Genomic DNA, 57,671 nt, shown 5'->3' on the forward strand with positions numbered 1-57,671 from the left:
CATGATCTGGCGGTGGTCGATCACATGTGCGACCGGTTCGCCGTGATGCTGCGCGGTGAGATTACCGAGATATTGCCGCGCGAGGCGATCCCCGGCTGCCAGGCAACTCATCCCTATTCCCGCGAACTGATCGGCGCGTCTCTGGAATATGAAGGGCATGTCTGACGCCCGGCGCGGTTAAAAAAGCTCCTCCCTGGCCCGGCCTTGAGTGCCGGGCTCTTTTTTTGGCTGGAGGCGAGGGGGATGAGAATTACAGAGCCATCTGCGCGCGCAGGCGGGGAGAGATCCAGTCGAGGAAGCATCGCACCTTTTGCGGCAAGGGGTCGGCTGGGTGATGGATCACGTTGACCGGCAGGGGGGCTGGTGCAAACTCCGTCAGTAGCTCTTGCAGTGCGCCGGAGCGCAACTCTTCGGAGATTTGGTAGGAAAGCACGCGAATGATGCCGATACCGGCCAGCGCCGCTTGAATGGCAGCCTCCGTCGTGTTGACCGAAAGCTTGGAGCGGGGCTCTACAATGAAGGCCGCACCATCGCGGCGATAACGCCATTCCGGAGAGATTGCGAAACCCTGAAAGCTTATGCCGTCATGCTGGGCGAGGTCATCCGGCCGGCGCGGCACGCCCTGGCGGGCAAGATATTCCGGGCTGGCGCAGATCACCCGGCGTACGGCGCCCACGCGGGTTGCGATAAGTGCGCTGTCGGTCAGATGCCCGATCCGAAGAGCGACATCGACATGCTCCTCAGCGAGGCTCAGCTGTCGATCGGCCAAGGTCAGGCGCAGGTCGATTTCGGGTTGCTCCTTCAGGAATTCCAGTGCAATCGGCAGCAGGTGACGCTCGCCAAAGGCAATTGGAGCCGTCACATGCAGCCCGCCGCGCAGAGCGCCATGATCGCTGCTGGCCTGTTTTTCCGCGGCATTCAGGGCCTCGAGAATGCGACGTGACGCGGCAACGAAGGCGCGGCCTTCTTCTGTCAAAGCGAGGCCGCTGCGGCTGCGCAGCAGCAGGCGCACGCCGAGATGCTTTTCAAGATCGGCGACCTTGCGGCTGACCGTGGCGAGTGGTGAACGCAATCGCCGCGCGCCGGCCGAGAGGCTGCCAGCCTCGACCACTGCGAGCAGAACCGACATTGCTTCGAAACGGTCCATCTAAACCTTCCGGAATTTGAGAGGGTAGCTTTCCGATTGGCAGAGTATCTTATCGGTTGCATGTGTCATAGCCTGCACGCGTTCTTGGGGGCGGCGGCAGTCGCCCATTTTTTTAATGATCCGGGGGGCCGCATCATGGCTGAATTTTCACGCAGATCCTTTGTCTCCACTCTTCCTCTCGGCCTTGCCGGGGCAAGCCTGATCGGAGGCGCGCCAACAACGGCCCTTGCGGCGGCGCAGGCGGCCACGGGCGCGCCGGTCAGCGTTACGCCGCTCGCGCAGATTCGCATCGGTCGCTTCACTGTCACGGCCCTGACGGACGGTTATGCCGATATGCCCTTTGACTATTTTCCAGGACGCGACGCGGCCGAGGTGGAAAAGGCGGCTACGGCGCAGTTCACTGCCCGGCCGAGCGGCGTGCGGTTTCTGTTCAACCAGTATCTCATCGAGGATGGCCAGCGCCGCATCCTGATCGATGCCGGGGCCGCGGGTTCGATCGGCCAGACGGGCCAGCTGCCGCAGGCGCTATCCGCGCTGGGCTTGAGACTTGACCAGATCGACGCTGTGATCGTGACGCATCTGCATCAGGACCACATGGGTGGGCTGATCGCTGGCGGCAAGAACAATTTTCCCAAGGCGGAACTCTATATCGATCGCCGCGACGTCGCCCATTGGACAGATCCCGCCAAGCGTAGCGGTGCGCCTGATTTCCTGCAGCCCAGCTTCAAGATGGCGGAGGAGGTTGTTCGGCTCTATCCGAAGCTCCAGGCGATCGATGGTGAGCGCGAGATCTCACCAGGCGTTTCGATCGTCGACCTGACAGGCCATACACCCGGCCATATCGGGGTCAGGGTCGAAGATGGCGGGCAGAGCCTGATCATGGTTTCGGACATGATCTTTCCGGTCGTGCATCCGGCCGCGACCGACGTGTTCTTCCTGTTCGAGCAGGACCGCGAAGCCGCCAAGGCGATGCGCGACCGCTTCTTCCCGATGGCTGCTTCAGAAGGGGCGCTCATCGCCGCCACGCATATGCCCTTCCCAGGGCTCGGCCGTGTCGTCGCCGATCGCGGACAGATGCGCTGGCAGGTAGCGGATTGGGCTCTGCAGACCTGAGGTCTGTTCGGCGCGAAGTGGACATGCGGTGCAATTCTGACCTCCTGTCTGGGCCAGCCACCTAGAGGATGGCCCAGGCGAAAAGAGGCGCATGTTGCCATGCGCCTCTCTGTCGAAACAGCTGCCTGGAGGGGTTAGCGCTGTTTCGTGATGCCCTCGAAGCGGGAAAGCCAGGGATTGACGATCATGCCACCGACATCGCTGCGGAATGCCGCGGTATCGACCACTTCCGAGAAGGGTTGGATCGACATGACTATCTCTTCCATGTAGTTCTGGATGTCCTCATAGGCCTTGGTCTGTTTTGCCGGATCGCGCTCGACAAGCGCGTCGCCGATCATCTTGTTGAGCTTCTCGTCATAGAAACTCGTGCGCCAGCCCTGATAGTTGGTGAGCTTGGACTCATCCGAATTGTTCGGGTTATAGGCAAGCGCACGCAGATTGTTGTCCGGGTGGGGCTGCTGGCCGCCGCCGCCGCGGCCGACGAGCAGCTCGAACTTGCGCTCGCGCATCGCGCCATAAATCTGGTCGCCGGAACCGGTGATCAGTTCGGCCTGGATGCCTGCTTGGGCGAGCGTGTTCTGGATGGCGGTTGCCGCCTTCATGAACGGATCTTCCGACAGAACGCGGAGCGTTGTCTTGAAACCGTTCGGATAACCGGCTTCCGCCAGCAGCGCCTTTGCCTTTTCGATGTCGAGCTTGTAGCCCGGATCCGGCAGAGAACCCATGACGCCGGTGCTGATCTGGCGCTGGCGGACCTTGCCGTAATAGGGCATGACGGCCTTGTCGAGACCTTGATAATCGATGAGGTAACGCAGCGCCTCGCGCACCTTCGGCTTGGCGAACCGCTCGTCCTTCATCGATACGCCGAGATAATAGAAGCCGGAACCAGGGGTCGATTCTATCTTGATCTCGGCATTGGTTTCGAGTGACTTCAGGTCCGGCGCCTGCAACGAATAGGCGACGTCGATATCACCTTTTTCGAGCATCAGGCGCTGCGACTGCGATTCCGGCAGATGGCGCATCAGCACGCGCTTCATGGCAGGCGCCTCGCCCCAGTAATCGCCGTTGCGGGTGAGGATGATATATTCGTTGGACTTCCACTGGCCAAGCGTGAACGGACCGGAGCCGGCCGAGTTCAATGTCAGCCATCCGGCGCCGAGATCGCCGTCCTTCTCGTTTTCGAGCGCGGTCTTGCTGTCGATGATCGAGCCGGGACCGTTCTGCGCCAGCACCATCAGCACGAGGTTCGGGTCATCCGGCTGGGGCAGGTTTAGCACGAAGGTGTGCTCGTCTTCAGCGACGAAAAGCTTGTCGGCCGCTTCCGCCTTAAAGCCGCGGGTCTTAAGCAAGGAAGCCTGAGCAAGGTTGCGGGTGAGCAGGCGTTTCAGGCTCCAGACCACATCATTGGCGGTGACCGGATTGCCGGAGGCAAAGCTCGCCTTGCGCAAGTGGAAGCGAATAGACATCCGGTCCTCGGAGATCTCCCAGCGTTCCGCAATGCGCGGCTGGATCGAGCGATCCTTCTCGCTAAGGGCAACCAGCGTGTCGTAGATATTGTTGAGCACCTGAACCGTCTCGCGGCCGGTGATGGCGGCCGGATCGAGCGTCAGGATGTTGTTCATCGTGGTCGCCACGACAAGCTGGTCCTTGGGCGTTTCCGCCAGAGCGTTGAGAGGCATGGCGCCGAGCAGGAGCGCTCCGACGGCTGCAGTTGCAAAAAAGTGTCGCATGTTTCCTCCGTTTGATGCCGCTTCGCGTGGAATACGGCCCCTCCATGATTTCTATCCTTTCGGCCTATCGCTCTCCCAAGCCAGGCCGATCACCCGAGAATGTCTGCCACCGGGCCCGACAGTGCCCGGCCCAAAGCCTCCGTGTTTGCGATATCCATGTGCACGCCATCGATCGGCGAAGCGCTTGCGGCACTGCCTGCATCGAAGAAGTCGTGTCCGAGTTCTGCAGCAAGTTTGCGGTAGAGCGGCGCAAGTCTTTGTGATTCCGCAATGCTGCGGCCGCCGGCCACCTGGCCGTTGCCGTCCGTCACGCAGGGCGGTGGAGCAACCAGCAGCAGCCGCGGACGTGCCGAGCGCGGCTTATAGGGAAAGGTCTCGACGATCTCGGCGAGCCGGCGCATGCCGGAAAATGCCGCCTCGGCGCGGCCGCCATGGACCGGCTTGAGGTCGTTGGTGCCGAGCATTATCACCACGAGATCGAGCGGCGTGTGCACTGCGAGCGCCACCGACAAGGCCCGGGCACCGTTTCGGCAGGCAGGGCCTGTGTGATCGTCATAACAGGTGGTGCGACCGCCAAGCCCGTCGGACAGGACATCCACCCGAGAGCCGAGTTCGGCCTTCAACACTTCCGGCCAGCGATGCTGACGCGGATGGCGCAGGCCGGTTTTCGGATCTGCTCCCCAGGTCAGGCTGTCGCCAAAGGCCAGAAGTGTTTTCATGATCTTACCTCACCCGGTTGTTTTCGATGAAGGCGAAATCGATGTCTTCACCGAGGCCCGGACGATCGGGGACATGGACGTAGCCGTCCCTGTCCATCGGGTCCGAGAGCGACTTGAGATAGTCGTGGCCATCATCATATTCGAGGAAGGGATGAAGCAGGCCGCGCTCGTACCAGCGGCAATTCTTCACTGCCGCCACGACATGCAGGTTCATCGCCGTGTTGCCGTGTACCTCGCACTCGATCCCGAAGGATTCGGCCATATGCATCGTCTTCAAGGCCGGTGTGATTCCGCCGACATCGTTGACGCCGGTGCGCAGGATGTCGCAAGCGCCGGATTTTACCCACTCGGCACGATGCCAGTGCTTGCCGGCGGCACTTTCGGGGCCGACGACCGGGATATCCAGATTGTCGGCGAGCCACTTGTAGGAAGACATGGACTGCTCGTCCATCGGCTCCTCGATCCAGTCGAAGCCGAGCTTTTCAAGACCGCGTCCGAGTTCCAGCGCATCGGTGCGCGAATACCAGTGGAAGGCGTCGATCATCAGGCGGATGTCGGGGCCGACCGCTTCGCGTACAGCGGCGCAGGCCTTGATGTCCATCTTCACATCTGGAGCCCAGCTGACCGGCGGCATCCAGGTATGCAGTTTGATGCCCTTGTAACCGCGCTTTACCAGCGTTTCAGCAAAACGTCCGTAATCCTCGGGCGTTGCAAGGCCGCCCTCGATCTCGTCGCCGCACATGATGGAGCCATAGGCGAGCACCTTGTCGCGATAGGCGCCGATCAACTTGTAAACAGGTGTGTTGGTCGCGCGGCCGGCGAGATCCCAGAGCGCGCAATCGACCACGGCAAGGGTGCGATCGGTCAGCTGTGCGGCAGAGCCGCGCTGCCAATGGGCGAGATCCTGCCACAGCCGTTCCCGATCCCGGTAATCCTGGCCGATCAGGACCTTCTTGACGAATTTCTCGATGACATGGGGGCGAATGATTTCCGGCGCTGTGAAGGAATGCCCTTCGTGGCCGTCCTCGGTGCGAATGGTCAGCATGGCCTGTTCCACCTGATGCGGCGGACCGGGATGCGCGTGACCGGCGCTGTCGGAATGCCGACGAGTGGTCGTGCGGAAGACGCGGACTTCGACGTCGGTGATGATCATTGTTCCTCCCAGAAATATCTTAACTTGCCAGACAGATTTACGCATGTTGTTGACAGCATGTCAAATGCGTTCTGCATATCCTTTGCTTGATCGCCAATTTGATCGTTTCTGACAGACAGGTGCTGTCAGCTCATCTGCTCGACCACGAAGATGCCTTGACCTCAATGAGGTTGTCGTACAGATATAAGCAACACGTAGGATGAGATGGCTGCGGCCAATAGGAAGAGATGTCTATGCTAAACGTCGAAACGAGGCACGCGGTGCACCCCGCTCAAGCGAAAGCTATGGACACCGCGGAACTTCGTGCGCATTTCCTTGCCTCGAATATGTTTCGCGAAGGCGAAATCCGGCTGATATATACGCATTACGACCGCTTCATTGTCGGTGGTGCTGTTCCTGCCGGCGGAGAGTTAGTGCTTGATAAAGTGGAGGAAACCAAAACCCCTTCCCTACTTGATCGGCGGGAAATGGGCATCGTCAATATCGGTGACACCGGCACGGTAAGCATTGCCAGCGAGAGCTGGGAGTTGCAGCACGGTGACGTTCTTTACATCGGCGCGGGCGCAGGTGCCATTACCTTCAGCGGTGCAGGGCGTTTCTATATCACCTCTTGCCCGGCACATCGCTCCTGCCCCAACCGATTGATCACCAAGGCGGACAGCAAGGAAGTCAAGCTCGGCGCGACCGAGACCTCCAACAAGCGCACCATCAACCAGTTCATTCACCCGCTGGTGATGGAAAGCTGCCAGCTCGTGCTTGGTTATACGGAACTCGAAGACGGCTCTGTCTGGAACACGATCCCCTCGCATATCCATGACCGCCGTATGGAAGCCTACCTCTATTTCGGCATGGAGCCGAAATCCCGTGTCCTGCACCTGATGGGTGAACCACAGGAAACCCGCCACCTCTTTATCGGCAACGAGGAAGGTGCGATTTCTCCGCCGTGGTCCATTCATTCCGGTGCCGGCATCGGCAGCTATACTTTTATCTGGGCGATGGCCGGGGACAATATCGATTACACCGACATGGACTTCATCCAGCCTGAGGATCTTCTGTAAGAAGCTTGCAGGCTAAGCTGGAGGGCCCCTAAGGCCCTCCTCACCGTCTGAATTAAGACTGTTCAGGCAAGAAGCCTTTTATCAGCCACCCAGCACGAAGCGGGAGAAGGCGAGAGAATTACGGGCATCCTCGTCCATTTGCGCCTCGTTCGCGCCATTGGTGAGATCGCGCCAGACCCTGATGTCCGAGCCAATCGTGCCGCCGGTCTTGACGAAGGGTTCCATGACGACAGCCCCGGTGTAGTTGATCTCACGCAGCGCAGCGCCGATCTCGTGCCATGGAAGATTGCCCTTGCCGGGAACGCGACGATTGTTCTCGCCAGTGTGGAAATGACCGAGCAGCGGACCGGCGGTGCGGATCGCATCGCCAAAGCTGTCTTCCTCGATATTCATATGGAATGTGTCGAGCATCACCTTGACGTTCGGCTTGCCGACATCCGTGACGAAGGCGACGCCTTCAGCCGCGGTGTTGAGGACGTGGTTCTCGAAGCGGTTGAGCACTTCGATGCAAAGGTTGATGCCGAGATTGTTGGCGAAATCAGCGATGCCGTGAATACCCTCAACGCCGCGGGCGCGATCGCCCACCTTGTCGACCGGCTTGGAATAGTCGACCGGCCAGTAAGAATGCAGCGCGCCGCCGATCGACCTGATGTCGAGCTTGGCGACATTGGTCAGGGTCTGTTCGAAGAAGGCCTTGCCGGCCTTGCGGACATCGGCATCCGGCGACGAGAGGTTTTTCTCTTTCGTCGGGCCGATGCCGGCGGTGAGGATGATGTTGTTGTCCCTGGCAGCTTGTCTGATGTCCCTAAGTTCGGCATCGCTATAGGTGTTGATGTGGTGGGCAGCGACCTCGATGATGTCGAAGCCTAGTTTGGCTACCTTCTCGACGTAAGGACCGAACTTGGCGCTCCATTCATGTTCCCAGTAAGAGTAATAGATGCCGTGTTTCATTGGAGCCTCTCTCAATAATCAGCTGTCGCTGTCGGGGTGGGTTCGAAGATATGCGGGCGTCAGTCCTGTCTCTGACTGCTCCCCGGATTTTTCACGCGAAGGTCGGGCTCGCTGCTGTTGGCGATGATCGACAGGCCATTGGGAAGATCGTTTTCCTCGACCTTCCTGGTGATCTCGGCCTCATCCAGACCAAAGCCGCGCCAGCGATCCTGCAATCTGGTTCGCAGATCGCTCTCATCGACATCGACGAAGACGGTGAAGTCGAAGATCGGCTTCAGGCGATCCCAAGGTGACTGGCTGGCGAGTAGGTAATTGCCTTCGCAGACGATGATATCGATGGATTGCGAGATCAGACGTCCACCAGCACGGGCGATTTCAATCGAGCGGTCGAAGACAGGCACGGCGATCACGTCATCCTGGTTGGCCTTGAGGCGCTCCAGCATATGTCGCAGCCCATGCGCATCGAATGTATCGATAGCGCCCTTGAACGGTCGACGTCCCATGTCTTCCAGCACTACGTCATCGTAGTGGTAGCCGTCCATAGGGAAGAGCGCTGCCGAAATATCGCCCTTGCCGTTCAGCTCATCCACGACCCGCTCGGCGATCGTCGATTTGCCCGATCCGGGTGCTCCGGCGATCGCGATCATCACCCGTCGGCCTTTCTCCTGGCCGAAGCGATGGTAGGCTTGTGCGGCGATCTCGCGCGCATTGTCTTCTATCTTGCTCAAGGTGGTCCTCACCACGGTCATTGAAGAAAAGGGCCGGCTGCCTCAAGGGCGGGCGGTCGCTTAGAAAATCCGGTACTGTTCGGCCTTGTTGCGCAGGAATGGCAGGCCATTGTTGAGCACTTCGTCGACATCACGGGCGACAGGGCGCCAGGTCGAGATATCGCCAGCCATCAGAGGCTGCATGGTGACGAAGCTTTCAAGTGTAAGCAGACCTTTGAAGCGGATCGCCGCGAGCGCACCAAACAGTTCATCCCAGGCGATGTTGCCATAACCCGGCGTGCCGCGGTCGCTTTCCGACATATGCATGCATTTCAGATGATCACGAGCGGCGATGATGCCGTTGGCGATGCCCTTTTCCTCCATGTTCATATGGAACGTGTCGAGATGGACAAAGACATTGTCGAGGCCGATCCGCTCGACCATAGCGACCGCCTGCTCGGCGGAATTAATCAAGTGACTCTCATAACGGTTGACCGCCTCGATGCCGAATTCCAGCCCAAGCGTCTTGGCGTGTTTGGCGGCGGCACTGAGCGCACGGGTCAGGTTGTCGTATTCGCCTTCAGTCGGTGGAAAACCGGTCCGCTCATTGGTGCCACCGAAGGTCACACCGGTGAGCGCCTCGGCGCCGATCTCCTTGGCCTTGTCGAGGGCTGCCGTCAGATGCTCGATCGCTGCATCGGGGCGAACCGAGGCCCAGGCCCTTTCCGGCAGCACGAGCGAGCAGACAGAACGCAGACGGTGCTTTTCGAGCAGCGCACGGCTATGGCCTGCATCGACAGACGCAATATCGATCAGCGGGATCTCGATATAATCCTGGCCATGCTGGGCAGCACCGGCAATGGCGCGCTCGGCACCGGCATGGTCCCAGACGGTGGACCAGACCATTGCGTGAATACCGAAACCTTGCATGTCAGATCTTCTTTCTACGCGATGCGAAATAGGAGGAAACGATGGTGCGGGCGGCCATCACCACGATCATCAGCACGCCCCAGAGCGCCGTTGCCAGATGCTGGTTGGCACCCATCAGGTTGAGGCCGGAAGACAGAAGCTGCAGCACGACGAGCGCGACGAATACTGGCAATACGCGACCAAAACCGCCGAACGGATTGATCCCGCCGAGAAATGCCGCAAGCACGGTGATCAGCAGATAGGATTCCCCGTGGCCGATACGGACCGAGTTGAAACGGGCAAGCATGATAATGCCGGCGATTGCACACATGACACCCGACAGCGTGTAGACGAGCATGATGATGCGGCGGGTGTTGAGGCCCGAATACTGCCCCGCCTCGACATTGGAGCCGATCATCAGAAGCCCGAAGCCGAGCTTGCTGCGGGTCAGGAGAACCTGCCAGACCCCGACACAGGCAATGAAGATCAGAAGCGGGATTGGCAGGCCGAAGATAGAACCATGACCGATCGGCTCCATATAGCTCGGGAAACCCGATACATCGCCGCCACGCGTCAGGAACTCGCCAAGACCGCGCAGGAAGATCATCATCGACAGGGTGACAAGGATCGGGTGAGCGCGGGTATAGGCAATCGCCGCGCCGGTCATCAGGCCGGCCGCAGCACCGGTTGCCACGGCGGCCGCAACCGCAATCACGAAGGCCCCACCCGACGCATCGACGCCGCCAAAGGCCTGCAGAACGCTTGCGGCTGCAAGACCGGAGAGATTGGCGGTGAAGGTCACCGACAGATTGATGCCACCGGTCAGGAGAGGCAGCAGCATGGCAAGTGTGAGCAGACCGAGTTCGGGAAGCTGGAAAGCAACCGAACCAAATGTGCCAAGCGACAGGAAGTTGTCTGCGCCAAGGCCGAAGATGACCATCACCACCACGAAGGCGATGACCGGGCCTGCCATGTCAGCGCCGAACGTTTTATTGAACTTCTGTATCAGCGACGACATCAGTGCGCCTCCCTTTTCTGGGCTTGACCCTTCTCGATTTTGCCTTTGGCAAAGAACGGCAGGAGCTTGTCGATCCGCGCGGAGGAGAGCGTGATGGCGATGAGGATGATGGCGCCAACGATCATCTTGAAAGCGAAGGGCGAAACGCCCATCAGGTTGAGACCGTTCTGGGTGATCGACACCATCAGCACGCCCAGCACGCAACCGATGACCGATCCCTTGCCGCCCCCAAGCCGCGCACCACCGAGAACGGTTGCGGCAAGCACGTCGAGTTCACGGCCGTAAAGTGCGTTTGGCACCACTTCCTCGGCATAATGCGCCTGCATCAGCCCGCCGATTCCGGCCATCAGGCCAAGCCATCCAAACGAGATATAATGCATTGCTCCGATATTGATGCCGAAGCGGCGCGCACCTTCAGGATTGTCGCCGAAGGCATAAAGCTGGCGGCCTATCGTGGTGCGGGACATCATGAACCAGGTAGCAACGCAGCAGAGGATCATCACCACGACCGGCAATGTCAGTTCCAGCCAGGAGCCGTCACTCATCTCACGTTCGTAGAAGACGACGCGCGTTGTCAGCCATTCCGGCAGGTCGTAGATCGATACGCCCTTGGTGAAGAACATCAGCAAGCCGAAGAAGATATTGAAGGTCGAGATCGTCGCGACGATCGAGATGATCTGCAGCTTGTAGACAAGCGCCGCATTGATCAGCCCGAGGCCGATGCCGACCGCGCCGGCGATGATGAAGCCTTCGGCCCAATTGCCCCCGCCCAGATATGCAATTGCCAGCGCGGTCACATACTGCACCACCGAGGCTGCCACCGCGAAGGAGATGTCGATGCCGCCGGAGATCAGTACGACAAGCAGGCCGACCGCGAAAATGATGTTGACGGCCGAGACGTTCAAAACGTCGAAGGCATTGGAGATCGTGAAGAACCTGTCCGTCGCGAACGAAAGCGCGACGCAAAGGACAATCATCACGGCGAACAGCGTGAACTCGGTCGTGTGGCCAAGCATCAACCTACGCATAGACTTTTCCTTCCAGGTCGGTCAGCGACATCTGCCGCGGGTCATAGGTCGCCTTGATCCGGCCTTCGGCCATATGGATGATGCGATCCGCGTTGAAATAGACCTCCGGCGGCTCGTCGGAGATGAGGATGATCGACAGACCTTCGGCAGCAAGCTTGCGCACGATCTCGAAGATGCCTGCGCGGGCGCCGACATCGACACCGACCGTCGGCGCATCAAGTATGAGAATTTTGGGCCCGATCGCGAGCCATTTGGCAATCGCGACGCGCTGCTGGTTGCCGCCCGACAGCGTTCGGATCGGATCTTCCGGCTTGCCGATCTTGACGCCGAGCGCGGAAATCCAGTGCGCGACGACATTTTCCTTTTTCGGAGGCGAGATCAACCCGCTGGACAGGATGCGGTCAAGCGAAGCCATGACGAGATTGTCGGCGATCGATTGCGGCTGGTTGAGGCCGAGCGACAGGCGATCTTCCGACAGATAGGCGACACCGGCTCGGATCGCCTCCCGGTTGGAGCCGAAGTGAACCGTCTCTCCGTCGAGCACAATCTCGCCGGAATGCGGCCGGCGCATGCCGAACAAGGTCAGTGCAAGCTCGGTGCGGCCGGCGCCGAGCAGTCCGGTCACGCCGAGCGTTTCGCCGCGGCGCAGATCGAAGGAAATATTGTCGAATTCGTTGGCACGGGAAAGGTTCTTCACCGACAGAACGACCGGCTGATCGTCGTGATCGGCAGCGATTACGGCGCTGTCGAAATTGCGGCCGGTCATCAGCTCTGTCACTCGTGACTGGGTCATGCCTTCGACGGGGAAGACGCCGACCAGCGCGCCATCACGCAGGACGGTCATGCGATCGGAAATTTCCAGCACTTCGGCCAGGCGATGCGAAACGAAGACAACTGCCACGCCGGATGCTGAGAGATTGCGGACGATCTCGATCAGGTAATCGGTTTCGGACTGGGTCAGTGACGCCGTCGGCTCGTCCATGAAGACCAGCCGTGCTTCACCCACCAGCGCACGAGCGATGGCGACGATCTGGCGCTGCGCGATCGGCAGCTCCTTCAATGGCAGATGCAGGTCGAGCGAGACGCCGAGGCGGGCAAGCGCCTTTTCGGCGGCCTTCTCCATCGCGCGCTTGTCGACCAGACCGTATTTGCCGCTGACTGCGTATTGGAAGCCGATATTCTCGGCGACGGTCATCTCGCCGAACAGCGCCAGATCCTGCCAGATCACCTGAATGCCGAGCGACTGGGCCATGCTCGGCGTCATGGCGGTTATCGGCTGCCCGTCGAAGGAAAACTCCGCGCCGTCTTCCGGCTTGTACACACCGGTAATGATCTTGATCAGGGTACTCTTGCCGCAGCCGTTTTCGCCGGCAAGGCAATGCACTTCCCCGGGATTGACCTCGAACGAGACGCCTTTCAGGGCGCGAACGCCGCCGAATGTGATCTTGATGTTCTTGAGGGACAGGAGCGGTTCGGCGCTCATCATGGCAAATCTCTTCGCTCAGCCGCCTTGTGGGCGGATGCTGTGGACGACGGAATTGTCGAGGATGGGTCGCGCCCGGCATGCCCGGGCGCGACCCGTTGGGCTTGGGGAGGATCAGAGGCCCATGGAAACCAGCTTGTCGATGCTTTCCTTGTCGATCTTCAGCAGCTGATCGACGACGATCGTGTTGCCTTCAGGATTGATCTTGCCGAGGCCCGGAATGTCGTCGCCAGCCTTGGGATCCTGACCCTTGGCGATGCGATCGGCAAGCGTGATGAACACTTCGCCGGCCTGTTTGGGGTTCCACATGAACCCGCCTGTCAGCGCACCGGACTTGATCAGCTTTGCACCCTGTCCCGGCGAGAACGGACCGATGACGAAGACCTTGCCGTCTTTGCGGCGTTCTTCCACCGCGCGGCCAGCACCGATCGGTCCCTGCGAACCAAAAGCCAGGAAGCCCTTGAGATCGGCATTGGCAGACATGAGATCGAGTGCCGTAGAGCGGCTCTTATCCAGATCCTCGGCCACGCCGTAACGATCACCGATGAGTTTCATGTCGGGATAGTTGGCCTTGATGTAGGCGATGGCTCCATCCGCCCAGGCATTGTGCAGCGGCACGGTCAGCGAGCCGACAAACACCGCGTAGGAACCTTTGCCGCCCATCTTTTCTGCAAGCAGCTTGCCATGCGCCTCACCAAAGCCCTTGGCGGATGCAAGTTCGAAATCCCAGGTGGCCCCGGCCTGATTGGGCGATTCATGGGTTATGACCTTGATGCCTGCGTCCTGCGCTTTTTTCAGCACGGGCTCCAGCACCTTCGCATCGTTCGGGACGACGCCGATGAAGTCAACCTTCTGAGCGATCAAGTCTTCGATGGCGCGCACCTGAAGCGCCGGGTCAGCGCTCGTCGGGCCGACCATGAAGCCCTGGACGCCGAGCTTGGCGCTCTGCTCCTTGATGCCGGCCTCCATAGCGTTGAACCACGGAATGCCACCGATTTTCACGACGACGCCGACCTTCGGTCCATCGGCAAATGCCGCGGATGAAAGTAGCGCAAGCGACAGGCCGATAGCGGCCGCAATCATTTTCTTCATGGATGTTCCTCCTCCAAAGACACTGCGGCAAGCAGATCCGCGCAACAGCTCTTCCCTGCGGCGCTTGAAAATCTCCCGTCTCGCCCATTCGAGACGCTCCCTTGCCACTCCCATAGCAATCCACATACGCACAATCGATATTGCATTTTTGCACAATCGATGGTGCAATAACCATAACACGAACATGCCTTTCGTCAAGTGGACTAATATTCTACCAATCAGAATCATTCGGGAGATGAGGATGACGGTTCAGAATTCCAAGAAAGCTACCATCTACGACCTGTCAGTCCTGTCCGGTGCGTCGGCCTCGACCGTGAGCGCGGTTTTGAACGGGTCATGGCGCAAACGGCGGATTTCCACGGAGACGGCCGAGAAGATACTCTCGCTTGCCAAAGCGCAGCGTTATACGACAAACCTTCAGGCGCGTGGCTTGAGAAGCTCGAAGTCCGGTCTCGTCGGGCTATTGGTTCCGGTTTACGATAACCGCTTCTTTTCCTCCATGGCCCAGACGTTCGAGGCGCAGGCGCGTTTGCGCGGTCTGTCCCCCATGGTTGTCTCCGGCCGTCGTGATCCTGAAGAAGAGCGCCGGACTGTGGAAACCTTGATCGCCTATTCGATCGATGCGCTGTTTATCGCAGGCGTTACGGATCCGGACGGTGTCCATCAGGTCTGCGCGCGGGCCGGCCTTCCCCATGTGAATATCGATCTTCCCGGAAAGCTGGCATCCTCGGTGATTTCCGATAACAGAAACGGAGCCGAGGTGCTGACCTCGGCAATTCTGCGGCATGCGGCCCAAGGGGGCGCGCTGGTTCCTGATGATGTTGTCTTGTTCGGCGGCCATGACGACCATGCCAGCCGGGAGCGTATCACCGGCTTTCACGCGGCGAAGAATGCGTTCTTCGGCATTGAAAGCGAAAATGACATCGAGATTACCGGTTATTCGCCGCGTATGACAGAACTGGCCTTTGAACGATTTTTCGCCCGCGAGGGCCGGTTGCCGCGCTGTCTTTTCATAAACTCGTCCATCAATTTCGAAGGCCTGCTTCGATTCATGGGACGGCATGATGAAACGGTCTTCAATAAAATCGTCGCTGGCTGCTTCGATTATGATCCGTTCGCATCGTTTCTGCCTTTTCCAGTCTACATGGCCAAACCGAATATTTCTGCGATGCTGGAGAAGGGGTTCGAACTGCTCGAGGCTGCGCCGGTTCATCCCGTCGTTACCACTATCGAACCGCAATTGATCCCTCCACGGACGGCGCTTGAAGGCCCTCTCGACGATATCAGGGATCCGGTGCCTGCATCACGCATCCCTGCGTCCACATCCTGAGAGCATCCCATCTCTAGGCCGGGTTCGTGGGACGGGCTCTGTCGTTTCCGCGTGAGCGGCATTCTTCTCATAACGGCAGGCACAGTTAAGAACGCCTGACCCCGCATATCCTTTCGACAGCGGGGTCAGGCAGCCTTATGGCGAAAGTCAGCCGATCGAGAACGGAACGGTGACAAAGCTCTGGTTGTCGCCACGCTGGATCAGCAGCAGCACGGCCTTGCGTCCGGCCTTGCCGGCATCAGCAACCGCAGTCTTGGCTTCGTTTGCAGAGTTGACCGCATGTTGGTTGACCGAAATGATGATGTCGCCCTCTTGCAGGCCTGCGTCCGCCGCAGGTTTGCCGGGTGCCACGCTTGCTATGACAGCACCTTTTTCTTTCGCTGGAAGGTTCAAGGCCTGCCGCACCTCCGCCGTGACATCGGCAAGCCCAACCCCGATGGTGGGGATTTTGTGAGCTGCCGGGCCGGATTTTCCTTCATCCGCCGAAGCCTGCTGCTGATCTTCGCTGTTTTCACCGATCGTCAAACGCAGGTCTTTCGGTGTGCCCTGACGCCATACCGTCAACTCCTCCTGCGATCCGGGAGCAAGATCGGCAACCATGCGCGAAAGATCACGGGGTGACGAGATTGGTTTACCACCCAGCGCAGTAATGACGTCGCCGGGCTCGACGCCGGCCTTGGCTGCGGGCGTGTTGCCGTTGACGCCGGCGACCAGTGCACCTTCCGCCTTGCCGAGGCCAATCGCGTCGGCGATATCTGCCGTTACCGGCTGTATCTGTACGCCTATGAAACCATGATTGATCGAGCCGTCTTTCATCAGCTTGGCGACAACCTGCCTTGCCTGATCGGAGGGAATGGCGAAGCCAACACCGACACTTCCGCCATTCGGGGAATAGATAGCCGTATTGATGCCGACGACATGGCCGTCGTGATCCACCAGAGGGCCGCCGGAATTGCCGTGGTTGATCGGCGCGTCGATCTGGATGAAGTCATCATAAGGGCCGGAATGCAGGTCGCGGCCGCGGGCTGACACGATGCCGGCCGTGACTGTCGTACCGATCCCGAAAGGGTTGCCGATCGCCAGGATCTGGTCGCCGAGTTGCAGGGTGTCGGAATCACCCCAGGTGACGGTTGCGAGCGGTTTCTTGGTTTCGATCTTGACCACGGCGAGATCCGACTTCGGATCGGCGCCAATCAGTTTGGCGGGAAGTTCGATGCCGTCATCCAGCGTCACCTTGATGTCCAGCGCCTTGTCGATGACGTGGTTGTTGGTAACGATATAGCCGTCGGGAGAAATAATGAAACCGGAGCCGAGTGCTTCGGCACGTTCGGACTGACGTTGCCGAGGCGCTTCATGCGGCATCGGGATTCCGTTCTGGCCGAAGAACTGCCTGAATTGTTCATTGAAGGGAGAGTTCTCACCAAAGGGAGATGTTTCGTCGCTGGCAGCAGCCTCTGCTTTCATCGTTGTGGTAATGGTGACAACTGCAGGTTTGTCGGCGGCGACGATCGAGGCAAACGATCCTGCCGGCGCGATAATGCCGCTTACTGCTGCAGCGGGAGGCGAAGATGCGGCAAACGCCGCGTTGTTGCCAAGAATGATCGGCGTCGCCAGGGGAACTGCGATGATTGCAGCGCCAACGAGAGCCAGGATGCGGTTTCTGCGAATGATGTTGGACATGGCGTTTCACTCTTCAGGTAAGTTGAGAGATGTAGGGACGCGAAAGCCGAGAAAGCGGCGCGCCGGAACTTGAGGTGATTGTCGGGAGGGGGCTGTGATCCCGCCTGTGTCGGCTCATTCGCAGACGCGGGTGCGATACATGTCGCCCCAGTAGTCCTGGTGCCAGACCACATGGCAGGAAGGGTAATAAGCAGCGACCGGTGGGGGGCCGTATCGCATAGGAGGCGGGCCATAGGGTACAGCAGCATAGGCTGGTGCGTGGCTGACGCCGGCAATCAGCGCCCCGCCGATGACTGCGCCCGCTATGCCAGCGGCGAGGCCGCGGCCGAAATTGTTATGTGCTTCAGCCTGGGAGGCGGTGGCGAGAGCCGTTCCGGCAATCGTCAAGGCGACCAGACCGGTGGTGACGAATTTACGTGCTGTGATCCACATGGCTCTGATCCTAAGTTGCGGTCTGTATTCGCCTGCTCAGGCGTCATGACCATGAAGCCACGTTAGTCCTTGCTTGATTACCGTTGGATATCCGTCTCGTTAAAGCTTGGTAAGCTTTGCACGAAATCCGGTGTCCGCACTTCTAGCGGTGAAAATCGGCGCCGCACTTCATGCGGATCGCCCTCATCGTTGCATGAGGTCGTTGAAGAAGAGAATGAAAATCTCTCAGCATTTATACCGTTCCAAGTGTGTGGTGTCGGAACGCGTGGATGTAAATGAGATAGTTTAACGCATTCTGGGGTCGGTTTTTACCGATGAAAACTCGGGTTCGTTGAAAATGTTCGTATTTTTCTCTTCTTCCCATCAATACTTCGATGTCTCACGGATTCACTTGGACATGAATCTGTATTAGCGTCGGTTTTGCGAGATGATTCGCAGTAACGCTGATGAATAGCGAGGCTACATTGAACGCGCAAAGTCATGCACTGGATCATGGCAGTTCAATTGAACACTGGGCCATGAATCGCGCGCACCAGATCGTGGTGCATCAAGGCATGCGGCTTGTAGAGGCCGCTCAAAGCCTGGACCGGAAACAAACAAGTGCTAATACTTACGCCCTGCGAGCGGCGATCATGGAATGCCTGATCGAAGCGATGAAGGATGGTCCGCACCCCGCGGCTGCAGAATAAGACATCACTGAAATTTGAGCCACGCGCTGCCCTTGCGTCAGGGGAGGGGATCGCGCCGGCAATATCCTGTGTTACAGTCCGGCAATCGACACTGCAGTGAATGGATTGCCATGCTCACAACACTTGCAATGTTAATGACCCTGACCGCGACCAATACTGCAATCGTGCAAGGCGGGCAGGAAGTGGATGTCGAACTCGTACTCGCGGTCGATACGTCCCGATCCATGGACACGGAAGAAGCTCGCATCCAGCGCGAAGGTTACGTGTCGGCCCTCAAGCATAAAGAGTTTATCGATGCGGTCAGGAACGGGCTGACCGGGCGCATCGCCATCAGTTATTTCGAGTGGGCAGGCGATGTCGTCCAGGGTTCGGTGATCGACTGGCAGATCATCGAGAACGAACAGGATGCGATCGCCTTTGCCAACAAGGTCGAGGCACGACCGGTCGAGATGCAGCGCAGGACATCGATTTCGGCTGCCATCGTTCAGGGCGCGACAATGCTCGTCTCCAATTCCTATCACGGTCTTCGCCAGGTGATCGATGTCTCGGGCGACGGACCGAACAATTCCGGCAATCCGGTCACGCCGGCGCGCGACAAGGCTGTCGAGGCGGGTATCGTCATCAATGGTCTCGCCATCATGCTCAGGCCGTCGGGAACGCCAGGGGGGCTCGACCAATATTACAGCGACTGCGTTGCGGGTGGGCCGGGGTCTTTCGTTCTGCCGGTTCACGATATCGATGATTTCGGTGTTGCGGTTCGTCGCAAGCTGGTGATGGAAGTCAGCGGTATCGAACCCCAGCCGCTCATTCGCAGGATTGCCGACAAGCCGGTCAAAAGCGATTGCATGGTTGGCGAAAAGCAATGGCAGGACATGTTTGATCGTTGAGTGAAAAGCTCAAGATTTTCCGCCGAAAAGCCTTGCCAGACAGCGTTTTTACCGGGCGCATCGGGAATGCCGGCCGTACTTAAATCGATGGCTTCCGGCGCGTCGATCCGCTAAGAACGCGCTCGGTCATCGTCAGCCGATAAGTGCTGGAGCCGAAGGACTGCATTTACCGAATTGCGGTATCTTGTCACACGGGCTCGGTTGACGTACTCCAAACCCGAAGGCCTTGGGCCGCATAATTTTCCGGTGGCGCTGCGTTTCAGCGCCAAAAAGCTAATGACGTTGGGACTGTGATGAACCTGTACTCGGAATACCTGGCTGAAATCAAAAGCAGAGAACCCCAAGGGCTTGCCCCCAAGCCGATCGATGATGGCGCGCTGACCGCTGAAATCATCACATTGATCGAAGATGCCGGTAACGAGCATCGGGCGGATGCCCTGAAATTTTTCATCTACAACACGCTGCCGGGCACGACGAGTGCCGCCGGCGTCAAGGCCGCCTTCCTGAAGAAGATCATTCTCGGCGAAACGGTCGTTCCCGAAATTTCGCCGACATTTGCGCTCGAGCTCCTGTCGCATATGAAGGGCGGTCCTTCGGTCGAAGTGCTGCTCGACATCGCACTTGGCGATGACGCGGCAATCGCCAGCCAAGCCGGTGACGTCCTGAAGACGCAGGTCTTCCTTTATGACGCCGACATGTTCCGCCTGCGCGATGCCTACAAGGCCGGCAACGCGATCGCCAAGGACGTGCTGGAAAGCTACGCCAAGGCCGAATTCTTCACCAAGCTTCCGGATGTAGAGGACGAGATCAAGGTCGTCACCTTCATCGCAGCCGAAGGCGATATCTCGACCGACCTTCTGTCGCCGGGCAACCAGGCGCATTCGCGTTCCGACCGCCAGCTGCATGGTCAGTGTATGATCACGCCGGAAGCGCAGGCGGAAATCGTCGCGCTTCAGAAGCAGCATCCCGACAAGCGGGTGATGATGATCGCCGAAAAGGGCACGATGGGCGTCGGCTCCTCGCGCATGTCCGGCGTCAACAACGTAGCGCTGTGGACCGGCAAGCAGTCCAGCCCGTATGTGCCTTTCGTCAACTTCGCTCCGGTCGTCGCCGGCACCAACGGCATTTCGCCGATCTTCGCGACCACCGTCGACGTGACCGGCGGTATCGGCATCAACCTGAAGAACTGGGTCAAGAAGCTCGACGAGAACGGCAAGCCGATCCTCAACAATGACGGCAACCCGATCCTCGAGCAGAAATATTCGGTCGAGACCGGCACGGTCCTGAAGATCGATGCGAAGAATCGGAAGCTGCGCGACGAAAACGGCGAAGAGCTGGTCGATATCGCTTCCTCCTTCACGCCGCAGAAGACGGAGTTCATGAAGGCGGGTTCGTCCTATGCCATCGTCTTCGGCAAGAAGCTGCAGACCTTTGCCGCCCAGACGCTCGGCGTCGAGGCGACGCCGGTTTTCGCTCCGAACAAGGAACTTTCGGTCGAAGGCCAGGGCCTGACGGCTGTCGAGAAGATCTTCAACCGCAACGCCGTCGGCGTGACGCCGGGCAAGGTTCTGCATGCCGGTTCGGACGTCCGCGTGACGGTCAACATCGTCGGCTCGCAGGACACGACCGGTCTGATGACCGCGCAGGAACTGGAAGCGATGGCGGCAACCGTCATTTCGCCGCTGGTTGATGGCGCCTATCAGTCGGGTTGCCACACGGCCTCCGTCTGGGACAAGAAGGCTCAGGTCAATATTCCGAAGCTGATGTCCTTCATGAACAATTTCGGCGTCATCACCGCGCGTGACCCGAAGGGCGTCTACCATTCGATGACCGACGTCATCCACAAGGTGCTGAACGACATCACCGTGGACGACTGGGCGATCATCATCGGCGGCGACAGCCACACCCGCATGTCGAAGGGCGTCGCCTTCGGTGCCGACAGTGGTACTGTTGCTCTGGCGCTTGCCACCGGCGAAGCCACCATGCCGATCCCGCAGTCGGTCAAGGTGACCTTCAAGGGCACGATGCAGCCTTACATGGACTTCCGCGACGTGGTGCATGCCACGCAGGCGCAGATGCTCAAGCAGCATGGCGACAACGTCTTCCAGGGCCGTATCATCGAAGTGCATATCGGCACGCTGCTCGCCGACCAGGCCTTCACCTTCACCGACTGGACGGCCGAAATGAAGGCCAAGGCGTCGATCTGTATCTCCGAAGACGCGACGCTGATCGAGAGCCTGGAAATTGCCAAGTCGCGCATCCAGATCATGATCGACAAGGGCATGGACAATGCCGCCCAGACGCTGCAGGGCCTGATCGACAAGGCTGATGCCCGCATCGCCGAGATCCGTTCGGGCGAAAAGCCGGCGCTGAAGCCGGACGACAACGCGAAATATTTCGCCGAAGTCGTCGTCGATCTCGACCTGATCGACGAACCGATGATCGCCGACCCGGACGTCAACAATGCCGACGTTTCGCGCCGCTATACCCACGACACGATCCGCCCGGTTTCCTATTATGGCGGCACCAAGAAGGTGGACCTCGGCTTCGTCGGTTCCTGCATGGTTCACAAGGGCGACATCAAGATCGTTGCCCAGATGCTGAAGAACCTCGAAAAGGCCGAAGGCAAGGTCGAGTTCAAGGCTCCGCTCGTCGTCGCTGCACCGACCTACAACATCATCGACGAGCTGAAGGCCGAAGGTGACTGGGAAATCCTGCAGAAGTATTCGGGCTTCGAGTTCGACGACGTGAAGCCGAAGACGTCCAACCGTACCGAATACGAGAACATTCTCTATCTCGAGCGTCCGGGCTGCAACCTTTGCATGGGCAACCAGGAAAAGGCGGAAAAGGGCGATACCGTTCTTGCCACCTCGACCCGCCTGTTCCAGGGCCGCGTTGTTGAAGACACTGCCGAGAAGAAGGGTGAATCGCTGCTCGCTTCCACCCCACTGGTCGTGCTCTCCGCGATCCTCGGCCGTACGCCGAGCATCGAGGAATATCGCGTCGCGGTCGAAGGCATCAACCTGACGAAGTTCGCGCCGCCGAAGACCACGCCGATCGACAGCCTCTCGGTCCACTACTAAGTCTTTGAGCCTGATCAACATGCCCCGGGAAGGCTGTGCTTTCCCGGGGCATTTGTTTTTGTGATCGGCGAGCCTGCGGTCTTTTGGCCTATTCCCCACATCCGGGATCCGCAGGATAATCGCCCCGATATCCGGAAACAGGTTCCTCGTCTGGTCGCAGGCGGGGAATGCGCCATGAGACTTATTCGCACTCTCTTTTTGATCATTGCATTGCTTGCAACGGCAACCGGCAGCCAGGGCGTGATGCCGCTCGCCGGGCCTGATGCCGTGCATTCCTCACACATGACTTCGGATCAGATGCAGGTCTCCGTTGCCGGAGATCATGTAAATTGCGACCAGCCTTGCCCCTCGGATGATCGGGGCTCGGACACCAGGCGTCATCATTCCTGCCCTTCTGCGCTTCTCTGCGCGCCGCCGGTCGCCTCGATACCGGCCTCCGCAATATCGGACATGGCCTTTGTCTCGATGCAGGTCCGCTATGATGCGGCGCCTGCGCGAGAGATGATATCCGCGACGATCGCTCCTGCCGGACCACCACCCAAAGCCTGATCTCCGCTGAAATTGGACTGCTCTCCGACGAAGGCCGGATGCGTAATCGCGTCGGTAGTGTCGGATGGCCCGTAGTTTCACCTCACGACGCAGGGACTTACGTCGCAGCGAGATCAAAAATCATGAACAGAACATTGTTTTCCGGGAGGGCCGTGCTCCTCCTCGGCCTCATGGCCATGCACCCCGTCAGCGCCGGCGCTGCTGCGCAGGATTATGAACTGACGCTCCTGAACAGCGACATCAGGCAGAGTAGCGAGGCCATGGTCGAGCTTCGCCTGACGGACCGTCGCAGCGGAGCGCCTGTTTCGGACGCCATCATATTCAACACGGCGCTCGACATGGCTCCGGACGGAATGCCGGACATGGGCACGGCGATCGAGCCTGTCGGATCGAGCGAGCCCGGCATCTATCACTTCAAGGCGGACCTCTCGATGACGGGCGGCTGGCGCCTGCGCATCGGCCTGATGATCCAGGGCGAACCCGAGCCTGTCGAGCGCGATCTCATTCTCAAGGTGTCGCCATGAGCCGGCTGCCACGTTTCGGAATGATCCTCGCCGCTTCCGTCGTTATCGGCTCCGGTGGTTATTGGGCGCTTGCCGAAGAACCGCATTCGGGGGCGGCGCATGGCGCTGCTGCCGGCGCTGTGCATCAACACTCTTATGAAGAGGGACGTATTCTATACTATCGGCATCCCGATGGGCTGCCGCAATTTTCGACCCAGCCGAAATCCACCGATGACGGCAGGGCTTATCTTGCCGTGAGGGAAAAATCAGGCGAGGCGGGCGGACATGCTCCGGCCGTCGCACCTGCCAAGGCTATGCTGGCGGAGCTTGGCTCCACCGCCCCACGACGCATTCTTTATTACCGTAATCCGATGGGGCTGGGCGACACGTCGCCGGTGCCGAAGAAAGACAGCATGGGCATGGATTACGTGCCCGTTTTTGCCGAAGAGCAGCAGGACGGGGCGACGATCAGGGTCTCGCCGGGAAAACTGCAGCGGACGGGGGTAAAAACCTCGACTGCCGCAATGGCCCGAATCGGCCGGGCGGTCCGTGCCCCCGCAACCGTGACGCTGGACGAGACACGCGTCAGCGTGATCTCGATGCGCACCGACGCCTTCATCGACACGGTTTCGACCGTGACGACCGGCGACCGGATCAGGAAAGGGCAGGTGCTTTTCGGCTTCTATGCGAAGGAAATCGCCACTGCCGGAACCGAATATGCAGCACCAGGAGGCGACCGGGCAGGTTCGGCGCTTCGCCTGAAAAACCTTGGGGTACCGGATGAGGCGATCAGAACGATCGCCGAGCGGCAGCAGGTTCCGTCGTCCATCGATTACGCCTCGCCGCGGGATGGTATCGTTCTCGAACGGCTTGCCGTTGCGGGCATGATGGCCAAGCCCGGCGATGTGCTCTTTCGCATCGCGGACATGTCGCATCTGTGGGTACTGGCCGATCTCCCGGAATATGACCTTGCCTCTATCCGGGTCGGCGCCGACGTCAGATTGACCGTTCGCAGCCTGCCCGGCCGCAGTTTTGACGGCACCGTCGATCTCATCTATCCGCAGGTCGATGCCCAGACGCGGACGACGAAGGTCCGCATCGAACTTCCCAACCCCGATGGCGTGCTGCTCGTCAACATGTATGCGGAAGTGGAGATCGATACGCGCTCCGAAGAGCCCGTCATCGCGGTTCCGAACAGCGCCGTGATTGATACGGGTGATCGCAAGCTCGTGTTCCTCGACAAGGGAGAAGGGCGGTTCGAACCGAGGGATGTCATGCTTGGCGCGCGGGGCGATGGGCAGACCGAAATCGTCACCGGCATCAAGGCCGGCGATCAGGTCGTGGTTGCCGCAAACTTCCTGCTCGATGCCGAGAGCAACCTCAATTCGGCGCTGAGCGCGATGACGGCGGAGGGTGGAAGACAATGATCGCCCGTGTCATATCCTGGTCCGCCCGCAATCTGGTCCTCATCTTCGTCGCGGCCGTATTGGCCGTCGCGGGCGGTATCTACGCCTTGCGGTCGCTGCCGCTCGACGCCATTCCCGATCTCTCTGACGTCCAGGTGATCGTCTATACGGACTATCCGGGGCAGGCGCCGCAGGTCGTCGAGGACCAGGTCACCTATCCGCTGACGACATCGATGCTGACGGTGCCGAAGTCAAAGGTGGTACGCGGTTTCTCCTTCTTCGGCGCCTCCTTTGTCTATGTGATCTTCGAGGATGGCACCGATCCTTATTGGGCGCGCAGCCGCGTGCTCGAATATCTCAATGTCGCGCAAAGCCGCCTTCCGGACGGGATCACGCCGACGCTTGGCCCGGATGCGACGGGTGTTGGCTGGGTCTATCAGTACGCCGTGGTGGCGAAACAGATGTCGCTTGCCCAGCTGCGGTCGCTGCAGGATTGGGTCGTGCGGTTCGCGGTATCTAAATCCGAAGGTGTTGCCGAGGTCGCCAGTGTCGGCGGTTTCGTCAAGCAATATTCCATCGTGGTCGATCCCGTCCGGTTGAAGGCCCAGGATATTTCGCTCACCGACATCGCCAACGCCGTGCGCGCCAGCAATACGGATGTCGGGGGCCGCACGGTGGAGCTTTCCGAATTCGAGTTCATGGTGCGCGGGCGCGGTTATCTGAAGGGCATAACCGATATCGAGAATATCGTTTTGAAGACGATGGGCGGCACGCCGCTCAGGCTCGGCGATGTCGCAAGGGTCGAACTTGTTCCCGACGAAAGGCGCGGGATCACCGAACTCAATGGCGAAGGCGAAGTGGCAAGCGGCATCGTGTTGCAGCGGTTCGGAGAAAATGCGCTCTCAGTCATCGACAATGCCAAGGCAAGTCTCGAAGGTATCAAGGGCAGCCTGCCGGCCGATGCCGAAATCGTGCCGGTCTACGACCGGTCGCAATTGATCGAGGCTGCGATAGAAACCTTGAAGGGCACGCTGGTGGAAGAGGCGATCGTCGTTGCCCTCGTCACGATCGTTTTTCTGCTGCATGTGCGCAGTGCGCTTGTCGCCATCATCATGTTGCCCGTAGGCGTGCTGATGGCGTTCATCGCCATGCATTTCCTCAATATCGGCGCCAATATCATGAGCCTCGGCGGCATTGCGATTGCCATCGGCGCGATGATCGATGCGGCGATCGTGATGATCGAGAACGCCCATAAACATCTGGAGCGCGCACCGCCGGACAAGCCGCGTGTCGACATTCTCATTGAGGCTGCAAGCGAGGTCGGGCCGGCTTTGTTTTTCAGCCTGCTGATCATCACTGTCTCCTTCCTGCCGATCTTCACGCTGGAATCGCAGGAGGGAAGGTTGTTCAGCCCGCTGGCTTTCACCAAGACCTTTGCGATGGCCGCGGCGGCGATCCTGTCGGTGACGCTGGTGCCGGCGCTGATGGTGGTGTTCGTCAGGGGGCGGATCGTGCCGGAGCATAAAAATCCCGTCAATCGCTTGCTGATCTGGATCTATCGTCCGGTCATCGCCGGGGTTTTGAAGGCGAAGGTTCTGACGATAGTGGTGGCGCTTCTCGTGCTCGGCGCCACGGCCTGGCCGATCCAGCATATCGGCAGCGAATTCATGCCGGATCTCAACGAAGGCACGTTGATGTATATGCCGACGACGCTGCCCGGACTGTCCGTCACCAAGGCGGCCGAATTGCTGCAGACGCAGGACCGGATCATCAAGTCCTTCCCGGAGGTCGATAGCGTCTTCGGCAAGGCGGGGCGGGCGCTGACGGCAACCGATCCGGCGCCGGTCGAGATGTTCGAGACGATCATCACGCTGAAGCCGAAAACCGAATGGCGTCCCGGCGTGACGATGGCCAGCCTGAAACAGGAGATGGATGCGGCACTGCAGTTTCCCGGCGTCGCCAATGCCTGGACCATGCCGATCCGCGCGCGCATCGACATGTTGTCGACCGGCATTCGAACACCTGTCGGGGTAAAGGTCTATGGCGATGATCTGACGGAGATCGAAAACGTCGCCCGACAGATCGAAGCCGTGCTGAAGGAATTGCCCGGAACATCGAGTGCCTACGCGGAAAGGGTTATCGGCGGTTATTATCTCGATATCGTGCCGGACCGCACAGTGCTCGGGCGTTACGGGCTGACAATCGGTGACGTGCAGGAGGTCGTATCGATGGCGCTCGGCTCGGAAGTGGTGACATCGACCGTGGAAGGGCGCGAACGCTATGGCGTGGCGATCCGCTATCCGCGCGCGTCGCGCAGCGATCCGCAGTCGATCGCAAGAGACGTGCTCGTTTCGCTGCCGGGCGGAGGCACGGTTCCTCTCGGCGAAGTAGCCGAGGTGAACCTGACGCGGGGAGCAACGACGGTGCGCACCGAAAACGGTCAGCTCGCGGTCTATATCTATGTCGATATTACCGGCCGCGATCTCGGCGGATATGTTGCCGAGGCACGCGACGCCGTGGCAACGCGGGTAGACCTTCCGACGGGGTATTCCGTGGCATGGAGCGGACAGTTCGAATATCTCGAACGGGCTGCGGCGCGCCTTTCGATCGTCATTCCGCTGACGCTCGCGCTGATTTTCCTGCTGCTCTACCTGAACTTCAGGGCGCTGACCGAAACGCTGATCGTCATGCTTTCCTTGCCCTTCGCGCTGGTCGGCGGCATCTGGCTGATGTGGTGGCTCGGGTTCAACGCTTCGGTCGCGGTTGCGGTCGGGTTCATCGCGCTTGCGGGTGTTGCGGCGGAAACAGGCGTGATCATGCTGATCTATCTCGACCACGCCCTGAAGGAGCGGTGTGCTTCATGCGCCGAAGAAAACCGACCATTGACGCGGAAGGATCTGCATCACGCGATCATGGTCGGGGCGGTCGAGCGGGTTCGCCCGAAGATGATGACGGTGGTGGCCATTATGGCCGGCCTCCTGCCCATCCTGTGGAGCACGGGCACGGGGGCGGAGATCATGCAGCGCATCGCCGTGCCGATGATCGGCGGCATGGTGTCTTCGACACTGCTGACCCTGATCGTCATTCCGGCAATCTATGCTCTGGTGAAGGGGAGAGGGCTTGGCAGCGAAAATTCCCACACTACCGATGTGGTTGAGGCCGATCTCGAGATGAAGGCGGTAACAGGATAAGCTGAACGCGGTTCAAAAGCTCGGGAGCCGGGACTTGGCCGGCTCCTGACAGTTGCTGAATTCAGCGCTTTCCGGCCGAGGTGGCGGCTTTGTCGGCGCCGCCATCCTGCTCCAGTTCCTTGACCAGCATGGCAAGAAGGCCGGGAAACCGTGCGTCGATGTCTTCGCGGCGAAGCGAGGAGGCGCGGCGGTTCCCATAATCGATCTGGCTGATCAGTCCTGCCTCGCGAAGGATTTTGAAATGATGGGTGAGCGAAGCCTTGGCGACCGGAAAGCCGAATGACACGCAATTGCGCTCCATGCCGTCCGGCAAGGTCGCCAGGATGGCGATGGCCGTGCGCCGAAGCGGGTCTGACAGCGTCGAGAAGACGACACTGAGATCGATTTCATCACGCTCTGGCTGAGGAAGCAGGTCTGGCATAGGATAAATTTACGAAAATTGGCATCTCGATGCAAGCGATAGGTATGTCTTGACGCATACCTTTGAGAGGCATAGGTATGTCTCACACCATACCAGCACTTCTCAAGGACCTGCGGATATCGGTCGAATCTAGCTGCAGCCGCCGGCGTGTCATCGTCGATGAGCGGTTTCAAACCTGCAATGTCGAAAGTGAGCCAAATGCCTCAGCCACAACTTTTCACGCCCTTCAAGATCCGCAATCTCGAGCTTGAGAACCGCATCACCATCGCCCCGATGTGCACCTATTCCGCCGTGGACGGATGCATGACCGACTGGCACCTGATCCATCTGGGGCAGTTGGCTTTGTCCGGTGCCGGTCTTTTGACCATCGAGGCGACGGCTGTCGTTCCGGAAGGCCGGATCAGTTATGCCGATGTCGGCCTTTATGACGACGCCACGGAAGCGGCGATGCGACGGACGCTGGAGAGCATCCGCAAGTGGTCGAACATTCCCATCGCCGTTCAGCTTGCCCATGCCGGACGCAAGGCTTCGTCAAACCTGCCGTGGCTCGGCGGTGCGCAGCTTCCTGTCGATCACAAGGATGGCTGGCAGACCGAGGCCCCGTCCGCGGTTCCGTTCAAGTCGACGGACACGGTGCCGACCGAGCTTTCCCGCGAGCGGATGAACGAAATCCGCGACGCCTTTGTCGAGGCGGCAATCCGCGCGGCGCGTATCGGCATCGATGCGGTGCAGATCCATGCCGCGCATGGTTATCTGCTGCATTCCTTCCTGTCGCCGCTCGCCAACCAACGGAGTGACGAATACGGCGGCAGCCTCGAAAACCGCATGCGCTTCCCGTTGGAAGTGTTCGATGCGGTGCGGGCTGCCTTCCCGGCCGAGAAGGTCGTGTCGGTTCGCGTCTCGGCAACCGACTGGCATGACGGCGGCTGGAACCTGGATGAGACAATCGAATTTGCCAAGGCTCTGGAAAAGCATGGTTGCGACGCCATCAACGTGTCTACCGGCGGGTTGCATATCGATCAGAAAATTCCGCTATCGCCGAGCTATCAGGTGCCTTTCGCGCGTGCCGTCAAGGCTGCGGTGAAAATGCCGGTCGTGGCCGTCGGGTTGATCACCGAACCGTCTCAGGCGGAAGCGATCGTTGCGACAGGCGATGCCGATCTTATCGGGCTTGCCCGCACTGTCCTTTATGATCCGCGCTGGCCGTGGCATGCCGCTGCCGCTCTGGGTGGCGAGGTTTCCGCGGCACCTCAATATCACCGCAGCCAGCCATCGACGCTGAAGGCGCTGTTCAAGGCGTAAGTGAAAAATAGCGCGAAGGTCCTTCGCTCCTACTTGGATCGGAGGACCTTCGTAAATCCGGTAGAACGATCCCGAGTTCTTCTGGCATTCGTCAATCGCATGCGGGCGTGAGTTGGAATTTCCTCAACCATGCCGAAGGTCGCAACTTCGTTTCCGCTTGGGGGCGGCAATAGTATATAATTTTTGTATACTGCTGGAGTTGGCCGGCGGTAAGCTCCTGTGCCCGGCGGTGTTCGTTTGAACAACGTCCGGTTCATCGATCAGGAGACGAAACAGATGTCGACATTGAAGGATTACCTGGCTCAAAAGCGGGCGGCACTGCTGGAGCGGCGCAGGCGCATCAAATCCGGCGAACTTGGTGTCGCGACGCTGAAGGCAAGTGCCAGTGCGGAAGGCCGCAGCGGTGTGCGCCGAATCCGCATCCGGGATTTTCAGGTCGTCTCCGACAGTCCGCCGGATTTTGCCGGTTACAATCTCGGGCCAGCGTCTCCGGAGCTTCTGGTTGGTGCGCTTTCGAGCTGCCTGACGCATACATGGCTGATCCAAGCGGCAGATCAGCAGGTCGCTCTGGATGAATTGCATGCGGAAGTCTCTGCCAAGATCGACCCGCGTGGCGGATCGGAAGGGCATGAGGACATTCCGGTCTATCCGCATGATTTCGACTACACCGTTTCGCTGGTTTCGGATGCCAGCCCGGAAGAGATTGCTCGTGTCGCGGCGGCTGTCGAAAAAGCGTGCCCGATCCTCAATCTTCTCAGGCGCGGCACCAATATTACCGGTCGTATCGACCACAAATCTCCCGCATCTGCCGTTGCGGCTTAACCTCGAACGCGGCCAACGGGCACTCCCGAGCGACTGATCGCCAGGCCATCGCTGCCGATTGCGCCACTCGTCTGGGAGTGCCGTGCGCACCAATGACGCTCCATCTCTTTCAAACAACGCATCCGACTTTCCGAAATCGGTTCCGGTTCTCGTGCCGATGCAGATATTATGGAACACACACATGAGTGATATTGCATCCCCCGATTTTCCTCCCTCACTCTGGAACGCGGCAACACGGCCAAGAAATCCCAGCTCCAGTCTCTCGGGTGAGGCGAGGGCAGGGGTTGCGATCATCGGGGCCGGCTTTACCGGGCTCTCGGCGGCTCTTCATCTCGCTGAGCGCGGGCACAAGGTTATCGTGCTTGAAGCTGTTCAGGTCGGCTGGGGGGCGTCCGGCCGCAATAACGGTCAGGTCATCCCGACCATGACCGGTGCCGAACCGGACAGCATCGCGAAAACCCATGGGGAGGCAGGAGAGCGGTTTGCCCAGCTTGTCAGCGATAGCGCTTCCTATCTTTTCGACCTCGTGCGCAGACACGACATCGATTGCGAGGCGCAACAGAACGGCTGGTTTCAGCCGGCACATTCGCCCGGACGTGTGCGGCTTTCGGCAAGTCGCGTGGAAGCCTGGTCGCGCCGCGGTGCGCCGGTCCGCCTGCTCGACGCGGCAGAGACTGCCGATCTCATCGGATCGCGGGATTGGTATGGCGGCATGCTCAACAGCAGTGGCGGGCACATCAATCCGTTGGCCTTTGCCAGAGGGCTGGCAGAACGCGTCACCGCTGCCGGAGCGGTGCTCCACGAAAACACGCCTGTCCGGTCGATCGAGAAAACGCCATCGGGTTGGGTGATCTCGACACCTGCCGGGCGCGTCATATCCGACCAGCTCATCCTGGCATCGAATGGCTACACGGACTGGTTCGAAAGCCGGCTGGCGCCGACGATCGCGCACTCGCTCGTGCCGATCCTATCGTGGCAGATGGCGACAGAGCCGCAACCGGACGCGGTGCGCGCCAGTGTCTTGCCGGGGCGGCAGGCATTGTCGGATACCCATGGCGACCTGCGTTTCTTCCGCTGGGATGCCCGTGGCCGGCTTGTGACAGGTGGTGCGCTGATGTTCCCGTTCAACGGTGCGGAACGCTTGAAACAGCCTATCGGCAAACGATTGGCCGGGATATTTCCGCAAATGGGCAGGCCGAAATTCGATTTCGTCTGGAACGGCCGCATCGGCATGACGGTGGACCGGATGCCGCAATTCTATAACCCCGCGCCCGGGCTTTGGGCATGGAGCGCTTGTAACGGGCGCGGTGTCGCCTTGGCAACCTCGCTCGGCAAGGTCTTTGCCGACGCAATCGAAGGTGTCGGGCAGCGGGATCTCGCTGTTCCGATAACCCCCGTCCGCACAATTCCCCTCCATCCCATCGCCAAATTTGTTGGCCCAACCATGCTCGGTTGGTACCGGCTGAAGGACAGGCTCGAGCCCGCTTATCCGTGAATAGAAAGACGATCCGTGTATGAGTGAGAACAGCAGAACCGGCCATCTGGTGCCGATCGAATGGCTGCAGGCGGCTTTCAATATGCGCGCCGCAGCCTATGCCAATATATTCGACGTGCTGCGGGATGCCTTCGGCACGCAAAGCTCCGTCGAGCTTCTGTCCGAAGCAACGCGCCGGATGGGTATCTCCGCCGGCGCTCGGTTTGCCGATCTCGGCCCGGACGGGCTGGTTGCCTTGAAGGAACGGTTTCTCGGCACCATTCCGGCGGGTGATATCCTCTTTCAGCCGGAAGTTCGTCGAAGCGACGACGAACGCTTGGAAATCAAGTTTCATCGCTGTCCGCTGAAGGAGGCTTGGCAGGCAATGGGGCGATCCGACGACGATATCGAACTCTTGTGCAAGGCTGGCGGGGCGATAGACGGCGGCCTGTTCAAGGCGGCCGGGTTTGTCTTCAAGGGTGAAACCTGGCGGCCCGGTGAAGAGGGCTGCTGCAAGCTTGTCGTGGAACCGGGGCCTGCCGCCTGATCGCGGCCCTGCGACTACTCACGAATGTCGGGCCTGACAGAGAGTGCTTCTCTTTGTCGGGCCTAAGCATTTGATAATGCCGCGACGATGTCGCCACGGCACTCCATCGATCTCAGAGGAACTCGACTACTGCTCCGCTCGCATCCGCCGGTGAAACGGCAATGCCTCCGGCAGATGTCCTGATGAACGCGATGCCCTGCACGGAAAGAAGATCTTCTGTCTTCTGCAGATCCTTCACCCGAATGCGCAGCACGGCAAAGCCATTGGCAGGTGTCCCGGCAATATCGAGACCGGGGTAAAGCCCGGCAATCGCTGCCGGTTCGAAGAAGAACAGCGGTGCCGAATTCTGGCCGGTCTCGACGCGAAATCCGCCGTCAATCTCTTCAACGCGACCCGCGGCATAGAAGCCTGCATAGGTTTCCGCCGTCTTGCGAGGATTGTCGCTGATGCCGGTTATGCCGCCGAGGCCGACCGCGCCATTGGCATGGTCCTGCAGTTCCGGCCTCCACACCATGTCGCGCGTTTCGTGCTGGCAAAGGAAGAAGTGTCCGAGCGGGACTTGGCTAGGATCGAAGCCCAATGTCCTGAAGCTGGCAATGCCTTCGCCACCGCCGGGCAGGGGAAGCGGGCGTGAAAACGCGCTTATATCTCCCGTCCGGATGCCGAGTTCTGCAAGCGCAGGCTTGGCTGCGTCCGCACTTGCGGTGCGATTGGCAATCGCCTGCAGGCCCTGGCCATACGTCGTGAGCGTCTTGCGCTGCGGCTCGTTGAGTTCGGTCTCGGCCACCAGTCCAAGAAGCTCGAGATAATCGTCCTGGAAAATGATCGTGTAGTTGGCCGATCCCTTTTGCGGACTGTGAAGCCCACGAGGAGAAAGCGTGAAACCAAGGCGGCGGTAACGTTCGGCGCTGTCATCGAGATCATTGACCAGCAGATAGCTGTGATCCACGCCAAGCACGGGGTGGGACATGATTTTCCTCATCGGATCGAAGGATTGTGCCCGCCGGCGGCAAGCCGGCCGAGCGATTGATCGATGTTTGTGAGCCTATCCGGTCCGGGCAGATTTCTACCGATTTTCTATTCTATTTTCAGAGCGACTGCGGAAGTTTCTTTGCGGCCTCGGTGCGTCTGGAACAATCGCGTTCCAGACGTGAAACCGGCGCGGGCGCGCTACCAAGACTGTGAAAGGGTTTGTCTTTCAGTCGCGATAACGCAATGCTTCGATCAGCAGACGGAAGGCGGGGGATACCTGCCGGCGGCTGGGATAATAGAGGTGATATCCGGGAAATGGCGGGCACCAGTCCTCAAGCACGCGCTCAAGTTTTCCGTCGTCGAACAGCTTGCCGAACTGATCATCCGGAAGACACACAAGGCCTAAGCCGTTAACGGCTGCCTCAACCAGCATGGGGACGTCGTTGCAGGTGAACTGTCCCTGGACGCGCACATTGAGCGGTCTGTCATCCTTCTCGAATTCCCAGGCATAAAGGCCGCCAAGCGTGGGAAGCCGAAGGTTCATACAGACATGCTGCGTCAGGTCATGCGGCGAAAGGGGGCGGCCCCTTTTCTCGAAGTAAGCGGGTGATCCGGCAACGACCATGCGCAGCTCCGGACCGATCCGCACCGCCACCATATCCTTCTCCACCCGCTCGCCGAGCCGTATGCCGGCATCGTAGCGTTCGGTGACGATGTCGGTGAAACGTTGGTCGACCGAGATTTCGATATTGATATCGGGATATTCCGCCATTAGCCGGCTTGCGGCGGGCATGACGATGCCGATCGCCGGCTGGCGGCTCGATGTCAGGCGAATGGTTCCTGCTGGCTTGGCGCCGAGCGCGCTTATCGCATCGACGCGGGTTTCGATGTCGTCGAATGCCGGCCGCAGCGTTTCGAGCAATTGCTCGCCGGCATCGGTCGGGGCGACATTGCGCGTCGTGCGGGTGAGCAGGCGTACGCCCATCCGCTCTTCCATGCGCCGTATCGTGTGGCTGAGCGAAGACTGGGACGTGCCCATTCTGGCGGCAGCTCGGGTAAAGCTCCGTTCTTCCGCAACGGCCATGAAAGCAAGAAGATCGCCGATTTCATCGCGCCGCATTTATTAATCTCCAGCATATGTCCCTACCGGATTTAGCGCATGAATGGCTGGGTGCGCCAATGACAAAGCCGAGAGCATGAAGGCGCTCAGATGCGCGAGAGTGATCGGCCACGACCGATCTTCGTTGACGAGCGCGATCCGCTTGCCCATGGTTTTCAAATCAGGTGATGTGTCGCAGCATCGCATGAAGCCGCAGCAAGGGAGAGATCGGTGCAGCCCGAACAACGCAAGCGGCCGGACGCCGCACAGCCGCAGGAACCTCTCAAGGTGGGGTTCATTCTTGCGCGCTCGTTCACACTGTCGGCGTTTGCCATGTTCGTCGACACGCTGCGTCTCGCCAGTGACCAAAAGGATCGATCCGGCAGGGTTCTTGCCGACTGGCAGGTTCTCAGCAGCACCCGGCACATGGTCACGTCCAGCTGCGGAATACAGGTTGCTCCGACGACGGATTTCATCGACCCGGCCCGCTTCAATTATATCGTCGTGGTCGGCGGGCTCCTGTCGGTGTCGCAGCCGGTCGACAACGAGACTGTCTCCTACCTGAAAAAGGCCGCCGACAAGCGGGTGCCGCTTATCGGCGTTTGTACCGGCTCCTTCATTCTGGCCGAGGCCGGCTTGATGGCGGACCACGAGAGCTGTGTCAGCTGGCTCCATCACCAGGATTTTCGCGAGCGGTTTCCGGATCTGAAGGTTCGCTCGGATCGGCTTTTCCACATCGATGGCCAGCGTGGTTCCTGTGCCGGCGGCAGCAGTTCCGCGGATCTGGCTAACGTCCTCGTTCAACGTCACATCGGACGGGACGCAGCCAGGAATGCTCTTGAAGTCCTGCAGATCGATCAGGCCAGATCGGCCACTCATTCGCAGGCAAGGCGCCCGTTTGTCGTCGAAGCGAGAGATCCGCGTATCATCTCGGTGCTGATTACCATGGAGCAAAATCTGGAAGGCGACGTGTCGCTGGAGGGGTTGGCAAAGTCGGTCGGGCTTTCCCGCCGTCAGCTTGAACGGCTGTTCGAGGAGCAGACAGGGCTTTCCCCGGGGGCGGCTTACCGCAAGATACGCCTGGAGCGCGCCAGAGAACTCCTTCAGAACACAAACCGCGCCGTGATCGATATTGCCTTCGACGTCGGATATTCAAGCGCGTCGCATTTTACCAAGGCGTTCAGGCTTGCATTTGGCAAAACGCCGCTGGGTATGAGGGAAAGCCAAGCTGCAATCCACTGAAGAGCAGGGATGTCGAACCATTCGCCTTCGATCACGACTGGCCTAGTATGGATAGTGCGGGGGCGCGGCCAGAAAGCCGCGCCCCCGTCAAAATTCGTTTGATATCTCGACTCAGCCGAAAGGCCTGTCGATCGAATGGGCAGGCTCGGTGAAGAAGACCGGACCTTCTTCCGACATGTAGATAATGTCTTCGAGACGTACGCCGCATTCGCCATAGACGCAGAGCATCGGCTCGTCGGAGAAGACCATGCCGGGCTGAAGCCTGGTCTTGTTGCCGCGAACGATGAACGGGTTTTCGTGCAGGTCCATGCCGAGACCATGGCCGGTGCGGTGCGGCAGGCCGGGAACCTGGTAATCCGGTCCGTAACCGGCATCCGTCAGCACCTTGCGGGCGGCTGCATCGACGTCTTCGCAAGGTGAGCCGAGCTGGGCTGCCTCGAAGGCGGCGCGATGGGCCTTCTTTTCCATGTTCCAAAGTTCGCGCTGGCGCTCGGTCGCTTCGCCGAAGACATAGGTGCGAGTGATATCCGAGCAATAACGATGGATATGCGCACCGAGATCGATCAGCACCATGTCGCCCTTGTTGAGCGTCTGTGCGTAGGGCACGCCATGTGGATAGGCGGTCGCTTCGCCGAACTGGGCGGCGGCGAAGACATGGCGCATGCCGAGTTTTTGGTGGGCTGCGGCGATGAAATCCGTCACTTCGGTGGTCGAGACACCCTCGTAGAGCCCTTCCCACACGGCCTTGTGGACACGCAGGCTGGCGGTCATCGCCGTCTGGATGATGGCGATTTCGGTAGCCGACTTGATCTGGCGGCAGGCCGCGATCAAATCGCTGGCGCCGATGATTTTCAGCCGCGCGCCGATATGGGCGGTGATCGGGCTCGAGAACATGAAGGGCGTGGCCGGATCGAAAGCCAGTACTTGGCCTTCCGCCGGCAGACCGCAGATCAGGTTCGCGACGAGCAAGGCCGGGTCTTCATGCTCTTCCCAGGTGGCGATCTCGCCCTCGATCCTGACGAGGGTCACCGTCTTCGGTTCCTCGAAGGCAGGGCTGATATAGATCGGTGCGCCCGTGGATGGGATGATCGCGCCGTGCAGGCGCTCGCTCGCACCAAGCGTCATGCCGGTGAAATAGGTGAGGCTGGTCGAGGTATCGAGATAGACGGCCTTCACATCCGTCTCCCGCATCAACCCCTGCAGCTTGGCGATGCGGGATTGAAGCTCTTCGACGGAGATCGGAGCAACGGCGGCAGCGATATTGTCGAATTCGGCAAGCGACTGTTCGAAGGATTTGTAGACGGGGGCACTCATGGTCTTGTTCCTGAAACGGACTGGATTTCGAATATTCTGATTAGAAAACGACGGGGTGGGTGGCACCGGTCTCGACGTTGACGAGGCCTTGCGGAGCGTGGTCGCTCGGTGCCACCAGAACCCAGCGCCACGGCGCGCAGGTGAGCGTGGCAAAGGCGAGCCGCTCCGGGAAGCCGGCAAACCAGCGCGGGTGGAAGCTCGGCTCGTACATCCAGTCGATCTTTTCGCCCTCGGCATAAAGCGCCTGCATTTCCTCATGCAGATCTTCCGCCGGGCGGCAGCTCATCAGGCCGGCGACCTCGTAACGCACGCGGGCGACGACCTTTCCTTCGCGCACCAGCGCCCAGCCGCCATCGTTTTCGGCAACTGCATTGACGGCCTTGGCCATGGCTTCGTCAGATGAGCCGACGCACCAGATATTATGCTTGTCATGCGCCATGGAGCAGGCGAGCGCCGTGTCCGGTGTCGAGGGGCCGCAGCCGAGCCAGAACATTTTCGACACCGCACCCTTGCCGGAGAAACGGTCGATGACGGAGAATTTGGTGATGTTGCGGCTCTCGTCGCGCTGTACCAAGCCATCCCTGACCGGCAGGTCAAAGGTCAAAAAGTCGTCTGTCCAGTGGAAGGGGCGAAGCACGGCGGCCGTCATCGTCTCGCGGCCGGGTTCGGCCCTGATGGCAAAATCTTCCGCCGTCAGGTCGCGGCCGATATTGATGGTGTTCGTCGCCCATTCCGGCCAGTCGATCTTCGGCACGGCCGGCAGATAGGTCTTGGCCTCGGAGACCTGTTTTCCGTCGGCCCAGACTTTGGCGATTTCGAATTTCTCGACATCCGACAGAAGCACGATATCGGCATAACGGCCCGGCGCTATCGAGCCGACCCAGGGGGTAAGGCGCATGTGGCGGGCGGGGTTGATGGTGACGCACTGGATGGCGATTTCAGGCGCAAGTCCGGCCTCGATAGCCAGTCGCACATTGTGGTCGGTGGCGCCGAGCTTGAGTGTATCGGAAGCTGAGCGGTCGTCGGTGGTCAGCGCGATCTGCGACCAGTCGGCAAGGCCGCGGTCGAGAAGGCCCTTGATGACTTCCGGCAGGCTGTGCGGGCGAAGCTCCATGAAAAGGCCATGAGTGAGCTTGTCCCAGAATTCTTCGGGCGTCCATGCTTCATGGTCAGACGCAAGGCCTGCCGCGGCAAAGGCGTTAATCGAGGGCAGATCGCGGATACCGGCTGCATGGCCCTCGACAACGGCGCGCTTTTCGAATGTCGCGCGGATCATGCCCCAGAGACGTTCATGCGACGGGTTTTCCGGGTTCCATACGGCCGGCCAGTCCATCACCTCATCCAGGCCCGCCGTCATCAGGCTTTGTTGAAGAAAGGTCTTCTGCTCGTCGTAACCGAGATAACCGCCGCCATGTTCATAAGCTGTCGGTGGAACGGCGGAGCCGGGCAGGGGGAAGATCTTCAGCGGCGAACCGGCCTCGCGAGCCTTCAGCCAGAATTCCAGCGTCTTTGCGCCATTCACATTGGAAAATTCGTGGCTCGCCTCGCAGGTCCAGGTATTTCCGCGCGGCAGAACAAGCGCTGCTTCCCATTCGGGCGTCAGATGCGAGCTTTCGATATGCTTGTGCACTTCGCCAAGACCGGGAACGGCGGAAAGATCCGGTTCGTGGACGCGGGTGCCCACTTCGCCCGGATAGGAGCCGGCCTTGCCGACATAGGCGATGCGGCGGTCCTTGATGATGATTTCCTGGTCTTCCGACCATGTGCGGGTCGCCACATCGAGAAGCCGTCCTACCCGCAGGGCCACATCGGCCTTTTCCTTGCCGAGTGCCACCAGTGTCAGACGCTGGCGGATCCGCACTTCGCTGTCGGCATCGATGGTGGTGTCCTGAATTTCAAAAGGCATGGTTTTCTCTGCGTCGCATTTTCCGGGTCGCGGGCCTGCAGTGATAATCCGTGGCGGGGTCCAGTCAACCGTTCAAATCGATCGGACCGGATTGTGAGCCATGCTTTCGTCGCTATGCATGGGGCGAGCGAAAATTGACATATGTCATTGTGGGTTTTTGCAGCCGCGACATAGTTTCCGGGAGGCCGCGAAAGGCTTGCTTCCTGGCCGTATTGGTCCAGAATTTAGTCTTCTAAATCGATTTAGTACGCGTGATGAGCGCGACTTACCACGCACCATGATTCAATTTGAGGTGGAATTATCATGACAGTTAGCACGATTGCGGAGCTGGACGCGCTTGTGGCGCGGGTTGAAGCTGCACAGAAGGCTTATGCGAGTTTCAGCCAGGAGCAGGTTGACGAAATCTTCCGCAATGCCGCACTGGCGGCTGCGAATGCACGTATCCCGCTTGCCAAGATGGCGGTTGAGGAGACCGGCATGGGCGTGATGGAGGACAAGGTGGTGAAGAACCATTTTGCCTCTGAGTATATCTACAACAAATACAAGGACGAGAAGACCTGTGGCGTTCTCTCCGAAGAACCGGAATACGGGATTGCGACTGTTGCCGAGCCGATCGGCCTGATCTGCGCCATCGTGCCGACCACCAATCCGACCTCGACGGCGATCTTCAAGGCGTTGATTGCGCTCAAGACCCGCAATGGCATTGTTTTCTCGCCCCACCCGCGCGCCAAGCGCGCAACCTGCGAGGCGGCTCGCCTTGTGCTGGAAGCCGCAGTCAAGGCCGGTGCGCCGAAGGACATTATCGGCTGGATCGATGAGCCGAGCGTAGAGCTTTCCAATGCCCTGATGCATCACCCGGCTATCGACCTGATCCTTGCGACCGGCGGTCCCGGCATGGTCAAGGCCGCTTACTCGTCCGGCAAGCCGGCAATCGGCGTCGGCGCCGGGAATACGCCTGCCGTCATCGATGAATTTGCCGATATCAAGCGTGCAGTGGCCTCGATCCTGATGTCGAAGACCTTCGACAATGGCGTCGTCTGCGCCTCGGAACAGTCGGTCGTCGTGGTCGATGCCGTCTATGATGCGGTGCGCGAGCGTTTCCGCACCCATGGCGGTTATGTCCTGTCGAGCAACGAGGCGGGTGCAATCAAGAGCCTGATCCTGAAGAAGGGATCGATCAATGCCGAGATCGTCGGCCAGTCGGCACACAAGATTGCCGAGATGGCAGGCTTCGAAGTTCCGACCGGCACCAAGGTGCTGATTGCCGAAGTCGAGGCGATCGACGAGACCGAACCCTTTGCCTATGAGAAGCTGTCGCCGCTTCTGGCCATGTACAAGGCGAAGAATTTCGAGGCTGCTTGCGACAAGGCCGAGGCGCTGGTTGCCTTCGGCGGTGTCGGTCACACCTCGGTTCTCTATACCGACCAGGATCTGCAGCCGGAACGCATCGCCACCTACGGCGCGAAGATGAAGACCTCGCGCATCCTGATCAATTCGCCGGCCTCGCATGGCGGCATCGGCGATCTCTACAACTTCCGTCTCGCACCGTCATTGACGCTCGGCTGCGGCTCGTGGGGAGGCAACTCGATCTCGGAAAATGTCGGTCCGCAGCATCTGATCAACAGGAAGACGGTGGCCATGCGCGCCGAGAACATGCTTTGGCACAAGCTGCCGCCATCGATCTACTTCCGTCGCGGCAGCCTGCCGTTTGCGCTCGAAGACCTGAAGGACAAGAAGCGTTGCCTGATCGTGACCGACCGCTTCCTGTTCGAGAACGGCAATGTCAACGACACGATCCGCATTTTGAAGGACCTCGGCCTTGAGGTCGAAGTCTTCTTCGAAGTCAGCGCCGACCCGACGCTTGCCGTGGTGCGCAAGGCGACCGCACTTGCCAACGCCTTCCAGCCGGACCTGATCCTTGCCGTCGGCGGCGGTTCTCCGATGGATGCCGCCAAGATCATGTGGGTCATGTACGAGCATCCGGATGTGGAGTTCACCGATCTGGCGCTGCGCTTCATGGATATCCGCAAGCGCATCTACCGCTTCCCGACGCTCGGCAAGAAGGCGATGTTCGTGGCCGTTCCGACGACTTCGGGCACGGGTTCTGAAGTCACTCCGTTTGCGGTCGTGACCGACGAGAAGACCGGCATCAAATACCCGATCGCCGACTACCAGCTGACGCCGCATATGGCGATCGTTGACGCCAATCTCGTCATGAACATGCCGAAGTCCTTGACCGCGCATGGTGGTATCGATGCGGTGACGCATGCGCTCGAAGCCTATGTCTCGGTCATGGCCAACGAATATTCGGACGGTCAGGCGCTGCAGGCATTGAAGCTGCTGAAAGCCTATCTACCTTCGGCCTACAAGAACGGCGCCAAGGATCCGAAGGCGCGCGAGCAGGTTCACAATGCCGCAACGCTTGCAGGCATCGCCTTTGCAAATGCCTTCCTCGGCGTGTGCCATTCGATGGCGCACAAGATCGGTGCGGAATTCCACATTCCCCATGGCCTGTCGAACGCACTGCTGATCTCCAACGTTGTCCGCTACAACGCGGTCGACAATCCGAGCAAGCAGGCGGCGTTCAGCCAGTATGACCGGCCGAAGGCGCTATGCCGTTATGCCGAGATTGCCCAGCATCTTGGCCTCGGCGGCAAGAACGACGCGGCATCCGTCGAGAACCTCGTCCAGTGGCTGGAACAGCTGAAGAAGGATCTCGACATTCCGGCCTCGATCCAGGCAGCCGGTGTCGGTGAAGCCGACTTCATGGCCAAGGTCGACAAGCTTGCCGAAATGGCCTTCGATGATCAGTGCACGGGCGCCAACCCGCGTTATCCGTTGATCGCCGAAATCCGCGACGTTCTGATCGCCAGCTACCATGGCGAGGCTTATGTCGAAGAGCAGGATAAGCCGGCCGCAAAGGAACCGCGTGTCGTTTCCCTGAAGGCCAAGGGCTGATCCTTCGGCCGTGAGGAGACCTCTCGAATTAGGTCGACTTACGGCACTAAACCAGCGCACCTGCCGGACCTATATGGTTCGGCGGTGCCCCGGTGTGACAGGAGAGCTGTCGATATCCGAAGGGCCGCCAAAAGCGTCGATGGTTATATTCCCATCGACGGCGCTTGTGCCATCGTATCACGAATGACAAGCTTCGTAGCGAGCGCGTATCGCACGTCCGCAACATTGGGCGAGCCCCGGTTTGCAGAACAGGAGAGACGGCTTCGCCACCGATTTGGTAAGTTGGGGCGGGTGTCGGGATAATCGCGAGCTCCATACCACGTACTGTGACCCCTGCCCGGATTGCGGAGCGCCGCTGTTTGTTGGACAAAGAAGCGACAGGCCAGGGGCTTGTTGGCGGACCATCCCGCTTTTGCGATCGCGGCGTGGATTGGTGCATTGGCTCGACGTCCGGCAAGCGTGACTTCCCCCGATCTCCTCGATGGCAGGCTCGGTACGATCCCTTCTCTTCCAACTCCCTCGGTCGTGCAGTCAGGTGAACTGGCGCTGGGTCGACTCACGAATGATCAGAGCAGGCTCCAGCGTAAGATCCGTGGGTTGCGGCTTTTCTTCGATCATCGCAATGATCTTCTTCATCACCACTTCGCCGGTGGTCTGGCTACAAACGTCGACAGTTGTCAGCGGTGGCGTGACGTAGCGGCTGATCGGAATATTGTCGATCCCGGCAAAGGCGACGTCAAAGGGAACCTTGAAGCCAAGCGAACGGGCCTCGTTCATCATGCCGATCGCCACAAGGTCATTCCAGCCGATGATCACATCCGGGCGATCTGGACGCAGCAACACGCGGGCCGCGGCGCGTTCGCCTGCTTCATTCGTCGGTTCATCCACGTCGAAGATCAGAAGTTCCACCCCTGCAGGCTCCAGGATTTGCCTCAAGCCCTGAAGGCGGTCGGCATTGGATGGTGCGCGTGAGTAGCCCATGTAACCGAACCGCTTGAAACCCTGCCGGACGAGATATTGCGCAAGCAGCGCGGCAACCTGAACACTGTCCGTGCCCACTGTCAGGACATCATCGCGCTCTGGCTGTCCTAGAAAGGCGACCGGTTTGTCGAGTTCGGCCAGCCAGTCTGTGACGTCTTTCGGAATGCGGGCGCTGACGATCAAACCATCCGTGCGCGGCGCTAAGGCCTCCAATAGCGGGCGAACCGCTGCGATACTCTCCTCCATGTCCACGACAAAGAGATTGTAGCCGTTCGCCAGTGCCACCCGATTGGCACCCTTCACGACATTCGAATAATGAGGATTGGCGAGATCCATCACCGCAAGCCCGATTGCAGTCGTACGGCCGGTGACCATGGCGCGGGCGAGAGAATTCTGGCTGTAGCCCAGATCCTCGATTGCTTCGCGCAGCTTCTCTTCCACTGCCGGTGAGAATGACTGCTGGCCATTCACGTATTTCGACACCGTCGCAATCGATACGCCGGCTTTCTCCGCAACATCTCGGATGGTCGGTCTTTTCGGGCGCTTCATGCAGATAAACGCTTTCCTTGTTTTCTTCTGTTCAACGCAACTACCGCTGATGCGGATTTCGTTCCCATCTCGAGTGTTGACAATAACACATTATTTTCCGCGATTTCGGTTGATCCATATCATTCTATCCAGCTCCCGCCGCGCTAAAAATATCAGTTAAACGTTTTCCTTGTTTGGGAGGCGTGCCTTTGAGCGCTGGCTTAGAGGAAAGCGGCTCTGCCGGGGACAGACGTTTGGCATGTTCTGGAGGCGTGCAGGGCGAATGGCTATTTTAGAGGAGGTTTCCCATGAGGAAGGTAAGGGCGTTCGCGTTTGCAGCGCTGGCAAGCACGACGATGGTGTCTACAGCCTATTCGGCAGAGACGATCAATGTCTGGATGCGATACGGCGATGCCGAACGGCCGACGATTGCGCGCATCGTTGACGGGTTTACGGCCGAGACAGGGATCAAGGTAGACCTTTTTCTCGCAAATATCGATTTCGAAACGCGTCTCACACGTGCCGCCGCGGGTGGCAGCCTGCCGGATCTGGTTGTCAACGACGCCACTTTCATGGGGCAGTTGCTCGATATGGGGGTGGTCAAGCCGATCGATCGCGCGTCTTTGAAGGGCGGTGACGAGCTTCACGATGTCGCCTGGAACAGTGTTCAGGCCGCCGATGGAAACTATTACGGCGTGCCGACATCGGCGCAGGCTTTTGCGGTCTTCATCCGCAAGGACTGGCGTGAAAAGCTCGGCTATGACGTGCCCAAGACCTGGGAAGATCTCTACAATCTGGCGAAGGCCTTTACGGAAAACGATCCTGACGGGAATGGCAAGAAGGACACCTACGGCTATGTCATGCCGCTTTCCGGCACGCGTGGGTATGCATCCTGGTTCATGTCCGATCTGATCTGGCAGGCGGGCGGCGATTTCCTTCAGCAGAAGGGTGATGCCTATGTTTCGTCCATGGCAACGCCTGCTGTCGAAAAGGCCGTAACCTTCGCACGCAAGATGATCTGCGATGGTTATGCGCAGCCGGCCGCAATCACATCGACCACCGGCGACACACTGCCGGTCTTCGTCTCGGGACAAGGCGGGATCTTCCGCTCCGGGCCTTATCATATCGCGGCGTTTACGCGTGAACCGGGACGTGACAAGTTCGAGGTCGTCGCCCCACCCGCCGGCCCTGCCGGTCAGGCCGAACTTGCCGAAGGCGAGGCCGCATTCGTTATGGCTTCGACAAAGCATGAGGCAGAAGCAAAGCAGTTCATCGAGTATCTGGTTTCGAAGAAGGGCCAGGAAACCGGCATGGCCGCCGGTACCGGGGACAACGCGATTGTCCGCCTGTCGGTCAACAAGAATGTCGATGTGGTAAAGGTCCAGCCCGATCCTGCCTGGGGCGTTTTCGCCGATCTTTATGCCACGAATGCACGCTACTTCCCGCGCGTGCCGAACTGGAAGCCGATCCGTCAGGTCGCAGCCGATGGCCTCAATCAGATCCTCTCCAGTTGCAACTCCGACATCATGTCCGGGCTGCAGGGGCTCGACGAAGCTCTTAATGCGGAACTGAAACTTCAAGAGGTCCTGGCCAAGTAACCTCTCAGGCAACATTGGCGCCGCGTGACCGTCTTTGAGTGACGCGGCGCCAACCCGGCAAATCTGCCGGCCAATTCCTCACCGTAATACTCGCAATTTATCGCCCGAGCGCCACCCGGCGCTCGCCAGGATTTCCTGGTGCCAAGCGGAGGAGCATATGTGGTTTCACTCTAAACGCCTGAGATGGATCGTTCCCTGGCTGTTTCTGGCTCCGGCCCTGATCATCTTCACATGGTTCAAGTTCGTGCCCATTATCAAAGGGCTGTTCATGAGCTTCTACAAGGTGCGCTTTTCAGGATCGGATCAATGGGTCGGGCTTGCCAATTTCGAGCGCGCTCTTTCCGACAGCGCCCTGCATGCGGCAAGCCTGAACACGCTGATCTATGTCGTCTCGACGACAATCGCGGGCGGTATCTTCGCCTTCGCCGTCGCGTTGGCGCTCGAAGGTCAGGCCCGGCACATACGGTTGATCCGCACCGCGATCTTCATTCCAGCAGTAACCTCGATCGCTGTTCTCGCTGAAATCTGGCGGATCCTGTTCTATCCCGGCGCAGATGGGGTCGTGAACCAGATGCTCGGCGTTTTCGCCGTCGGGCCGCAGGGCTTCATGTCCGATCCCGATCAGGCGCTCTTCATCGTCATTCTGATGCAGATATGGAAGAACGTTCCTTATAACATGATGATCTTCATCGCCGGTCTCGCAAGCATCAACCGTGAGCTCTACGATGCTGCGTCCGTCGATGGGGCCAGCGCGTTTCGCAAGCTCTGGCACGTCACCATTCCCGGCCTCGTCCCCGCATTCTCAGTCGTTGTCATGCTCTCGCTCATTCGCGGCTTTCGCGTCTTCACCGAGGTCTACACCACGACCGGTGGCGGCCCGGCTAATGCCACCGAAGTCATCATGACGAATATCTTCAAAGCCGGTTTTGAACGCTTCGACTACGGCTATGCCGCCGCGGTTTCCTTCCTGCTGTTCGCCTTCACCGTATGCCTGACAATCGTGCATGTCAGCGTGAAGAACCGGATCGATCGGACCTGAGGAGCTTCCGATGAAAATGACACTCCCGCAACGCATCGCCCGCGGTCTGGTCTATGCTCTGTTGCTCATCGTATTCTGCGGTCCCTTCTGGGGCATCCTGGCGACCGCCTTTACAAAGAATACGGTTCAGCCGGGCCAGCTTGTCCTGTGGCCTAGCAATCCGACTTTCGATCACTTCATCTACGCGTGGTCTGAAGTCAAAATCTGGATCTACCTCTTCAACTCATTGTTCGTCGTCGCGATCGCAACGGTGCTGCAGACATTTGTCAGTGCACTCGCCGCCTATGCGCTGGCTCGCAAGAGGTTTCGCGGTGCAGCCATCGTCAGCCTTGCGATCATTTCGACAATGATGCTGCCCGATGAGGTTATTGCGATCCCGCTCTATCTCATCCTGCATGCAGAACTGCCGCTGCTACATACATCGATCTACAATACCTATGCGGCCATGATCCTGCCGGTCGTCGGCTGGGCCTTCTCCGTCTTCCTTCTGACGGAGTTCATGAAGGCTATTCCGCGTGACCTTGAAGATGCAGCACGCGTGGACGGCGCCAATGAACTGCAGATCTTCTGGCGTGTGGTGCTGCCGCTCGTCAGGCCGGCGCTTGGTACGGCAACCATCTTCGGTTTCCTGATGATCTGGGATCAGTATCTGCTGCCGCTGATCGCCGTCGATGATCGCAATCTCTACACGCTCCCCGTCATCCTGCGCTCCCTGCGCGTCGACGAGGTGCTTCAGCAAAACATCTTCATCGCCGTCACAGTCGTCGCCACGGTGCCCTGCATCGTCGTCTATCTCCTGCTTCAGAAACAGTTCAATCGCGGGCTGATGTCCGGCGCGGTCAAGGGCTGAAGCGAAAGGTTCGGGTGAATAAAATGGGTTCAGTTAGCCTTCACAATGTCAACAAGTCCTTCAAGGCCGTCGATGTCATTCACGATGTCGCTCTTGAGATCGAAGACGGAGAGTTCTGCGTCCTGATCGGTCCTTCGGGATCGGGGAAATCGACCCTGCTCCGGATCATTGCCGGCCTGGAAGAGGTCTCGAGCGGAACCGTTTCGATCAACGGCAAGGATGTTACGGAGCTTGCCCCGAAACAGCGGGATATCGCGATGGTGTTCCAGACCTACGCGCTCTACCCGCAGATGACAGTCGCCGAAAACATGGGGTTCGCGCTGAAACTGGCGGGAATGCCGAAAGCTGAAATCGCGGAAAAGGTAAAGCAGACGGCGCGCATGCTGGAGCTGGAGCCATTGCTCGATCGTCTTCCAAAGGCACTGTCTGGCGGTCAGCGGCAACGCGTCTCGATGGGCCGCGCTATCGTGCGTGATCCTTCTGTTTTCCTGTTCGACGAACCGCTTTCGAATCTGGACGCCAAGCTTCGTGTCCAGGTGCGCGGCGAAATCGCCGACCTTCACAAGCGTCTCGGTACGACTTCGATCTACGTGACGCATGACCAGGTCGAGGCCATGACGCTAGGCCAGAAGATCGTCGTGCTGTGGGACGGACGCGTGGAACAGGCGGGGCCGCCGCTGACGCTTTACAACGATCCGGTCAACACATTCGTCGCCAGCTTCCTCGGCACGCCATCGATCAATCTGATCGAGGCCCGTGTCGAATTAAACGGCGGTGAAGCTGCCGCGCGCCTCACGGACGGAGCATTGCTTCCATTGGGAGCCGCCCAGGATTTCACGGAAGGTCAGGCGATCCTTTATGGCATCCGGCCGGAGCATGTCGGAATCGTTGCCGGCCGGCAGGAAGGCGGTATCGCCGCCACCATTCACGCGGTCGAAAATACCGGCTCGGACATGGTGATCCTTTCGGATGCACAAGGATTCCGTGTCTCCGCCGCCTTCAAGGAGCAACGGCCTCTGGAGGCGGGACAGATCGTGACGCTTATCCCGGACCATTCCAAGGTGCGCGTATTCGATGCGGAAAGCGGAAAACGCATCCGTCGTCGTGAAGACGGCTGAACCATCAGAAATAACGGAAGTGGCGCGCCAGCCGGTTCTGGAACCGACGGCGCTGCCCGAATGGGAATATCGAAATGTTCAAAGACGCGATGAAGATCGAACAACTTCTCAAGGGATTGTCCGAAAACCGAAACTGGAAGCCGTTTCCCGGCATTCAGGATCGATCTCAGTGGAAGGCCATCGCTGGTGATCCGAATCTGAAAGTCGCGGCGGAGGCGATGATCGCGGTCGCGGATCTTTTGCTGGATCAGGAGATCGATCCGCTGACCGGCTCCATGTACATGAATTTCATGACGAATGGCGACCGGCTTCTCTATGAGGAGAACTACTTTCGCCGCCGCTACGAACTTTCCCATCTTGTCATCGCCGAGTGCCTGAAAGCCGACGGAACCTATCTTCCTAAGATCATCGACTACCTCTGGGAAATCCTGGGCGAAATAAGCTGGTGCGTGCCCGCGCATAATTTTGCCGGGCAACACGACATGGTGATGTTCAAGCAGCCCAATCCCTGGAAGGAGGACGATCCGCTTCCGGTTCCGGGCGACGACTATCTCGATCTCTTCGCCTGCGAAACGGCGGCAACGCTGGCCGAGGCATGTTATCTGTTGAAGCACACCCTGCTCGAAACCGTTCCGTCGCTTTATTATCGCATCCAGGGCGAGATCGATCGCCGTGCGCTGAAGCTTCTCGAAGGACCGAAACATTACGGCTGGTATCTAGGCCGCAACAACTGGACGGCATGGTGCGCACATAATCTTTTGCTTGCCGCCTGCTATACCGTTGAGGACGACCAGCGGCTGGCTGCCATAGCCATGAAGCTGATGGTGCCGATGCAGCGCTTTTTCGACACGATAGAGCCATCCGGAGCTTGCATCGAAGGTCCGGGTTACTGGGTGGTCAGCGCCGGGCGGCTTGCCGGTTTTGTCAGTCTTGTCGAGGAACGCTTCGGTATCGATCTGAAGGCGGGGGACAATCAGAAGTTCCGCAATTTCGGGGAGCATATATTGCCGCTCAATATCGGCGGTAACCTCTTCGTCAACTTCGCGGATGGCAGTCTGAAGATCGATCTGGATCAGGGGCTGCTCAGCCGCTATGCGAGCCTTATCGGCTCTGACCAACTGTCCGGTCTTGTCGCCGATGATATCGACCGTTCGGCCCGTCACAAGCTCGCTAATCCGGGCCGGGGCCGTGGGCGCAATGATTACGCCCGCCAGTTTCTCGTTCACCTGACCCGATTGCTTTTCTGGACACCGGAAAACAGAAAATCGGCGGCAAGGACATGTGAGAAAAGCGTCTGGCTCGCCGACATGCAGATGATGATTGCCCGATCCGAGGAAAAGGCCGGCGCCGGGCTAATGTTGAGCGCGATTGCCGGCAGCAATGACCCGGAGGTCAACCATCACTCCCATAACGACGTTGGTCATTTCAGCGTCTATCTGGACGGTGAGCCGATGATTATCGATCTGGGACAGGGGGCCTATTCGCGCGCCACTTTCACCGAGACGCGATATGATATGTGGCATATCAGTTCGAAGGGGCACAACGTTCCGGCCGTGAACGGCTACCTCCAATATGCGGGAAAAGGCTCGCAAGCGCGCGATGTGGCGTACCGCCACGAAGGTACCAGCAGCTATCTGTCTCTCGACGCAAGCCCTGCCTATTTCCGTGATCCAGGATCGCGGCGAATGATCCGACACCTCAATTTCAGCCATGACACGGCAAAGATAGAGATCAGCGACGAGATCGATTTGAGGGAGCCGCTCACCCGCTTTGAACTTCCTCTTCATGTCTCCGATCGAAAAATAGTGGTTGGGACTGACGGGGTGTGCCGGCTCTACGGGAAACACAGCGTACTGGTCATTACCCCGAAAAATCTTCGCGTCACCGGTTTGGAGCCGATCGAGATTACAGACCCGCGCCACCTCGATGTCTGGGGAAGCCGGGTTTTCAAGATCGGTTTCGAGGCGATTGACATCGAAAAGGCGATCTTCGGTTTCTCGATCGAGATCGGTTGATCTCCGCCTAGCGCTTTCGCTGATCCATCATAGGGTGAGTGAAAGCGCCGCCGATGTTCGCACCTGGGCTTCGTGCCGGTGCCGAAAGATAGCATATCGTGAGGGATGTGGCATATGTTGTCGGAAGCGGAAGCTCCGATCTGGCAGTCATTATCGAAATCACGAGATCCAACCCATGAACATCAAGCAACTGGAAGTGCTTCGCACGCTTCTGGCAACCGGCTCGACGATTGCCGCTGCAAAGACGATGGGGCTTAGTCAGTCAGGTGTCAGCCGCATGCTGCAGCAGCTGGAGCAGGATCTCTCGATCACGTTGTTTGCGCGTGACAAGGGCCGTCTCATCGCGACGCCCGAGGCGCTTGCGCTGGGCCATGACGCGGAAAATATTCTTCTTGCCGTGGACCGTATGTCCAGCCATGCGGAAGATCTGCGCAGCGGCGCGTCCGGCCCGGAGATCGTGCGTATCGGGCTGCCAAGTAGCATGTGGGAAAATTTCGCTCCGGCCATGCTGGTGGATTATATTCGCGCCTTCCCCGGAGTGCGTATCGAAACCTTTTTCGAAAGCACGACGGCAATCAACAAGCTGGTGGGCGAGAGGGTCATCGATATCGGCTTCCTGCGCATGGAAGGCGAGACCGGTCCGGGGATTGTGGTCGACAAGGTGGCAAGCGGCACGAGTGTCTGCGTCGTGCCGAAGGACCACCCGTTGGCGGAACTGGAAACAATCTCGGCAAAGGACCTGCGCAATGTACCGCTGGTTCTCATCGGCCGGCAGAGACCGAACCGGATGGCGCTCGACCAGCAGTTTGCACGCGCCGGCGTGAAGCAGATGGTGAAGATCGAGACGCATACCAACAGTTCCGCCTGTGCCTATGTTGCGCAAGGGTTGGGGGTGTCGATCATCAGCAGTTTCTACGCCAATCTTTATCGGCATCTGCCTGTCGTGCAGCGCCCTTTCGTTCCACAGGCTAGGCAGGATTTCGGCCTGGCGCGCGCTGCGGGCTTTCCGCTGTCGATCGCGGCGCAAGCCTTGAGCGATGCTTTGCAGCGGCAAATTCAGCTTTCTCAAAAAATCGAATGAGATTAGCTAATTAATCTTGAAACTTGGGCTTTCCGGACGGCGAATTGCGGCCCGCGAGATGCATAGGTATATGACAAAATCGCATAATATTGCGCTTCTAAAATCATTTCGTCATAGCCTTAATTAACGAAACCGATGCTGGCGGAATGGAAAGCCGCCTTCAATCGTGGGGAAACAATGCTGAGATTCATACTGAGCCGTCTTCTGATGGCGCTGCCGACGATCGTGCTTGTCTCGATCACGGTTTTTGCGCTGATCCGTTTCATTCCCGGTGATCCCGCAGCCCTGATGCTGGGCGACATGGCGCAGCCCGACCAGATCGCCGCCATGCGCACCGAGCTCGGCCTCGACAAGTCGATGCCGCAACAGTTCGTCATTTGGGCCGGTAATGTCCTTCACGGAGATTTCGGACGCTCGATCGTCAATGACGAAGCCGTCCTGCCGCTCGTTGTCTCGCGTTTCATGGTCAGCGCGGAAATCGTCGTGATCGCCGTTCTGCTGGCCAGCCTGATTGCCGTGCCGGCCGGTGTGATTGCTGCCTGGCGGCAGAACAGCATAACCGATCTGGCGCTGGTCGGTACCGCAACGGTGCTTCTGTCGATCCCGACATTCTGGCTAGGGCTTTTGCTGCTGCTGCTTTTCGGGCTGAAACTCGGCTGGCTGCCGGTTCTCGGTTACGTCTCGATCGGCGACAACGTGGTTGGCGGCTTACTTTATCTGGTGCTGCCGGTGATGACGTTGGTCATCCATGAGGCCGGCGTGCTGATCCGCATGGCGCGCGCCTCGACACTGGAAGTGCTGCGTCTCGATTACATCACCCATGCTCGTGCCAAGGGGCTTTCGGAAAGCGCCGTGTTGTGGCGGCATGCATTCAAGAATGCATTCGGCCCGACATGGACGATGATCGGCCTCATCCTCGGCAACCTGCTTGGCGGCATTGCGGTCATCGAGACGGTGTTCACCATTCCCGGCCTCGGCCGCCTGATGGTCGACAGCATTTTTGCCCGCGATTACCCGGTTATCCAGGGCTGCCTGCTGTTCGTCTCACTATCCTATGTGCTGGTCAATCTCGTCGTCGACCTGCTTTATCCCCTGTTTGATCCGCGGGTTGTCGCCGAATGAAAAAATTCACTCTCAACGGTCTTATCGGCGGGTTTCTCATAACCGTTCTCATCACAACCGCCGCACTTGGCCTGTTCTGGACGCCGTTCGACCCGATGAAACTGTCGTTCACCGCCCGTCTTGCCGGGCCGAGCGCCACGCATCTTCTCGGGACCGACGAGTTCGGCCGCGATGTCCTGAGCCGCCTGATGGTCGGTGCGCAGGCGAGCGTCTGGATCGGTTTCCTGACGGTCAGTTTCGCGACCGTCTGCGGCACGCTGATCGGCCTTGTCAGCGGTTATGCTCGCGGCTGGGTGGACGGCGTCATCATGGCCGTCAACAATGCGCTTCTTGCCTTTCCCGGTATTCTTCTGGCGCTTGGCCTACTCGCCGTCTTCGGCGCCAATCAGTATGGCATCATCTTCGCACTAGGGATCGCCTATACGCCTTCCATGGCCCGCGTTGTTCGCGGCGCCGTGTTGTCGCTGCGCGAGCGGGAATTCATCGAGGCGTCGCGGGTGATGGGCAATGGTGAGCTGTTCACGCTGTTCCGTCACGTTCTGCCGAACTGCCTTGCGCCGATCACCGTGCTTGCCACCTCGATGTTCGGTTGGGCGATCCTGTCGGAAAGCGCGCTCTCCTTCCTTGGTCTCGGCGTGCCGCCGCCGGCACCCACATGGGGCAACATGCTGGCTGCCGGCCGTCCCTTCATCCAGCAGGCCGTCTGGCTGGGTCTTTTCCCCGGTATCTGCATCGCGCTGACCCTGCTCGGCATCAATCTGCTCGGCGACGCCCTTCGCGACCGCCTCGACCCGCGCATGAGGGGCCTGAAATGACCAAGGACATGTCCGCAGAAACGCTTCTGAGCGTCAACAGCCTTTCGCTTGAAGTTGCCCACACCGGTCTCGAGGTGGTCAAGGGCATCTCCTTCGACATCGCGCCGGGCGAAATCTTTGGCATCGTCGGCGAAAGCGGCTCCGGCAAGACGCTGGCAACGCGTGCGCTGATCTCGCTTCTGCCCCCGGCCATCAAGGTTACGGGTGGCTCCGTCCGCTACAAGGGCCGCGATGTTCTGAAGATGAAGGACAGGGAGCTTCGACATTTGCGCGGTGGCGAAATCGGCGTGGTTTTCCAGGAGCCGATGACCTCGCTCAACCCGTCGATGACCATCGGCCGGCAACTGGAAGAGGGGCTTGTCCTTCACACCAAACTGTCACCACAGGAACGTCGCGACCGCATTCTCGACATGCTGAAACGTGTCGGCATCCGCGAGCCGGAAGGGGCGCTTGCCGCCTATCCGCACGAGTTTTCCGGCGGCATGCGCCAGCGCATCATGCTGGCTTCGGTCATGCTGCTGAAACCGGCGCTGCTGATTGCCGATGAACCGACAACGGCGCTTGATGCCGTCATCCAGCGCGATGTCATGGAGCTTATGGTCGAACTGACACGGGCCGAAGGCACCGCCGTTCTGCTGATCAGCCACGACCTGCCGATGGTGGCGCGTTATACAAGCCGCATCGTGGTGATGGAAAAAGGCTCGATCGTCGAGCAAGGGCGCACCGAAGACCTGCTCGATGCCCCGCAGCATGATTACACGAGGAAGCTTCTGTCCTCGCTGCCCTTTCGCGGTGAAGCGCGTTCGCTCGATACGTCGAAGGCGCCTATGGTTTCGGCCCGCAATATCGTCGTCGATTATGCGGGACGCAAATCGTTGCTCAAGAAGGCCAAGCCCAAGCGCGCCCTGCATGGCATCAGTATCGATATCCACGAGGGTGAGGTTGTCGCGCTTGTCGGCGGCTCAGGTTCCGGAAAAACCACGCTTGGCCGCACGATCGCGGGTCTGGTCAAGGAAAGCGAAGGCGATATCCGCTTCCAGGGCCGCTCCCGCGATGATGACTGGCGCGACTATCGCCTCAATTGCCAGATGGTGTTTCAGGACCCGTATTCCTCGCTCGATCCGCGCATGACCATTCTTGCGCTGGTCGAGGAGGCGCTTCGACTGGTGCCGGATCTCGACGCACAGGCAAAGCGCAAACGGGCGCTGGAAACGCTGGAGGAAGTAGGTCTTAACGCCGACTATGCCAGCCGCTATCCGCACGAGCTTTCCGGCGGACAGCGGCAGCGTGTGGCGATTGCTCGCGCGATTGCCCGCCGGCCGCGCTTCCTGATCGCCGACGAGCCTGTCTCTGCTCTAGATGTGACAGTGCGTGCGCAGGTGCTCGACCTCTTTTCCGACCTGCAGAAACGCTACGGCTTTTCCTGCCTGTTCATCAGCCACGATCTCGGTGTGGTCGAGCAGGTGGCCGACCGTGTTGTCGTCATGCAGGACGGCCGGATCATAGAGGAGGGAGATCGCGACGCGATCTTCGACAATCCCAAGCAAGCCTATACCCGCCGTTTGCTCTCGGCCATTCCCGCGCTCGGGCACAACGAGCGGGGCGGCGTGACACTCAAATGGCGTCTGGAAAACGATGCATAACAGGATGGATACGATGACGACTGCCGACCAGCTGTCCGCGATCTGCGACGCCCAGCCCTTTGTCACGCGCTTCATGGTGCGCAATCTGCTGACGGGGGAGGAGATCCGCCGCGGCGCCGACGAAGAAACGCCTTCCGGCAGCACCCGCAAGACCTCGATCATGATGGCCGCACTCAAGGCCGCTCATGAAGGGCGGCTCAACCTGGATGAACCGGTCACCTATGAGGAGCGGTTGGCCAAGGAAGTCGCCAGCGGCATGTTCCGCTACATGACGCCAGGCATTGTCATCTCGCTGCGTGATGCGATCACGGGAATGATGACGCTGAGCGACAATGTCTGCACGAAAATGGTGCTGGAGCGGCTGACGCTGGAAGAGGTGGACAGCTACTGCAAAGCGCTTGGAATGGCCAATACCCACCACCGCTTCCTCATTCCGCCGCTCGCCCTGCCGGCCGATCACGCGCTGACGACGGTGACGACGACCTCGGCTGCCGATCAGGTTCTGCTGCTGCAGACCATTCTCGATGCGCAATCCTCGACTGAGGCGCAGCAAAGGCTCGGCTGCAGCGCAGAACTCTGTGCCTTCGCCATGGAGACGCTGAAGCACCAGATCCTGCGCTACGGCATCCGTTCTCGCCTGCCGTTCGAAACGCTGGTGGCAAGCAAGAGCGGGCGCGGCAAGCGCGGACGCATGGATGCCGGCATCGTCTACAGGCAAGGCGCGCCCTTCTTCATCATCACCGCCTATACAGATGACGTGCCGCAGGTCATGCCGGATGGCACGCCGGGATACACGCTTTCGCTCGAAACGATCGGCCGGCTGGCGCAGGCCTGCTGGAACGGGTTCCAGTCGTAAAAATCAACAATGGCAAAAGAGGGTAGAACAATGAAAAAGCTTCTTCTGGCAGGCACGGCTGTGCTTGCAATGACCAGCATCACCAATGCCCGCGATATCACCATTGCGCAGAGTTCCGACCTGCGCAGCGCCAATCCCGGCGTCAACCGTGACGGCAATACCGATGGCGTCATCCTGCACATCGTCGAGGGTCTCGTCGGTTACAACAATAGCGGCGAGGTGAAGCCGCTTCTGGCCAAGAGTTTCGAAACCTCCGCCGATGGCCTGACCTATACGTTCAAGCTGCGCACGGATGTGAAATTCCACAACGGCAAGACGATGACGGCGGATGACGTCGTCTGGAACTGGACGCGTTACCTGAAGCCGGAAACCAAATGGACCTGCCTCAACGACTTCGCCAAGGGCGGTGCAGCACCGGTCAAGGATGTAAAGGCCGTTGATGCCTCCACGGTCGCAATCACCCTCGAAAAACCCTCTGCGGTCTTCCTTGGCCTGATGTCACGTCCGGAATGCGGTTATACCGGCATGATCTCACCGGATTCCGTTTCGGCCGATGGCAGCTTCGTCAAGCCGATCGGAACCGGACCGTTCCAATGGGACGAGTGGAAGAAGGGCGAGTATATCCATCTGAAGAAATTCGCTGATTACGTCTCGCCGGAGAATGAGGGCAAGCCGGATGGCATGGTAGGCTCCAAGCGACCACTGGCTGACGGCATCAAGTTCATGGTCATTCCGGATGCATCGACCGTGAAGGCCGGGCTGGAGTCCGGCGTGCTCGATACGGCCGAAATTTCACCCGATCTTATCCCGGAGTTCAAGGCCAGCGACAAGACGCAGCTGATCGTTTCGCGCAACAATGGCAAGAACCTGTTCTACATTCAGACCCGCGACAAGGTCTTGAGCAATCCCGGCGTGCGTCGCGCCATGGCAATGGCGCTCGATCTTGATGAACTGGTCGCCGCCGCATCGAACGGGACCGGCGAGGCGAACGGCTCGATGGTATCGCAGGACAGCGTCTATTTCGACGAGACTCAGAAGACGCGGCTTCCCTACGATATCGAGGCTGCCAAGAAGGAACTGGCGGATGCCGGCTACAAGGGTGAGCCGATCTCGATCATCGCCAACAAGCGCGGCAATGTGCCAAGCTTTCCGGCTGCCGTCATGGCGCAGGCGATGATGCAGCAGGCCGGTCTCAACGTGCAGATCGAAGTGCTGGATTATGCCACGCAGGTCGATCGCCGCCGCTCCGGCAACTATCAGGTCATCTCGCAGTCGGTCGCGCCGCGTCTCGACCCGGCGCTGATGTATTCTTTCTATGTCGGCAACAAGGACAAGAACGCCTCGCTGATGTGGGACGATCCGAAAGCCGTCGAGCTGATGAATGCCGCCTATGCAGAAGCCGATCAGGAAAAGCGTCAGAAGATCTTCGATGAGTTCCATGAGCTGATGCTGAAGGAAATGCCGGGCATCTTTCTTTACGACATGGTGGACGTCTGGGGCGCGACGAAGAAGCTGAAGGGCCAGCCGGTCTGGCAATCGAATGCCCGCCTCTGGGAAGTTTCGGTCGAAGACTGAGTTTTGAGCGCGCCGGCAAAGATCGGCGCGCCTGTCTACCTTTTTAAGGAAATTCAACCGGCGGGAGATCGCCGGATGGTTTTCTGCGTCCTGAGGGCGCTCACACATTCATGCGAGGACAGGCCATGAACCGCGATGCAGTGACGTCGATTGCCAATGCGATCGAAAAGATGAAACCGGAATTCTCCGAACTCAGTAACAAAATCTGGGATTTTGCCGAGTTGAAATTCGAAGAAAGGCGCTCGTCGGATATGCTGGCAAAGGCGCTGGAGGAGAATGGGTTTGCTGTGCGTCGTGGCGTGGCCGGCATGGACACTGCCTTCATAGGCGAATTCGGCGGCGGCAAGCCGGTGATCGCGCTGCTCGGAGAATTCGACGCCTTGGCGGGAATGAGTCAGGCTGCGGATGTAGCCGAGTCGAAGCCGGTTGTTTCCGGCGCAAACGGCCACGGCTGTGGCCACAATCTCTTAGGTGTCGGTTCCCTTATGGCGGCCATCGCGCTCGCCCGGCATATGAAGGACAACAACCTAGCTGG

At 59.4% G+C, this 57,671-nt stretch carries 47 protein-coding genes and 1 pseudogene (1 of these 48 running past the window's edge); 29 read left to right on the plus strand and 19 right to left on the minus strand.

The window, feature by feature from the left end; all coding sequences use genetic code 11:
• A pseudogene (locus tag HNQ72_RS31195) lies at positions 1-165 on the plus strand (ABC transporter ATP-binding protein); the annotation flags it as partial.
• 85 nt (positions 166-250) lie between these two features.
• Here the strand turns inward: HNQ72_RS31195 and HNQ72_RS27765 are convergent.
• Positions 251-1,147, minus strand: a complete 897-nt coding sequence (locus tag HNQ72_RS27765) for a LysR family transcriptional regulator (RefSeq protein WP_183997484.1) — start codon at positions 1,145-1,147, stop codon at positions 251-253.
• Between the two features lie 135 nt (positions 1,148-1,282).
• Between HNQ72_RS27765 and HNQ72_RS27770 the strand changes: the two genes are divergently transcribed.
• On the plus strand, positions 1,283-2,260 hold the full coding sequence (locus tag HNQ72_RS27770) for an MBL fold metallo-hydrolase (RefSeq protein WP_183997486.1): 978 nt from the start codon (positions 1,283-1,285) through the stop codon (positions 2,258-2,260).
• Between the two features lie 134 nt (positions 2,261-2,394).
• On the opposite strand, the gene HNQ72_RS27775 is transcribed toward HNQ72_RS27770, so the two are convergent.
• From HNQ72_RS27775 to HNQ72_RS27785, 3 genes are all read right to left on the minus strand, one after another.
• Complete coding sequence (locus tag HNQ72_RS27775) at positions 2,395-3,990, minus strand: ABC transporter substrate-binding protein (protein ID WP_183997488.1); 1,596 nt, start codon at positions 3,988-3,990, stop codon at positions 2,395-2,397.
• Positions 3,991-4,079: 89 nt separating this feature from the next.
• Positions 4,080-4,709 carry an SGNH/GDSL hydrolase family protein gene (locus HNQ72_RS27780; RefSeq protein WP_183997490.1) on the minus strand — a complete coding sequence of 210 codons (630 nt, stop codon included), beginning with the start codon at positions 4,707-4,709 and terminating at the stop codon, positions 4,080-4,082.
• A 4-nt stretch (positions 4,710-4,713) separates the two neighbouring features.
• The gene (locus HNQ72_RS27785; RefSeq protein WP_183997492.1) at positions 4,714-5,862 is read right to left on the minus strand and encodes a mandelate racemase family protein; all 1,149 of its coding nucleotides are present in this window, start codon (positions 5,860-5,862) and stop codon (positions 4,714-4,716) included.
• A 233-nt stretch (positions 5,863-6,095) separates the two neighbouring features.
• Here HNQ72_RS27785 and kduI point away from each other — a divergent pair, with 233 nt between their 5' ends.
• The gene (gene kduI / locus HNQ72_RS27790; RefSeq protein ID WP_183997494.1) at positions 6,096-6,920 is read left to right on the plus strand and encodes a 5-dehydro-4-deoxy-D-glucuronate isomerase; all 825 of its coding nucleotides are present in this window, start codon (positions 6,096-6,098) and stop codon (positions 6,918-6,920) included.
• Between the two features lie 81 nt (positions 6,921-7,001).
• On the opposite strand, the gene HNQ72_RS27795 is transcribed toward kduI, so the two are convergent.
• The 7 genes from HNQ72_RS27795 to HNQ72_RS27825 all read right to left on the minus strand — a co-directional run bounded on the left by HNQ72_RS27795 (position 7,002) and on the right by HNQ72_RS27825 (position 14,108).
• Positions 7,002-7,871, minus strand: coding sequence for a D-psicose 3-epimerase (locus HNQ72_RS27795; RefSeq protein WP_183997496.1), 870 nt, complete (start codon positions 7,869-7,871; stop codon positions 7,002-7,004).
• Between the two features lie 59 nt (positions 7,872-7,930).
• Positions 7,931-8,620 (minus strand): nucleoside triphosphate hydrolase, encoded by a 690-nt coding sequence (locus tag HNQ72_RS27800; RefSeq protein WP_343061650.1) that lies wholly within the window; start codon positions 8,618-8,620, stop codon positions 7,931-7,933.
• Positions 8,621-8,659: 39 nt separating this feature from the next.
• The gene (locus HNQ72_RS27805) at positions 8,660-9,508 is read right to left on the minus strand and encodes a sugar phosphate isomerase/epimerase family protein (RefSeq protein ID WP_183997501.1); all 849 of its coding nucleotides are present in this window, start codon (positions 9,506-9,508) and stop codon (positions 8,660-8,662) included.
• A gap of 1 nt (position 9,509) precedes the next feature.
• A complete protein-coding gene (locus HNQ72_RS27810) occupies positions 9,510-10,505 on the minus strand; it encodes an ABC transporter permease (RefSeq protein ID WP_183997503.1) in 996 nt (331 codons plus the stop codon).
• Positions 10,505-11,533: an ABC transporter permease gene (locus tag HNQ72_RS27815; RefSeq protein ID WP_183997505.1), complete on the minus strand. Its 1,029-nt coding sequence runs from the start codon at positions 11,531-11,533 to the stop codon at positions 10,505-10,507. Before HNQ72_RS27815 ends, HNQ72_RS27810 begins: the two co-directional genes overlap by 1 nt.
• On the minus strand, positions 11,526-13,016 hold the full coding sequence (locus HNQ72_RS27820; protein WP_183997645.1) for a sugar ABC transporter ATP-binding protein: 1,491 nt from the start codon (positions 13,014-13,016) through the stop codon (positions 11,526-11,528). Before HNQ72_RS27820 ends, HNQ72_RS27815 begins: the two co-directional genes overlap by 8 nt.
• 114 nt (positions 13,017-13,130) lie before the next feature.
• The gene (locus tag HNQ72_RS27825) at positions 13,131-14,108 is read right to left on the minus strand and encodes a substrate-binding domain-containing protein (protein WP_148146828.1); all 978 of its coding nucleotides are present in this window, start codon (positions 14,106-14,108) and stop codon (positions 13,131-13,133) included.
• Positions 14,109-14,349: 241 nt separating this feature from the next.
• Here HNQ72_RS27825 and HNQ72_RS27830 point away from each other — a divergent pair, with 241 nt between their 5' ends.
• A complete protein-coding gene (locus HNQ72_RS27830) occupies positions 14,350-15,438 on the plus strand; it encodes a LacI family DNA-binding transcriptional regulator (protein ID WP_183997507.1) in 1,089 nt (362 codons plus the stop codon).
• A 147-nt stretch (positions 15,439-15,585) separates the two neighbouring features.
• On the opposite strand, the gene HNQ72_RS27835 is transcribed toward HNQ72_RS27830, so the two are convergent.
• On the minus strand, positions 15,586-17,118 hold the full coding sequence (locus HNQ72_RS27835; RefSeq protein WP_183997509.1) for a DegQ family serine endoprotease: 1,533 nt from the start codon (positions 17,116-17,118) through the stop codon (positions 15,586-15,588).
• Positions 17,119-17,232: 114 nt separating this feature from the next.
• Positions 17,233-17,550, minus strand: a complete 318-nt coding sequence (locus HNQ72_RS27840) for a hypothetical protein (protein WP_183997511.1) — start codon at positions 17,548-17,550, stop codon at positions 17,233-17,235.
• Positions 17,551-17,996: 446 nt separating this feature from the next.
• On the opposite strand from HNQ72_RS27840, the gene HNQ72_RS27845 reads away from it, so the two are divergent.
• From HNQ72_RS27845 to HNQ72_RS27875, 7 genes are all read left to right on the plus strand, one after another.
• Positions 17,997-18,239 (plus strand): hypothetical protein, encoded by a 243-nt coding sequence (locus HNQ72_RS27845; protein WP_244654614.1) that lies wholly within the window; start codon positions 17,997-17,999, stop codon positions 18,237-18,239.
• A 110-nt stretch (positions 18,240-18,349) separates the two neighbouring features.
• Positions 18,350-19,126, plus strand: coding sequence for a DUF1194 domain-containing protein (locus HNQ72_RS27850; RefSeq protein ID WP_183997513.1), 777 nt, complete (start codon positions 18,350-18,352; stop codon positions 19,124-19,126).
• A 293-nt stretch (positions 19,127-19,419) separates the two neighbouring features.
• Positions 19,420-22,209, plus strand: a complete 2,790-nt coding sequence (locus HNQ72_RS27855) for a bifunctional aconitate hydratase 2/2-methylisocitrate dehydratase (RefSeq protein ID WP_183997515.1) — start codon at positions 19,420-19,422, stop codon at positions 22,207-22,209.
• Positions 22,210-22,383: 174 nt separating this feature from the next.
• Entirely contained in the window at positions 22,384-22,758 is a 375-nt protein-coding gene (locus HNQ72_RS27860) for a hypothetical protein (protein ID WP_183997517.1), read from the plus strand.
• Positions 22,759-22,880: 122 nt separating this feature from the next.
• Positions 22,881-23,282, plus strand: a complete 402-nt coding sequence (locus HNQ72_RS27865; RefSeq protein ID WP_183997519.1) for a FixH family protein — start codon at positions 22,881-22,883, stop codon at positions 23,280-23,282.
• Positions 23,279-24,688 (plus strand): efflux RND transporter periplasmic adaptor subunit, encoded by a 1,410-nt coding sequence (locus HNQ72_RS27870; protein ID WP_183997521.1) that lies wholly within the window; start codon positions 23,279-23,281, stop codon positions 24,686-24,688. The genes HNQ72_RS27865 and HNQ72_RS27870 overlap by 4 nt, the downstream gene beginning before the upstream one ends.
• Positions 24,685-27,858, plus strand: coding sequence for an efflux RND transporter permease subunit (locus HNQ72_RS27875; RefSeq protein ID WP_183997523.1), 3,174 nt, complete (start codon positions 24,685-24,687; stop codon positions 27,856-27,858). Before HNQ72_RS27870 ends, HNQ72_RS27875 begins: the two co-directional genes overlap by 4 nt.
• A 61-nt stretch (positions 27,859-27,919) precedes the next feature.
• Here HNQ72_RS27875 and HNQ72_RS27880 read toward each other — a convergent pair whose 3' ends face one another.
• Positions 27,920-28,279, minus strand: a complete 360-nt coding sequence (locus tag HNQ72_RS27880; protein ID WP_183997525.1) for an ArsR/SmtB family transcription factor — start codon at positions 28,277-28,279, stop codon at positions 27,920-27,922.
• 198 nt (positions 28,280-28,477) lie between these two features.
• Between HNQ72_RS27880 and HNQ72_RS27885 the strand changes: the two genes are divergently transcribed.
• The 4 genes from HNQ72_RS27885 (at position 28,478) to HNQ72_RS27900 (ending at position 32,424) form a co-directional block, all read left to right on the plus strand.
• Positions 28,478-29,581: an NADH:flavin oxidoreductase/NADH oxidase gene (locus HNQ72_RS27885; RefSeq protein ID WP_183997527.1), complete on the plus strand. Its 1,104-nt coding sequence runs from the start codon at positions 28,478-28,480 to the stop codon at positions 29,579-29,581.
• 276 nt (positions 29,582-29,857) lie between these two features.
• Positions 29,858-30,403 carry an OsmC family protein gene (locus HNQ72_RS27890; RefSeq protein WP_183997529.1) on the plus strand — a complete coding sequence of 182 codons (546 nt, stop codon included), beginning with the start codon at positions 29,858-29,860 and terminating at the stop codon, positions 30,401-30,403.
• Between the two features lie 181 nt (positions 30,404-30,584).
• Entirely contained in the window at positions 30,585-31,898 is a 1,314-nt protein-coding gene (locus HNQ72_RS27895; RefSeq protein ID WP_183997531.1) for an NAD(P)/FAD-dependent oxidoreductase, read from the plus strand.
• Positions 31,899-31,917: 19 nt separating this feature from the next.
• Positions 31,918-32,424 (plus strand): L-2-amino-thiazoline-4-carboxylic acid hydrolase, encoded by a 507-nt coding sequence (locus tag HNQ72_RS27900; protein WP_183997533.1) that lies wholly within the window; start codon positions 31,918-31,920, stop codon positions 32,422-32,424.
• A 112-nt stretch (positions 32,425-32,536) separates the two neighbouring features.
• Here the strand turns inward: HNQ72_RS27900 and HNQ72_RS27905 are convergent, their stop codons facing one another.
• Together HNQ72_RS27905 and HNQ72_RS27910 are read right to left on the minus strand one after the other, a co-directional pair.
• Positions 32,537-33,394: a VOC family protein gene (locus tag HNQ72_RS27905; RefSeq protein WP_183997535.1), complete on the minus strand. Its 858-nt coding sequence runs from the start codon at positions 33,392-33,394 to the stop codon at positions 32,537-32,539.
• Positions 33,395-33,622: 228 nt separating this feature from the next.
• Positions 33,623-34,516, minus strand: a complete 894-nt coding sequence (locus HNQ72_RS27910; RefSeq protein ID WP_183997537.1) for a LysR family transcriptional regulator — start codon at positions 34,514-34,516, stop codon at positions 33,623-33,625.
• Between the two features lie 210 nt (positions 34,517-34,726).
• Here HNQ72_RS27910 and HNQ72_RS27915 point away from each other — a divergent pair, with 210 nt between their 5' ends.
• Positions 34,727-35,737 carry a GlxA family transcriptional regulator gene (locus tag HNQ72_RS27915; protein WP_183997539.1) on the plus strand — a complete coding sequence of 337 codons (1,011 nt, stop codon included), beginning with the start codon at positions 34,727-34,729 and terminating at the stop codon, positions 35,735-35,737.
• Between the two features lie 111 nt (positions 35,738-35,848).
• Here the strand turns inward: HNQ72_RS27915 and HNQ72_RS27920 are convergent, their stop codons facing one another.
• Positions 35,849-37,051 (minus strand): M24 family metallopeptidase, encoded by a 1,203-nt coding sequence (locus tag HNQ72_RS27920; RefSeq protein WP_183997541.1) that lies wholly within the window; start codon positions 37,049-37,051, stop codon positions 35,849-35,851.
• Between the two features lie 40 nt (positions 37,052-37,091).
• Positions 37,092-38,957: an adenine deaminase gene (locus tag HNQ72_RS27925; protein ID WP_183997543.1), complete on the minus strand. Its 1,866-nt coding sequence runs from the start codon at positions 38,955-38,957 to the stop codon at positions 37,092-37,094.
• 303 nt (positions 38,958-39,260) lie between these two features.
• Here HNQ72_RS27925 and adhE point away from each other — a divergent pair, with 303 nt between their 5' ends.
• On the plus strand, positions 39,261-41,915 hold the full coding sequence (gene adhE / locus HNQ72_RS27930; RefSeq protein ID WP_183997545.1) for a bifunctional acetaldehyde-CoA/alcohol dehydrogenase: 2,655 nt from the start codon (positions 39,261-39,263) through the stop codon (positions 41,913-41,915).
• A 531-nt stretch (positions 41,916-42,446) separates the two neighbouring features.
• Here the strand turns inward: adhE and HNQ72_RS27935 are convergent.
• Complete coding sequence (locus HNQ72_RS27935; RefSeq protein WP_183997547.1) at positions 42,447-43,445, minus strand: LacI family DNA-binding transcriptional regulator; 999 nt, start codon at positions 43,443-43,445, stop codon at positions 42,447-42,449.
• A 287-nt stretch (positions 43,446-43,732) separates the two neighbouring features.
• Here HNQ72_RS27935 and HNQ72_RS27940 point away from each other — a divergent pair, with 287 nt between their 5' ends.
• The 12 genes from HNQ72_RS27940 to HNQ72_RS27995 form a co-directional block, all read left to right on the plus strand.
• The gene (locus tag HNQ72_RS27940; RefSeq protein ID WP_183997549.1) at positions 43,733-45,022 is read left to right on the plus strand and encodes an ABC transporter substrate-binding protein; all 1,290 of its coding nucleotides are present in this window, start codon (positions 43,733-43,735) and stop codon (positions 45,020-45,022) included.
• A 157-nt stretch (positions 45,023-45,179) separates the two neighbouring features.
• Positions 45,180-46,061: a carbohydrate ABC transporter permease gene (locus HNQ72_RS27945; protein ID WP_148146875.1), complete on the plus strand. Its 882-nt coding sequence runs from the start codon at positions 45,180-45,182 to the stop codon at positions 46,059-46,061.
• 10 nt (positions 46,062-46,071) lie between these two features.
• Positions 46,072-46,911 carry a carbohydrate ABC transporter permease gene (locus HNQ72_RS27950; RefSeq protein WP_183997551.1) on the plus strand — a complete coding sequence of 280 codons (840 nt, stop codon included), beginning with the start codon at positions 46,072-46,074 and terminating at the stop codon, positions 46,909-46,911.
• A gap of 23 nt (positions 46,912-46,934) precedes the next feature.
• Complete coding sequence (locus HNQ72_RS27955) at positions 46,935-48,029, plus strand: ABC transporter ATP-binding protein (RefSeq protein WP_183997553.1); 1,095 nt, start codon at positions 46,935-46,937, stop codon at positions 48,027-48,029.
• 74 nt (positions 48,030-48,103) lie between these two features.
• Positions 48,104-50,044 (plus strand): heparinase II/III domain-containing protein, encoded by a 1,941-nt coding sequence (locus HNQ72_RS27960; RefSeq protein ID WP_183997555.1) that lies wholly within the window; start codon positions 48,104-48,106, stop codon positions 50,042-50,044.
• 175 nt (positions 50,045-50,219) lie between these two features.
• The gene (locus HNQ72_RS27965) at positions 50,220-51,125 is read left to right on the plus strand and encodes a LysR family transcriptional regulator (protein WP_183997557.1); all 906 of its coding nucleotides are present in this window, start codon (positions 50,220-50,222) and stop codon (positions 51,123-51,125) included.
• A gap of 177 nt (positions 51,126-51,302) precedes the next feature.
• Entirely contained in the window at positions 51,303-52,247 is a 945-nt protein-coding gene (locus HNQ72_RS27970; RefSeq protein WP_183997559.1) for an ABC transporter permease, read from the plus strand.
• Positions 52,244-53,062, plus strand: coding sequence for an ABC transporter permease (locus HNQ72_RS27975; protein WP_183997561.1), 819 nt, complete (start codon positions 52,244-52,246; stop codon positions 53,060-53,062). The genes HNQ72_RS27970 and HNQ72_RS27975 overlap by 4 nt, the downstream gene beginning before the upstream one ends.
• A gap of 8 nt (positions 53,063-53,070) precedes the next feature.
• Positions 53,071-54,705: an ABC transporter ATP-binding protein gene (locus HNQ72_RS27980; protein ID WP_183997646.1), complete on the plus strand. Its 1,635-nt coding sequence runs from the start codon at positions 53,071-53,073 to the stop codon at positions 54,703-54,705.
• A 13-nt stretch (positions 54,706-54,718) separates the two neighbouring features.
• Positions 54,719-55,561: a serine hydrolase gene (locus HNQ72_RS27985; RefSeq protein ID WP_183997562.1), complete on the plus strand. Its 843-nt coding sequence runs from the start codon at positions 54,719-54,721 to the stop codon at positions 55,559-55,561.
• Positions 55,562-55,591: 30 nt separating this feature from the next.
• Positions 55,592-57,136 carry an ABC transporter substrate-binding protein gene (locus HNQ72_RS27990; RefSeq protein ID WP_183997564.1) on the plus strand — a complete coding sequence of 515 codons (1,545 nt, stop codon included), beginning with the start codon at positions 55,592-55,594 and terminating at the stop codon, positions 57,134-57,136.
• A gap of 125 nt (positions 57,137-57,261) precedes the next feature.
• On the plus strand, positions 57,262-57,671 hold the start of the coding sequence (locus tag HNQ72_RS27995) for a M20 family metallopeptidase (RefSeq protein ID WP_183997566.1). 1,039 nt of this gene lie beyond the right edge of the window; 410 of the gene's 1,449 nt are visible here — the first part of the coding sequence; its start codon is at positions 57,262-57,264; the stop codon falls past the right edge of the window.

Origin of the sequence: Aliirhizobium wenxiniae (assembly GCF_014201355.1) — a bacterium.
Lineage (GTDB): Bacteria > Pseudomonadota > Alphaproteobacteria > Rhizobiales > Rhizobiaceae > Neorhizobium > Neorhizobium wenxiniae.

Coding starts and splice junctions, on each gene's coding strand:
- HNQ72_RS27875 (WP_183997523.1), top strand. CDS start 24,685: ATGATCGCCCGTGTCATATCCTGGTCCGCCCGCAATCTGGTCCTCATC.
- HNQ72_RS27990 (WP_183997564.1), top strand. CDS start 55,592: ATGAAAAAGCTTCTTCTGGCAGGCACGGCTGTGCTTGCAATGACCAGC.
- HNQ72_RS27935 (WP_183997547.1), bottom strand. CDS start 43,445: ATGAAGCGCCCGAAAAGACCGACCATCCGAGATGTTGCGGAGAAAGCC.
- HNQ72_RS27950 (WP_183997551.1), top strand. CDS start 46,072: ATGAAAATGACACTCCCGCAACGCATCGCCCGCGGTCTGGTCTATGCT.
- HNQ72_RS27895 (WP_183997531.1), top strand. CDS start 30,585: ATGAGTGATATTGCATCCCCCGATTTTCCTCCCTCACTCTGGAACGCG.
- HNQ72_RS27860 (WP_183997517.1), top strand. CDS start 22,384: ATGAGACTTATTCGCACTCTCTTTTTGATCATTGCATTGCTTGCAACG.
- HNQ72_RS27955 (WP_183997553.1), top strand. CDS start 46,935: ATGGGTTCAGTTAGCCTTCACAATGTCAACAAGTCCTTCAAGGCCGTC.
- HNQ72_RS27800 (WP_343061650.1), bottom strand. CDS start 8,620: ATGACCGTGGTGAGGACCACCTTGAGCAAGATAGAAGACAATGCGCGC.
- HNQ72_RS27985 (WP_183997562.1), top strand. CDS start 54,719: ATGACGACTGCCGACCAGCTGTCCGCGATCTGCGACGCCCAGCCCTTT.
- HNQ72_RS27820 (WP_183997645.1), bottom strand. CDS start 13,016: ATGAGCGCCGAACCGCTCCTGTCCCTCAAGAACATCAAGATCACATTC.
- HNQ72_RS27905 (WP_183997535.1), bottom strand. CDS start 33,394: ATGTCCCACCCCGTGCTTGGCGTGGATCACAGCTATCTGCTGGTCAAT.
- HNQ72_RS27920 (WP_183997541.1), bottom strand. CDS start 37,051: ATGAGTGCCCCCGTCTACAAATCCTTCGAACAGTCGCTTGCCGAATTC.
- kduI (WP_183997494.1), top strand. CDS start 6,096: ATGCTAAACGTCGAAACGAGGCACGCGGTGCACCCCGCTCAAGCGAAA.
- HNQ72_RS27795 (WP_183997496.1), bottom strand. CDS start 7,871: ATGAAACACGGCATCTATTACTCTTACTGGGAACATGAATGGAGCGCC.
- HNQ72_RS27840 (WP_183997511.1), bottom strand. CDS start 17,550: ATGTGGATCACAGCACGTAAATTCGTCACCACCGGTCTGGTCGCCTTG.
- HNQ72_RS27810 (WP_183997503.1), bottom strand. CDS start 10,505: ATGTCGTCGCTGATACAGAAGTTCAATAAAACGTTCGGCGCTGACATG.
- HNQ72_RS27960 (WP_183997555.1), top strand. CDS start 48,104: ATGTTCAAAGACGCGATGAAGATCGAACAACTTCTCAAGGGATTGTCC.
- adhE (WP_183997545.1), top strand. CDS start 39,261: ATGACAGTTAGCACGATTGCGGAGCTGGACGCGCTTGTGGCGCGGGTT.
- HNQ72_RS27945 (WP_148146875.1), top strand. CDS start 45,180: ATGTGGTTTCACTCTAAACGCCTGAGATGGATCGTTCCCTGGCTGTTT.
- HNQ72_RS27980 (WP_183997646.1), top strand. CDS start 53,071: ATGTCCGCAGAAACGCTTCTGAGCGTCAACAGCCTTTCGCTTGAAGTT.
- HNQ72_RS27970 (WP_183997559.1), top strand. CDS start 51,303: ATGCTGAGATTCATACTGAGCCGTCTTCTGATGGCGCTGCCGACGATC.
- HNQ72_RS27770 (WP_183997486.1), top strand. CDS start 1,283: ATGGCTGAATTTTCACGCAGATCCTTTGTCTCCACTCTTCCTCTCGGC.
- HNQ72_RS27845 (WP_244654614.1), top strand. CDS start 17,997: ATGAATAGCGAGGCTACATTGAACGCGCAAAGTCATGCACTGGATCAT.
- HNQ72_RS27910 (WP_183997537.1), bottom strand. CDS start 34,516: ATGCGGCGCGATGAAATCGGCGATCTTCTTGCTTTCATGGCCGTTGCG.
- HNQ72_RS27975 (WP_183997561.1), top strand. CDS start 52,244: ATGAAAAAATTCACTCTCAACGGTCTTATCGGCGGGTTTCTCATAACC.
- HNQ72_RS27765 (WP_183997484.1), bottom strand. CDS start 1,147: ATGGACCGTTTCGAAGCAATGTCGGTTCTGCTCGCAGTGGTCGAGGCT.
- HNQ72_RS27785 (WP_183997492.1), bottom strand. CDS start 5,862: ATGATCATCACCGACGTCGAAGTCCGCGTCTTCCGCACGACCACTCGT.
- HNQ72_RS27825 (WP_148146828.1), bottom strand. CDS start 14,108: ATGAAGAAAATGATTGCGGCCGCTATCGGCCTGTCGCTTGCGCTACTT.
- HNQ72_RS27835 (WP_183997509.1), bottom strand. CDS start 17,118: ATGTCCAACATCATTCGCAGAAACCGCATCCTGGCTCTCGTTGGCGCT.
- HNQ72_RS27815 (WP_183997505.1), bottom strand. CDS start 11,533: ATGCGTAGGTTGATGCTTGGCCACACGACCGAGTTCACGCTGTTCGCC.
- HNQ72_RS27890 (WP_183997529.1), top strand. CDS start 29,858: ATGTCGACATTGAAGGATTACCTGGCTCAAAAGCGGGCGGCACTGCTG.
- HNQ72_RS27885 (WP_183997527.1), top strand. CDS start 28,478: ATGCCTCAGCCACAACTTTTCACGCCCTTCAAGATCCGCAATCTCGAG.
- HNQ72_RS27900 (WP_183997533.1), top strand. CDS start 31,918: ATGAGTGAGAACAGCAGAACCGGCCATCTGGTGCCGATCGAATGGCTG.
- HNQ72_RS27855 (WP_183997515.1), top strand. CDS start 19,420: ATGAACCTGTACTCGGAATACCTGGCTGAAATCAAAAGCAGAGAACCC.
- HNQ72_RS27865 (WP_183997519.1), top strand. CDS start 22,881: ATGAACAGAACATTGTTTTCCGGGAGGGCCGTGCTCCTCCTCGGCCTC.
- HNQ72_RS27870 (WP_183997521.1), top strand. CDS start 23,279: ATGAGCCGGCTGCCACGTTTCGGAATGATCCTCGCCGCTTCCGTCGTT.
- HNQ72_RS27850 (WP_183997513.1), top strand. CDS start 18,350: ATGCTCACAACACTTGCAATGTTAATGACCCTGACCGCGACCAATACT.
- HNQ72_RS27805 (WP_183997501.1), bottom strand. CDS start 9,508: ATGCAAGGTTTCGGTATTCACGCAATGGTCTGGTCCACCGTCTGGGAC.
- HNQ72_RS27830 (WP_183997507.1), top strand. CDS start 14,350: ATGACGGTTCAGAATTCCAAGAAAGCTACCATCTACGACCTGTCAGTC.
- HNQ72_RS27965 (WP_183997557.1), top strand. CDS start 50,220: ATGAACATCAAGCAACTGGAAGTGCTTCGCACGCTTCTGGCAACCGGC.
- HNQ72_RS27780 (WP_183997490.1), bottom strand. CDS start 4,709: ATGAAAACACTTCTGGCCTTTGGCGACAGCCTGACCTGGGGAGCAGAT.
- HNQ72_RS27940 (WP_183997549.1), top strand. CDS start 43,733: ATGAGGAAGGTAAGGGCGTTCGCGTTTGCAGCGCTGGCAAGCACGACG.
- HNQ72_RS27880 (WP_183997525.1), bottom strand. CDS start 28,279: ATGCCAGACCTGCTTCCTCAGCCAGAGCGTGATGAAATCGATCTCAGT.
- HNQ72_RS27775 (WP_183997488.1), bottom strand. CDS start 3,990: ATGCGACACTTTTTTGCAACTGCAGCCGTCGGAGCGCTCCTGCTCGGC.
- HNQ72_RS27925 (WP_183997543.1), bottom strand. CDS start 38,957: ATGCCTTTTGAAATTCAGGACACCACCATCGATGCCGACAGCGAAGTG.